32 protein-coding genes and 2 pseudogenes (1 of these 34 running past the window's edge) are annotated in these 57671 nt (G+C 40.5%); 24 read left to right on the top strand and 10 right to left on the bottom strand.

From position 1 onward, the window contains the following. Both G9G57_RS15300 and G9G57_RS25910 read right to left on the bottom strand, forming a co-directional pair. Nucleotides 1–1110, bottom strand: the 5' portion of a protein-coding gene (locus G9G57_RS15300) for an amidase (RefSeq protein ID WP_044787889.1). The gene continues 1059 nt to the left of window position 1, outside the view; 1110 of the gene's 2169 nt are visible here — the first part of the coding sequence; its start codon is at nt 1108–1110; the stop codon falls past the left edge of the window. Between the two features lie 476 nt (nt 1111–1586). Then, a pseudogene (locus G9G57_RS25910) lies at nt 1587–1815 on the bottom strand (LysR substrate-binding domain-containing protein); the annotation flags it as partial. A 209-nt stretch (nt 1816–2024) separates the two neighbouring features. Here G9G57_RS25910 and G9G57_RS15295 point away from each other — a divergent pair. The 10 genes from G9G57_RS15295 (at nt 2025) to G9G57_RS15250 (ending at nt 18578) form a co-directional block, all read left to right on the top strand. Then, entirely contained in the window at nt 2025–3698 is a 1674-nt protein-coding gene (locus G9G57_RS15295; RefSeq protein ID WP_164965158.1) for an RICIN domain-containing protein, read from the top strand. Nucleotides 3699–4253: 555 nt separating this feature from the next. Next, complete coding sequence (locus G9G57_RS15290) at nt 4254–4661, top strand: MarR family winged helix-turn-helix transcriptional regulator (RefSeq protein WP_019687272.1); 408 nt, start codon at nt 4254–4256, stop codon at nt 4659–4661. 79 nt (nt 4662–4740) lie between these two features. After that, complete coding sequence (locus tag G9G57_RS15285; protein WP_019687273.1) at nt 4741–6510, top strand: ABC transporter ATP-binding protein; 1770 nt, start codon at nt 4741–4743, stop codon at nt 6508–6510. Further along, a complete protein-coding gene (locus G9G57_RS15280; RefSeq protein WP_019687274.1) occupies nt 6497–8347 on the top strand; it encodes an ABC transporter ATP-binding protein in 1851 nt (616 codons plus the stop codon). The genes G9G57_RS15285 and G9G57_RS15280 overlap by 14 nt, the downstream gene beginning before the upstream one ends. 239 nt (nt 8348–8586) lie before the next feature. Next, on the top strand, nt 8587–9321 hold the full coding sequence (locus G9G57_RS15275) for an IclR family transcriptional regulator (protein ID WP_230877340.1): 735 nt from the start codon (nt 8587–8589) through the stop codon (nt 9319–9321). Nucleotides 9322–9507: 186 nt separating this feature from the next. Continuing rightward, entirely contained in the window at nt 9508–10197 is a 690-nt protein-coding gene (locus tag G9G57_RS15270; RefSeq protein ID WP_019687275.1) for a type 1 glutamine amidotransferase, read from the top strand. A 2046-nt stretch (nt 10198–12243) separates the two neighbouring features. Beyond that, complete coding sequence (locus G9G57_RS15265) at nt 12244–14193, top strand: non-ribosomal peptide synthetase (RefSeq protein WP_019687277.1); 1950 nt, start codon at nt 12244–12246, stop codon at nt 14191–14193. Nucleotides 14194–14743: 550 nt separating this feature from the next. Further along, a complete protein-coding gene (locus tag G9G57_RS15260) occupies nt 14744–16651 on the top strand; it encodes a carbohydrate-binding protein (RefSeq protein ID WP_019687278.1) in 1908 nt (635 codons plus the stop codon). A 197-nt stretch (nt 16652–16848) separates the two neighbouring features. Further along, the gene (gene bglS, locus G9G57_RS15255; RefSeq protein ID WP_017426919.1) at nt 16849–17562 is read left to right on the top strand and encodes a beta-glucanase; all 714 of its coding nucleotides are present in this window, start codon (nt 16849–16851) and stop codon (nt 17560–17562) included. Between the two features lie 383 nt (nt 17563–17945). Further along, nucleotides 17946–18578 (top strand): GNAT family N-acetyltransferase, encoded by a 633-nt coding sequence (locus tag G9G57_RS15250; protein ID WP_019687279.1) that lies wholly within the window; start codon nt 17946–17948, stop codon nt 18576–18578. 22 nt (nt 18579–18600) lie between these two features. Here the strand turns inward: G9G57_RS15250 and G9G57_RS15245 are convergent, their stop codons facing one another. Then, entirely contained in the window at nt 18601–19410 is an 810-nt protein-coding gene (locus tag G9G57_RS15245; RefSeq protein WP_019687280.1) for a MerR family transcriptional regulator, read from the bottom strand. Between the two features lie 341 nt (nt 19411–19751). Between G9G57_RS15245 and G9G57_RS15240 the strand changes: the two genes are divergently transcribed. The 6 genes from G9G57_RS15240 (at nt 19752) to G9G57_RS15215 (ending at nt 28418) form a co-directional block, all read left to right on the top strand. Next, nucleotides 19752–20492 (top strand): LytR/AlgR family response regulator transcription factor, encoded by a 741-nt coding sequence (locus G9G57_RS15240; RefSeq protein WP_019687281.1) that lies wholly within the window; start codon nt 19752–19754, stop codon nt 20490–20492. A gap of 1 nt (nt 20493) precedes the next feature. Beyond that, nucleotides 20494–21795: an ATP-binding protein gene (locus G9G57_RS15235; protein WP_019687282.1), complete on the top strand. Its 1302-nt coding sequence runs from the start codon at nt 20494–20496 to the stop codon at nt 21793–21795. A 123-nt stretch (nt 21796–21918) separates the two neighbouring features. Beyond that, nucleotides 21919–23961, top strand: a complete 2043-nt coding sequence (locus G9G57_RS15230) for a serine hydrolase domain-containing protein (RefSeq protein WP_126666807.1) — start codon at nt 21919–21921, stop codon at nt 23959–23961. 547 nt (nt 23962–24508) lie between these two features. Next, a complete protein-coding gene (locus G9G57_RS15225) occupies nt 24509–25492 on the top strand; it encodes a LacI family DNA-binding transcriptional regulator (protein WP_029515032.1) in 984 nt (327 codons plus the stop codon). Between the two features lie 200 nt (nt 25493–25692). Continuing rightward, nucleotides 25693–26928, top strand: a complete 1236-nt coding sequence (locus G9G57_RS15220) for an MFS transporter (protein WP_044785903.1) — start codon at nt 25693–25695, stop codon at nt 26926–26928. An 11-nt stretch (nt 26929–26939) separates the two neighbouring features. Further along, nucleotides 26940–28418, top strand: coding sequence for a glycoside hydrolase family 32 protein (locus G9G57_RS15215; protein ID WP_019687286.1), 1479 nt, complete (start codon nt 26940–26942; stop codon nt 28416–28418). A 312-nt stretch (nt 28419–28730) separates the two neighbouring features. Here G9G57_RS15215 and G9G57_RS15210 read toward each other — a convergent pair whose 3' ends face one another. Beyond that, nucleotides 28731–29744, bottom strand: coding sequence for a LacI family DNA-binding transcriptional regulator (locus G9G57_RS15210; RefSeq protein WP_080561166.1), 1014 nt, complete (start codon nt 29742–29744; stop codon nt 28731–28733). Nucleotides 29745–30062: 318 nt separating this feature from the next. Here G9G57_RS15210 and G9G57_RS15205 point away from each other — a divergent pair, with 318 nt between their 5' ends. Next, nucleotides 30063–31451 (top strand): MFS transporter, encoded by a 1389-nt coding sequence (locus tag G9G57_RS15205; RefSeq protein ID WP_045245378.1) that lies wholly within the window; start codon nt 30063–30065, stop codon nt 31449–31451. Between the two features lie 760 nt (nt 31452–32211). Here the strand turns inward: G9G57_RS15205 and G9G57_RS15200 are convergent. From G9G57_RS15200 to G9G57_RS15190, 3 genes are all read right to left on the bottom strand, one after another. Further along, nucleotides 32212–33144, bottom strand: coding sequence for a poly(ethylene terephthalate) hydrolase family protein (locus G9G57_RS15200; protein WP_238799299.1), 933 nt, complete (start codon nt 33142–33144; stop codon nt 32212–32214). Between the two features lie 513 nt (nt 33145–33657). Then, nucleotides 33658–34629 carry an alpha/beta hydrolase gene (locus G9G57_RS15195; protein ID WP_038978014.1) on the bottom strand — a complete coding sequence of 324 codons (972 nt, stop codon included), beginning with the start codon at nt 34627–34629 and terminating at the stop codon, nt 33658–33660. Further along, on the bottom strand, nt 34619–34759 hold the full coding sequence (locus G9G57_RS15190) for a hypothetical protein (protein ID WP_017426947.1): 141 nt from the start codon (nt 34757–34759) through the stop codon (nt 34619–34621). The genes G9G57_RS15195 and G9G57_RS15190 overlap by 11 nt, the downstream gene beginning before the upstream one ends. Before the next feature lie 339 nt (nt 34760–35098). Here G9G57_RS15190 and G9G57_RS15185 point away from each other — a divergent pair, with 339 nt between their 5' ends. Next, the gene (locus G9G57_RS15185; protein WP_016820902.1) at nt 35099–35614 is read left to right on the top strand and encodes a TetR/AcrR family transcriptional regulator; all 516 of its coding nucleotides are present in this window, start codon (nt 35099–35101) and stop codon (nt 35612–35614) included. An 87-nt stretch (nt 35615–35701) separates the two neighbouring features. Here the strand turns inward: G9G57_RS15185 and G9G57_RS15180 are convergent, their stop codons facing one another. Both G9G57_RS15180 and G9G57_RS15175 read right to left on the bottom strand, forming a co-directional pair. Then, nucleotides 35702–36589, bottom strand: a complete 888-nt coding sequence (locus G9G57_RS15180; protein ID WP_238799298.1) for a HAMP domain-containing sensor histidine kinase — start codon at nt 36587–36589, stop codon at nt 35702–35704. A gap of 187 nt (nt 36590–36776) precedes the next feature. Beyond that, entirely contained in the window at nt 36777–37454 is a 678-nt protein-coding gene (locus G9G57_RS15175) for a response regulator transcription factor (protein WP_016820900.1), read from the bottom strand. Between the two features lie 268 nt (nt 37455–37722). Between G9G57_RS15175 and G9G57_RS15170 the strand changes: the two genes are divergently transcribed. From G9G57_RS15170 to G9G57_RS15160, 3 genes are all read left to right on the top strand, one after another. Next, a complete protein-coding gene (locus tag G9G57_RS15170; protein WP_107733594.1) occupies nt 37723–38082 on the top strand; it encodes a glycoside hydrolase family 3 N-terminal domain-containing protein in 360 nt (119 codons plus the stop codon). 452 nt (nt 38083–38534) lie between these two features. Then, complete coding sequence (locus tag G9G57_RS15165) at nt 38535–39500, top strand: poly(ethylene terephthalate) hydrolase family protein (protein WP_026065422.1); 966 nt, start codon at nt 38535–38537, stop codon at nt 39498–39500. A 260-nt stretch (nt 39501–39760) separates the two neighbouring features. Next, nucleotides 39761–41269, top strand: a complete 1509-nt coding sequence (locus tag G9G57_RS15160) for an alpha/beta hydrolase family protein (protein WP_164965157.1) — start codon at nt 39761–39763, stop codon at nt 41267–41269. Nucleotides 41270–41417: 148 nt separating this feature from the next. Here the strand turns inward: G9G57_RS15160 and G9G57_RS15155 are convergent, their stop codons facing one another. Then, nucleotides 41418–42140 (bottom strand): SDR family NAD(P)-dependent oxidoreductase, encoded by a 723-nt coding sequence (locus tag G9G57_RS15155; protein WP_238799297.1) that lies wholly within the window; start codon nt 42138–42140, stop codon nt 41418–41420. Between G9G57_RS15155 and G9G57_RS15150 the strand changes: the two are divergent. From G9G57_RS15150 to G9G57_RS15140, 3 genes and pseudogenes are all read left to right on the top strand, one after another. After that, nucleotides 42112–42417: pseudogene (locus G9G57_RS15150) on the top strand (tyrosine-type recombinase/integrase); the annotation flags it as partial. The gene G9G57_RS15155 and the pseudogene G9G57_RS15150 sit on opposite strands and share 29 nt — an antisense overlap. A gap of 765 nt (nt 42418–43182) precedes the next feature. After that, nucleotides 43183–51822, top strand: coding sequence for a non-ribosomal peptide synthetase/type I polyketide synthase (locus G9G57_RS15145; RefSeq protein ID WP_117289788.1), 8640 nt, complete (start codon nt 43183–43185; stop codon nt 51820–51822). Between the two features lie 42 nt (nt 51823–51864). Beyond that, nucleotides 51865–57671, top strand: a 5807-nt coding sequence (locus G9G57_RS15140; RefSeq protein WP_164965156.1) for a non-ribosomal peptide synthetase, incomplete at its 3' end; no start/stop codon positions are given.

The raw sequence follows: 57671 nt of genomic DNA, 5'->3' as shown, positions 1-57671 counted from the left end.
CTTTACAGCTTTTTCCCATAATGCTTGTATGGAAGGTCTGAATTTAATCGGAGTTGAGGTTTCAGAGTCCTTACCGATATAGATTTTCGGAACACCGATGCGTTTGCCTTTCAAAGCCTGCGTATCTCGCAACTCCAGATAGGAATTGGGACGGACACTGTTGACAGAAGGGAGCCGAACGGCTTTCTGTTCTCGCCAAAAATCGCCCTTGGTGATCTTATCCTCAACAACAATCACGTCAAGCAGGCGGAGCATGTCCTCGATAGTTCTCGTATGTGGAACAACGACATCCCGTATAGGGAAGAGCGGCCAATTCCCCCGAATGGAGATTAGGCCCCGCGATGGGGTGTAGGCAATTAAACCATTGTTCGATGCTGGTGATCTTCCAGAGGATACCGTTTCTTCCCCCATACCGAAGGCAGCGAAGTTGGCGGCTGTTGACACGCCAGATCCGTTAGAGGAACCAGAGTACCAGGCTGCAGCCAAATAATCTGGATTGTACGGACTTTCGGCACGACCATAAACGCCTCTTTGCATTCCACCGGCTGCCATTGGCGGCATATTGGTTTTACCAATGAGCACCCCACCGGATTTTCGTATCTTCTCTACTGTAAAGGCATCATCTTTTGCCATCAGGTTTTTGAAAGCCGGAGATCCAGAAGCAACAGTGAGTCCCTTAACCTTGTAACTGTCTTTAACCGTGTAGGGGATGCCTTGCAGAGGCCCGGTATTAATCCCCTGTGCCCTTTGCTGATCAGCCTGAGCGGCTTCTTTTAGTACGTCAGGATTCAGAACAGGGATGGAATTCAGCCGAATGCCACTAGAATCATAGGTATATACCCGGTTAAGGTACATGGCTGTGAGCTCGACACTCGATAGTGCTCCTGACTTCATCGCGTCCTGCATCTGAGCAATCGTAGCCTCTTGCAATTGAAATGTAACCAGGGAGGAGGTAGGTTCACTAGTTTTACTTGAGGATGAGAGTGAGAGTGAAGGAGCGGCGGATGCAAGCGAGCATCCCGTGAGAGTTACAATCATACCAGCTGCGATCCATTTGTAATAGCTACCGATTACATTCCTTGTACTCGCTTTTAACGTTCGTGCGCGCATAGCATTTTCACTCCTTAAAATAAGATAGGTAGGATCAAGAATTTGAATAGAGGGGAATGAGGAAGGGTCTCTTTTTTTGTATAAATCTTTCTATTTATACTACTTATTTTCATTGTAAATGTCAATTTTTGTAATGTTGAAAGCAAGAAAGTACAGCTATTAAGTTGCATTACAATCCTTGATACGTAAAGATACTTTCAGGACTGATATATTTTGGTTCCAATCAAGTAATCTATGAGAACAAATTAATATGAAGAATAAACAACTCAGTAATCGGATTTCTACAGGAGGCGGGTCAGTATATTAAATAAAAGATACATTGAAAGAGATCCACTATGAAGCATTAAAAGAAAAAAGACAACTTAATTACGCTAGTTTTTCACAATTATAATCGGCGCTCCTAGAGGGCAATAATACCAGTTATCCAACAAGTGGTCATCTTGAATTTTCGATCTCGTTATCCGTTTTACGGATCGATTTATAACAAGTTCAGAGAAAGCTTTCACTGTTTGAGATAGCCATTTTTTCTTTTTAATCAGAGTATGGGAGTATATAGGATCGAGCTTTTTGGAATGATTTACAATTTAAGTTTTCCTCTATTTACGTTTCTTTAACTGTAATATAAGGCAAAAAAGAAAATCCAAGCCCACTCATAACGGTTTTTGTGATCGCCTCTACACTCCATAACTCCATGGTTTGAAAATGAAACTGGAAATGAAAATGAAGAAAAATGTTGAGCAAAAAGACCTATTTTTCAAGATATTACTATTATCAAACATTGAAGTGCCGATAAACATAATAGCGCAGAAAAAACAGGTATATATACCAACTCAAAGGAGAATTACATAAAGGAGGGATCGAGGATAAAATAGCGGAGGATTTATTATAAACACACTAATATAAGGGGAATGTAAATGTTGAAAAGAATACTATTAGTATCCATTGTTTTTTGCCTAGTAATAAGTACGTTTGGATTCACTGAGAAAACATTGCCGAAAGCTGCAGCATCCACTGGATTTGCTCATCCTGGCCTATTACATACGAAAGAAGATTTTGACCGAATGAAGCAAATGATTCATGAAGGCAGACAACCCTATTTGGATGGTTGGAATCAATTGCTGTCCAGTCCACTATCACAGGCTGGATGGAAACCACGCGCTACTTCTACCATTATCCGGGGAGGAAGTGGGCAAAATGTAGCTGTGTTTTACAATGATATAGCTCGTGCTTATCAGAATGCACTTCGTTGGAAAATTACAGGGGACACCGCAAATGGAGATACAGCTCGTGATATTTTGAATGCCTGGTCCTCTAATCTTAAAACGATCTCCGGCAATGCTGATCGCTACTTAGCGGCGGGAATTTATGGATATGAGTTGGCTAATGCAGCAGAACTTATGAGAGATTATCCGGGGTTTAATGTGGAACAAATGCAGAACATGCTTCTTACCGTATTTTACAAACCATTGAACGAGAGATTCCTTATTGGCAATGAATATGGCAATAGTCATAATGATTCATATATACAGAATTACTGGGCGAACTGGGATCTAAGCAATATGGCTGCCACCATTGCAATCGGAATATTCTGTGACCGCCGGGATATTTATGATATCGGTGTTGAATATTTTAAAAATGGTGCAGGAAATGGGTCCATTTATAATGCGATTCCATTCCTTCATCCTGATGGTCTTGCCCAATGGCAAGAGTCTGGAAGGGACCAAGCGCATACTCAATTAGGTATTGGTTTAATGGCCACAATTGCTGAAATGGCGTGGAATCAGGGAGATGACCTTTATGGATGGGCGGACAATCGTTTTCTGCGTGCTGCTGAATATGTTGCCAAGTACAACAATGGCGAGGATGTGCCATTTACAACTTATGAATGGGGATCAGGTAGAAACGGCGCGATAAATAGTCAATCCGGAATATCGCCTGCCAGTCGCAATGAAATGCGGCCCATCTGGGCAATGATCTATAACCACTATGTCAATCGAAAAGGTCTGTCTGCACCCAATATTGCTGCCCGAATGGCTCTGGAAAGTACCGAAGGTGGTCCGAATTTGAAATATCCATCAACGTTTGACCAACTTGGTTTCGGAACTCTTCTCTATACCCGGCCAGCTGGCAGCGGAGATAAAGCAAGCATTCCTGATGGAAATGTTTCTAATGGTATTTATCGTTTCATCGTGCGTTTGGACGGCAAGGTCATGGAAGCCGATAATACGATAGAAGGTGCAAATGTAATTAAATCAACCTATGCAGGTAAAGAAAATCAGCAATGGAGTGTTACGCATCTAGGTGGCGGTCAATACAGTATCAAGAATGTGCAGAGTGGACGTTCACTCGAGGTAACAAATGGCTCTCTGGATCATGGCGCTAAATTCCAACTGGCTGCTAGTACTGACCAAGATCAACAAAAATTTGCTTTTATCTCTACAGGAGATGGTTACTATCGCATCACTCCTGTCATTTCCAATAAGCCAGCTGATGTCACAGGCCTATCCACTGCAGAGGGAGTTCCTATCCAGCAATGGCGGTATACATCCAATTATAATCAACAATGGAAGCTTGAATCTATTGAATAGCACTGATCAATAATTTGCCTAAAAGCATCATTCTAACATTTGTTTATTCATTCAGTTGAATCTCATTCAGCATTTCTTAGTCAAGCCACAATATTGGAAAAGATGTACGGTCAAAAACTGGTGTCGATATTCCGTTGGGCGCCAGTTTTTCTATAATTGAAAGAGAACAATTCCTGCTTACCCTATTCAAAACGCGATGACCCGGGACATTCGTCAGGCGGCTGCAAAAGCGAACAGCCCCGAGTATATGTCACTTTGGGCGGGCCAGGGTCTTCGGTTAGCTAACGACCAACCTGCTGCTTCTACTGTAAAACAAACCATTGATGAAGCCAGTATTTTTGTCCAAAGATTTCTCACCATGAGGAACAGTTGATAATAAATAAGAGAAACTATCATTAACACATTATTGCTGCGAAAATCGCAGCTTTTTTTATTTGTAGCAATTGTGAATAATTTATCTTTCTCCAACCATTCCATATTTTTCCGAATTGACTTTATATCCAGATGTCATTATTATCTTACAGTATAAGATAAATACAGAAGGTGGTACGGCCAATGGACTATAAAGCATCGGCAACCGAACTATTCGAGTGTATCGTCAAATCGCGCAAACCGGCATTAGAGGAACGAGTGCATTTCTCTCGTGGTGAAATGGGAATTCTCATTGCTTTGAGTCATCAGGACGGGGTTACTTCGGGCCATTTGAGCGAATACTTGTCCGTCAGTACGGGACGGATAGCAACGGCGCTGAAAAGTTTGGAGAAGAAAGGGTTGGTTGTACGCCGTACGGATGCTAACGACAAACGTAAGGTGATTGTATTCATTACGGATTCAGGCAAGCAATTTATGATGGACAGGTATAACGAAGGAGTCGCATGGAGCGAGAAAATTCTTCGAAAGCTGGACGAACAGGATGCCAAAGAGTTTATTCGACTCATCAAGCTTATTGTCTCTAAAAGCTAAATTCCTATGTAGAGGACGTATGCAGGATACGTTAATTGCACCAAACACCTAAGATTTTCAGATAAAGGAGAACAACAGAATGCTGAAGATATTCAAATATCTCAAGAAAAATGAATGGATGTTCGTGCTTTGCAGCTTGGCCTTCATCGTTGTGCAGGTGTGGCTGGATTTGAAGCTGCCTGATTATATGGCCGAAATTACAACCAAGCTGCAAACTGCAGGAACGCCGATGTCGGACCTGCTGATTCCCGGTATTTATATGCTGTTATGTGCTGTCGGCAGTATGATTGCATCTATTATTGTCGGCTTTTTTGCGGCAAAGGTCGCGGCAGGACTGGCCATGCGCCTGCGTGCGATGGTCTTTGACAAGGCCTTATCTTTTTCGATGGAAGAGATGAACAGCTTTTCAACAGCCAGCCTTATTACCCGCTCCACGAACGATGTTACCCAAATTCAAACGGTGGTTGCGCTGGGGTTGCAGGTGATCATCAAGGCGCCGATTCTGGCCGTGTGGGCCATTGCAAAGATCGCAGATAAAAACTGGCAGTGGACTGCCTCTACAGGAGTGGCTGTGGCTGTCCTGATCCTGATGCTGAGTGTCATTGTTATTTTTGCTCTCCCCAGTTTCCAAAAAATCCAACGTCTCACTGATAATCTGAACAGGGTAACACGTGAGCATCTGACGGGGCTTCGCGTAGTGCGCGCTTATAATGCAGATCAGTATCAGGAGGAGAAGTTTGGGCAGGCCAATACCGAATTGATGAATACAAACCTGTTTGCGAACCGGTTAATGACAATGGTTGGTCCGGGCATGACCTTTATTATGTCGGGTCTGAGTGTCTCGATTTATTGGATTGGCGCTTACCTGATTAACGGAACGGCCGTGCCGGACCGCATTTCGCTATTCTCTAATATGGTCGTATTCTCATCTTATGCGGTGCAGGTGGTCATGGCCTTTATGATGGTAAGTATGATATTCTTCCTGATGCCTCGAGCTTCGATTTCTGCCAAACGGATTATGGAGGTATTGAATACCGAATCCCGCATCATTGACGGGCATGAGACAGCTGGAGAAGAGGGCGTTATGGGTCAGGTGGAATTCCGTAATGTCAGCTTTAAATATCCGGATGCGGAGGAGCCTGTGCTTCGCAACATTAGCTTTACGGCAAAACAAGGCGAGACGGTTGCCTTTATTGGCGCAACAGGCAGCGGTAAAACCAGCGTAATCAATATGATTTCTCGTTTCTACGATGTGACTGAGGGAGAGGTGCTCGTGGATGGCGTGAATGTCAGAAACTATAAGCAGCAGACACTCCATAACAAAATCGGGTATCTCCCACAGAGAGCCGTACTTTTCAGCGGTACAGTGGCATCCAATGTTTCGTATGGCGATAACGGAAGAGCAGAAGCTTCGGAGAAACTCGTCAAAACAGCCGTGGAGATTGCCCAAGGCACGGAGTTTGTCGAAAAAATGGACGGTCAGTATCAAGGACGGATTTCACAAGGTGGAGCGAACGTGTCCGGTGGTCAAAAGCAGCGTCTGTCCATTGCGCGTGCCATCTACCGTCAGCCGGAGATTTATATCTTCGATGATTCCTTCTCGGCATTGGACTACAGAACAGACCGGATTCTGCGCTCGGCGCTTAAACAAGAAACCGGCCATGCTACGACACTCATTGTTGCTCAGCGCATAGGCACCATTAAGGACGCTGACCGGATTATCGTTCTGGACCAGGGCGAGATTGTAGGGAACGGCACACACAAAGAGCTGATGGCGAATTGCAGCACCTATCAGGAGATCGCTTATTCGCAGCTTTCGAAGGAGGAACTCGTACATGGACAAGAATGAACACACCGTCGGCAGTAAGCACATCGAAATGAAACAGCGAGGTCCCATAGGTAGAGGTCCTACGGAAGGGATGGGAACTGGTAAAAAAGCGAATGATTTTAAAAAGAACATTCGCCAGCTCTTATCCTACATCAAGGCCTATATGCCTATGATCATACTCTCAATGGTGCTGGCGCTGGCCGGTTCCGTCTTCAACGTGATTGGTCCAGATAAGCTCAGCGATATTGCCAACCTGATCCAGGAAGGAATCGTAACAGGGATTGATGTGAATGCTGTTCAGAAGATTGTTCTTGTATTGGTAGTTTTGTATGGTCTCGGCCTTATCTTTAATTATTTCCAAGGATTCATTACGGTAACCGTGTCACAGCGTCTTACAAAGAAGATGCGGACAGAGCTGTCCCGAAAAATCAATCATATGCCTTTGAAGTATTTTGATGCTACGAGCTATGGTAATGTGCTTAGCCGTGTGACCAATGATGTCGATACGATTGGACAAACGTTAAACAACAGTCTCGGCACGCTTGTCAGCGCACTGGCAACCTTTGTGGGTGCATTGATTATGATGCTATATACGAACTGGATCATGACCATTACTGGGATTGTAGCTACGCTGATCGGTTTTTCACTGATGACCGTAATTATGAAGCATTCACAGAAATATTTTGTAGCACAGCAAGCAGAGCTTGGCCAGATCAACGGTCATATCGAAGAAACCTATGCTGGGCATAACGTAGTCAAGGTATATAACGGAGAAAAAGCAGCCAAAGAAGTGTTTCATGGCATTAATGGCCGCTTGTATACAAATGCATGGAAATCCCAGTTCATGTCTGGCCTGATGATGCCGGTTATGATGTTCATCGGGAATTTCGGTTATGTTGCGGTCTGTATCGTGGGCGCTTTGCTGGTGAACCAACATGTTATAACGATCGGAACTATCGTGGCCTTTATGGTGTATATTCGTCTGTTTACACAGCCTTTGTCACAGTTGGCGCAGGCTGCAACCAATTTGCAATCGGCGGCAGCTGCTAGTGAACGTGTATTCGAATTTCTGGGTGAAGAAGAATTGGTGGATGAGAGCGACAAGACCATGAAGCTGGATAACGCCAAAGGGGATGTCGAATTTAAGCATGTCCGTTTCGGTTATAATGAAGACCATATGATTATCAAAGATTTCTCTATGAAAGCTGAAGCTGGTCAGAAAATTGCCATTGTTGGCCCTACAGGTGCCGGTAAGACGACGCTCGTGAATTTGCTCATGCGGTTCTATGAGCTGAACGGAGGGGAAATTTATATTGATGGAACTCCGATCAGCCAATTAACACGTGAGAATGTTCATAAATTATTCTGCATGGTACTGCAGGATACATGGCTGTTTGAAGGAACGATTCGTGAGAATATCGTCTTTTCCAAAGAGCATGTTACCGATGAACAGGTAGAAGCCGCATGTAGAGCAGTGGGTCTGCATAGCTTCCTTAAAACTTTACCGCAGGGTTATGATACAGTGCTAGACGACAAAGCTAATCTCTCTGCCGGTCAAAAGCAATTGATTACCATTGCAAGAGCCATGATTGAAGATGCGCCCATGCTCATTCTGGACGAGGCCACAAGTTCGGTCGATACGCGTACGGAGTTACTGATTCAACAAGCGATGGACCGACTTACTGTTGGGAAAACCTCCTTTGTGATTGCCCACCGTCTCTCAACGATTAAGAACGCCGATCTGATTCTGGTTATGAAGGACGGTAACATTATTGAAACGGGTAATCATGAGGAATTGCTAGGTAAAAACGGATTCTATGCCGATTTATACAACAGCCAGTTTGAACATGTATCCTGAAAAGTACAATTTTAGGGAAACACGATAGGAATCATCAATATCATATCAGGGTAAAAATGAAACGTGTTTGGATGACCCCTTCAAAGGGCGACCCAGACACGTTTTTTTATAAACTACTCAGTTGTAAGATATCGCAATTGTAATGTTATCCTCTCTAACCTTTTTGGTATAATGAGTCCAAATTGGAGTTGAGGAGTGAAAACAGATTGTCTGGTGTAATTTCTAAGGCTGTTCAAATTTTGGATTTGCTGCTTCCGCAAGGCACTGAGAAAGATATGAGTGTGACGGAAATAAGCAAAGCGTTAAATATGCCGGTGCAGAGCGTGCATCGCTTGCTTACCTCATTAGCGGAACATGGCTTTGTGGCCCAAAATACAAAGACGAAACGTTACAAGCTTGGTCTGTCCATTATGAAGTACGGTTTTTTAATGTGGGACAGTTTAATGTTGCGTACCATCGCAAGACCTTTTATGGAGGAGATATCGAAACAAACAAAGGAGACTGTATATTTATCGGTTCGAGAAAATGCAGAAGGAATTTACATTGATTCTGTCGACTCACCACAAGTCTTGAAAATATCAGAACCCATTGGGCTGCGTTTGCCATTGTTTATAGGAGCCTCTAATCGAGTTATTCTGGCTTTCCTGAACCCAATGCTGCAAAAAACAATCATGGATTCCTTCGAATGGAGTGAGGCTACTTCTTTAAAAGCATTTTTACGAAAAGATGTCGAACAAGAACTTTTGACGATTAAACAGAATGGATATGCTATTTCAATAAGCGAGGCAACGGAGGGAACCACAGGAATCGGCGCTCCTATCTTCTCATACGAGAACACCGTAATCGGTTCCTTGAATGTTGCTGGACCTTCGATAAGATTTGGGGAAGTTAACATCGAAAAGTATTCAAACATGGTGAAAAAGTATGCTAACCTCATATCCAACGAGCTTGGCTATCGAGGACGTGTTAGGTAGTTTGGCTTGCTTAGAAACACCTATTCATTGCACATCATCTGCCTTATCAATTCCTGTTTCGTTATTCAGGGAAGTGATGGGGAATAGTTATATTTTTTGTTATCATCCCATTATTCGGGATAATCATATTGTTAATACTGAAAAGTGAGATAATATATGATTATTCAACAAGAGGGGTGAGTGTATATGAAGATTGTTGTATTTCGTCACTTTTCATTTGACGATCCATCCGTAATCGCTTCGTGGTCCAAACATGCAGGTCACGAACTAATCGTGCAGGATCCTGCCCAAGGTATTGATAAGAAGTGGCTTAAAACATTAGATCTCCTTGTGATTTTGGGCGGACCCATGAGTGTTTACCAAGAAAAAGAACATCCATGGCTTATTGAGGAGAAGGCGTTTGTAAAAATTGCAATCGAAATGAAGAAAAAAGTACTAGGAATTTGTTTAGGGGCTCAGATGATATCGGAGGTTTTAGGAGGATCCGTATTTCCAAACCGCGAAAAGGAAATTGGCTGGCATGGCTTCCATAGGACGCAAGAATACCATGCATGGTTAGCTAAAATTCCCGAAAAATTCACTTCATTCGCTTGGCATGGAGATACGTTCACGTTGCCTGATGGGGCCCAGCATCTCATTTACTCCGAAGCTTGTGAGAATCAAGCCTTTGCGTATGGAGAACATGTTCTAGGTTTGCAGTTTCATTTGGAATCTACCACTGATTGTATCCAGCAAATGCTTGCAAATTGGTCGCATGAGCTTTGGGATGCACCGTTTATTCAAACCACTTCCTTGATCAGAGAAGGTATAGATCATTGTGAGCAATCAAAAATGTTATTGTGGGGAATTCTGGACCAAATTGCGTTAGCCGCTTAGGAAGCGATAAATCAACATGGGAATGGGATCGGGAGCTGCACGAATACAAATTGCCTTGGGGGTAGTTTCATTACAAGCTTGGCACAAAAACGATTCGATTTGTACAAAGTATCCATCACACGACAAATATGTTCGGTACTTCCACTGTGTCAATATTCACTCCATTATTTAAGGTCAAGTCGCCAAAACTTAAAAAAATAGCAAGTCTTCCTGCCACATGGAGACTTGCTATTTTGTGTTTTCGGGTCAATACATTTTACAAAAGTAATGGTCCAAAAGTTATAAATTCTCTAAAAATCTAAACTTTTAATGAAAAATCAAAACGTTTCTATTAATAAAAAAATAAAATTTATAGCTGAAATGAGAGAATATTTAATTTAAATAGAAATTTCAAGAGAAAATTTAAAGAAAATTCCGCTTGGAAAATAGTTCAAAAGAGCTAAAAAAATTACTATCTATTTAAAAAGTGAAGAGTTATTAATTTTGAATTAATTCAGCTTGAGTAAATAAATACCATGATTTAGGTAGTTAAAGATAATCGCTGAAAAAGTTGAAAATTGTCGGATGGTGTCGGGAACGGTTTGTTACATTTGTGTTAATGATATGTAATGTAAAATTTGTTTTGGTGCAAGGGGTTTGGAGTTTCATGCAAGCATACATCATTTTTATTTTATCGGTTATAAAATCAAAAATTTTGTTCTAAATCACATTAACTTGTCATGCTTAGTATTCAATTTAATAAAAAAGTGCAATTCTTGCATTTAAAGATATAAATATAATAGAATAATATGGGCTGTTTATTAATTTTATGAAATCTATCAATTTGGAACTTATGTCCCATGTTAATCGGTTTTAAAGTTTGTATATTTAAAATAGCTAGAAAGTATTGGGAGTAAAGAAGATATATAAGGATTTACTGCTATATTATGGACAGAAAGAGGGTGTTAGAAATTTTTATGGCGACTCGGTCGTGTCTTGGCTTTTGAAAATCGTGATCCAATCTGACTGAGAAGACCCAGTTATTTTGTTTCACCGGACATGAGAGCATTGCCTAAAATGGCTTCATAAGTACATAAGCTGTTTTCTTTTGTAGACACTGTAGGGAGCACTGACTGTATCCAAAAATCATGGCAGTTGTATAAACAAGACTGCAAGATTATCTGTCCATAGCATCATTCCGGTAAATCTGTCCCATATCTTCCGTATTCCAAAGACAAATCCTATTTATTCAGATTAACCTTTCACCGAAGAGCTTCATTTGATGCAGAAAACACCTGAAGAAGTACTGTAAAATGCACGGTTAGTTCAAATGATTATGCCCGTTTGTGCACAGATTTTGAGGAGTGCGAAACGTTTCCTAGCAGCGTGGAAACTTCGCTAGCTCTTTCGATGACCGTCGCTTTTTTATCCATGTACAAAATCAGGAAGTCATAAGCGCAATCGTGAGTTTTTGCCCCCTTCAACCTAGAATTACGCTCCTAACCACGGTGCAGTAGCTCATGTGTCTCATAGCATCAATACCCTCAAGCCAAGATTTAGACAGCACACATCACGACACACTACGTTGTTAACATTGCGGCAACCGTTCTACAACCCACCACCAAGATGCACTCACAGCATAATTCAAAAATGTTCCCATTCCATGCACATATTCATACATCCAGAGTCAGAGTTTTTTCACCATGTCTGCCCGACTAAAAAAGCTTGCACTGCGAAAGTGTGAGCGAAGAAAAGAAGATGTACTTGTTTTGATCAAAACCAGCTTCTCGAAGCTCCGGGGGCTGAAGGGTACCAGCTTCCTGATAGGAGAAGGAGAAACGGTAACGATTGTCGTCGCGTGCCGTGGCGGCAAAAGCATAATTATCAAACTGCTACAACAAATATGCACACTCAGATCTTAATGGTATATCAGGAGTGGTCGCTTTTTACTGACTTCTATTGGCAATTTAATACCGGAGAAAAGGCTCGCATGACCGTTCCTTGCCAAGGGAGGTCATTTAAGCAGAGTTACTTTTACCCATATCTATTTTGCGAGGAGAGATACGTATGACTCAGCACAATGTTCAATTGTTTACATTAAGCCAGCCACAGCAACGTATTTGGTACACGGAGCTTGTGTATCCCAATCGCAACACATCTACGATTATTACCACTGTTAAAATCAAGGGAACGGTTCGCATAGATGCATTGCAGGAGGCAATGAACCGGGTGGTTGCACAAAACGATTCTTTTCGTATCAAAATCACGGTTCGGGACGGCATTCCCTATCAATATGTTGAGCCGTTTGCTGCTCAAAGCATAGAAACCCTTCAGGTTACTCCAGAGGAAGCTGAGCTATGGGTGAGTCATCATAATGCCCAGCCGTTCCCCTTACTGGATTCGCAGTTGTATCGATTTGTTATTTTGCAGCTGGGGGCAGAAGACACCTGGTTTAGTTTCAAGATGCATCATATTATTTCTGACGGCGTTACCATGGAGCAGGCCATTAATGAAATTACGGGGAACTATATGAATATTGTACATGGTACAGGTTCAGATACGCCGGTCCCAGCGAACTCATATCTCGATTTTATTCAGACGGAGCAAAGCTATGAGCAATCAGAACGCTACCAAAAGGACAAGGTGTACTGGACGGAGAAATTTGCCGACTTGCCGGAGGTTACAGGTTTAAAGTCTTACAATCCGCTCACGATAAGCACGGCTGCACACCGAGAGGTTTATACACTGGAGCACGAATTATATCGTGGTGTCACGGCTTTTTGCGAGGCGCATAACATCAGTATTTTTACATTTTTCCTGGCCGCATTGTATATTTTTTTACATAAAACGACAGGTGAACAAGATTTAACCGTTGGTACATTGTATGCTAACCGCACGTTAAAGAAGGAAAAAAATACAATGGGCATGTTCGTCAGCACTGTGGCTACACGTCTGCAAGTTGAGCCGGAATCCGAGTTGCTCACTTTTCTACACGGTGTTGGCAAGGAGCAGGCGTCCATTTTGCGGCATCAGCGTTATCCGTATAACAAAATCATGCAGGATTTGCGTGAACAGCAAAGCGGCACGGATATTGGCCGCTTGTTTGGCGTTACCATTCAGTACCGTACGCTGAGCTTCTCTCGTTTTGATGAAGCCATTCAGCAGGTACATACTGATTTCTGCGGAGATACGGTGAGCGACTTCGATATTGCCATGATAGACATGCTGGATGACGATAAACTTGTATTGCAACTGGATTATCGGACTGAGCTGTTCAGCGAGCAGGAGATCGCCCGAATTATTCGCCAATTCGTGAGTGTGGTAGAGCATATGGTGAAAGGGCCACAGAAGCGGATTCAGGAGTTGTCACTGATGAGTGACGAAGAGCGGACACAAATTATGGATGTATTTAATGCGACAGCTGTCCCCTTTCCACACGATGTGGGTATTCATGAGCTATTCGAGGAACAGGCAGAACGTTCGCCGGATCAGACAGCGGTTGTATTTGGAAATCAGAGTCTAACTTATCGGGAACTGAATGAACGATCGAATTCATTGGCACGAATCCTTCAAGTACAGGGAGTAGGACCTGACAAGCTGGTTGGCCTGATGGTACAACGCTCAGTGGAAATGATTGTAGGTCTGCTGGCCGTTCTAAAAGCAGGCGGAGCTTATGTGCCGATTGATCCCGAATTTCCGTCATCTCGTATTGAATACATGATGGAAGACAGCAAAGCGGCAGTGCTTCTGACCAGTCGTGATCTGGCAGAAGAGCACCCTTGCCATGCCAATGCTATATTTCTTGAGGATGCAGCATTGTATCAGGGAGAAAGCAGCAACCTGCAGGCGATTGCTCGCCCAGAGCATTTGGCCTACGTCATCTATACTTCTGGATCAACCGGAAATCCAAAAGGAGTTATGCTCCAGCATGGCTCGGTCCTCAACTTTAGCCTTAATCAAGGTTGTAAATCGACGCTGTCCAACAGAGGAGATCGCCCGATTTTAGAAATAACCTAACTCAACTTTCGGTGGGCCAAGCCTAGATTGTGATGTATTTAGCGGGTGGCTTTTGCTCAATAGCCCTAACAGACAGTCTGCCTTTAATTTGCTCGCCTACAATCAAACTCAACCCATTCAGGGCAAATATTATACTTAAACGGTTACGGAAAAACGTCAGTATTTCACAGAGCAAATCGGTAGGTTACATCCCTTTTGGTGTGCTCTTTTAAATTAGAATGATATTGTTATATTTGATAGAGTATGGTATGATCATTCCAAATAAATCCATTATTATGAATCGAATTACATATTAGTACTTAATATTTTATATTCTATACTTTATTCAATTAATACTGAAGTTCACAGCATAAGGACAGAGATAAGTAAGTATTGACTTCTCTTGTAGGGCGTTTCCAAACAATGATTTGTAAGCGGTTTCAAATTATTTCTATCCCTTACCACTCTTTATGTCAGTTCTCCTTGCGGGTAAAGGTCTGAGCATATTCTTAAGTTTGATAAATTTACGGATAGCTCAGCTTTAGACCATATAAAAAACGGAGGTTATGTTATGATTAGAAAATGTCTAGTTTTATTTCTTTCCTTCGCTTTATTGCTCAGCGTCTTTCCCATGCTAAATGTAGATGCTGCCAATCGACCACTGGCAAAGATACCTGGAAATTCCAATCCTCTAATGGATCATAAATTGGGAGCTGATCCCTATTCATTGGTGTATGATGGAAGAGTGTATATTTTCATGTCAAGTGATACGTACGTGTATAACAAGGATGGATCGATTAAAGAAAACGACTTCAGTGCGCTGGATCGTATCCAGGTCATATCCTCTACAGACATGGTGAACTGGACGGATCACGGAACGATACCAGTCGCAGGTGCCAACAACAAAAACAGTGGAAGAGGCATTGCCAAATGGGCCTCTAACTCTTGGGCTCCAGCAGTTGCGCATAAAAAAATAAATGGCAGAGACAAGTTCTTTTTATATTTTGCCAATGGGGGAGCAGGTATTGGTGTCCTAACAGCAGACACGCCTATCGGACCTTGGACAGATCCCCTTGGCAAAGCGCTTGTGACACATAGTACACCTGGGATGGCTGGCGTGACTTGGCTTTTTGACCCGGCTGTACTGGTAGATGATGATGGCACGGGATACCTGTATAGCGGTGGCGGAATTCCTAATGAGTCGGATCCGGCTTCCATTGCAAATCCTAAAACCGCCAGAGTCATCAAATTAGGCGCAGATATGACCAGCGTTATTGGAAGCGCCACCACTATAGACGCTCCTTACCTGTTTGAAGATTCCGGTATTCATAAATATAACGGCAAATACTACTATTCGTACTGTATCAACTTTGCCGGAACACACCCTCAACAGTACCCTGCAGGTGAAATCGGTTATATGGTTAGCGACAACCCGATGGGTCCCTTCACTTATAAAGGTCATTTCCTAAAAAATCCGTATACGTTCTTCGGCGTTGGAGGCAACAACCACCATGCTGTATTTAATTTTAAGAATGAATGGTATGTCGTATACCATGCCCAAACGGTCAGCAAGGCTCAAATTGGAGCTGGAAAAGGCTATCGCTCTCCGCATATTAATAAGCTGGTGCACAAGGAGGACGGAAGCATCTCTGAGGTGCAAGGGAATATGACAGGAATCGCTCAGCTATCCAATATGAACCCATATACCAGAGTTGAAGCGGAGACCATTGCCTGGCAAGCAGGCGTTACGACCGAACCCACACAAGCCAGTGGCGGCCCGATTAGCAATCTGAATGTGACCAACATCCATAATGGGGACTGGATCGCTGTCGGGAAGGCTGATTTTGGCTCTGCTGGAGCGAAGACATTCAAAGCTAATGTGGCCACTAATGTCGGTGGCAACATTGAAGTACGGCTTGACAGTGAAACAGGTCCTCTAGTCGGCTCCTTGAAAGTACCTTCAACTGGAGGTATGCAGACCTGGAGAGAAGTAGAGACCACGATCAATAATGCAACGGGGGTTCACAACATCTATCTGGTGTTTACTGGGTCAGGCAGCGGCAATCTGTTGAATTTGGATGCCTGGCAGTTCACTCCCAACACGGGAGGGAATACGATAACCAAGGTTGAAGCCGAGAATATGAAGATTGGCGGCACTTATGCAGGCAAGATCAGTGCACCGTTCGACGGGGTCGCTTTGTATGCCAATGCTGACTATGTATCATATTCACAGTATTTTGCCAACTCTACGCATAATATCTCAGTGCGGGGGGCTTCAAGCAATGCTGGTACTGCCAAGGTGGACTTGGTTATTGGCGGAGTAACTGTAGGTTCCTTCAATTTCACGGGCAAAACGCCGACTGTACAAACCTTGTCCAATATTACTCACGCTACTGGAGATCAGGAGATCAAACTCGCCTTGACGAGTGATGACGGCACTTGGGATGCCTACGTGGATTTTATTGAATTTTCATTATGATCGCTCATATAAACAGTAGGTGTTTTGGAGCTTTTGCAAAATCGAGGGACCCGCCCTGTTATTCCAAGAGAACGCTATTAGCGGGTAAATGTCCAGGCAAGCTCTATTATTTGGTTTTCGGCAGATCATATTACGTTTGCTGGAAACCACATTCCACAACTTTCATTCATATTTGAAATTGTCCTTGGAGGTGTATGATGAAGAAGAAGTCTTGGTTTACGCTGATGATCACAGGTGTGATTTCTCTGTTTTTTTCGGTAAGCGCATTTGCGGGGAATGTGTTCTGGGAACCATTAAGTTATTTTAATTCAAGTACTTGGCAAAAGGCAGATGGGTACTCCAATGGGCAGATGTTCAATTGCACTTGGCGTGCCAACAATGTTAACTTTACGAATGATGGAAAGCTCAAGCTGAGTTTAACGAGTCCGGCGAACAACAAATTTGATTGTGGGGAGTACCGATCAACGAACAATTACGGATATGGCCTGTACGAGGTCAGCATGAAGCCTGCTAAAAATACGGGAATTGTCTCATCCTTTTTCACGTATACAGGACCTTCCCATGGCACGCAATGGGATGAAATAGATATCGAATTTTTAGGAAAGGACACGACAAAAGTACAGTTTAACTATTATACCAATGGAGTCGGTGGGCACGAGAAAATTATCAATCTTGGCTTTGATGCTTCAACGAGCTTCCATACCTATGCTTTCGATTGGCAGCCAGGGTATATTAAATGGTACGTTGACGGTGTTCTGAAACATACAGCAACCACGAATATTCCAAGTACGCCAGGCAAAATTATGATGAATTTATGGAATGGTACCGGAGTAGATAGCTGGTTAGGGTCATATAATGGAGCAAATCCGCTGTATGCCGAATATGACTGGGTAAAATATACGAGCAATTAGTATGATTACAGCAGAAGAGGCAGCCCTATAGGGCTGCTTTTGCCTGTCCAGGGAGAGATAGCTGAATAGACCCCGCTAGGGGATTTTTTAGTTAGCATAATGATGTTATGAAAAACTTCAAAAACAGAGCGATAGCGTATTAAACGCCCTTGGAACAGGTGCCAAACTGAATATCGACAATCGATGGCATCTGGCGTTGCTATCGTACCATCGTCACCAGGTTCCGAGCGGACCAAACTTCCCAGTTTAACATGACTATTAGCCGTCTATTCTTGTAAGTGAGCCCTGTTGAAAAAGACACTGCATTAAATACTTGACTCTCCCCATTAGGGGAGACATTAAACTCAGTTTGTAAGCTAATCGATTAAAAGGAGGAAGTCAAAATGAACTTAGTTATTAGAGACATTAGAAAAGAGGATATAGAACCTATTAAAGCGATTATCGCAGATACCTGGAACGCAAAGGATTTTATCGAGGATGACGGCATAATAAATGCAGCAGTTACAATGATGTTCATAAGTCCAATATTAAATAAAAGTACTTTTGGAAGAGTAGCTACATTAGATGGAGAAGTCATTGGTGTAATTTTTGGTTCAAGAGTTGGTGAAATAACATCTTATAGATTGTTACAAGAAGATTATACAAGTGAATTGCTACAACTCTTAAATCTAAATGACATCGAACGAAAAGTATTTGTTGAACTCACCTCTATGACTAATGAGGCATACAGCAAGTTAATTAGAGGAAAAGAAGATGAGTTTCAGGGGTGCTTAGAATTCTTTGCTGTTTCTGAAGGAGCTAGAGGAAAAAAGGTAGGGAAACAATTATTTAATGAGCTCATCTCTTACTTAAAAAATACAAAAACAAATAAAATTTATGTGTATACAGATACAATGAGTAACTATGGATTCTATGATCATAATGGATTTGTCCGTCTTGATGAAGAAGTAACTGTATTTAATCTACCTAACGGCAAACTCGAAAATACAAATTTTATTTATGAATACAAGCTATAAGCTAAAAGTCAGCCCACCTTATTTATAGGGTGGGCTTTAGACTAATTTGAAATTGAGAGAAATGATTATATTGATTAAAAACATCTGTCACTAGATAAAACATATAAACCTTATTACACGTCAAACTGTTTTTCTCCAAATATTCTTTTACTAATTGAAATGTTTCAATTTCAGTATCTCCCGTGCAATTAATAGTTAAATATTCTCCTTTTGATAATTTAGATACATTAAAGGTATCTTTAAGCAATCTATAATCATCTGATGTTATTAGACGAAATACATCACTGATTTTCCAATTATCATGGTGACATGAATAAATTAATCCATACTGAAACGTTTGGACTGCCAATTCGCCTAATTTTTCATCTAACTTATCGAATGACTTTATCTCATTAAGTTCTCCAACTTGAGTAGGTAAACTTAAAAAGTATCTGTCTTTAAATGTTTGAATATTAAATCCATTGTTCATGAGTCCATCTTCAGATGAATGGATAGCTGTCTTTAATATTTCTATTTGTTTATTAAGTTGCTCTAATTTCTTTATTTCTTTATGAATTTCTTCATTTTTCTGTTCCAAGTAAAATTTAAGGTAATTAGTATCGGCTTTAGCAAATAAAGCTTTAATTTCTTTGACACTTACATTACTTTGCTTGCAAATTTTTATAATATCCAGATAGATGAATTGATTAATTGTATAATAGCGATAACCGTTTTCGGGATTAGTGTATGCAGGTATTAACAAACCAATATTATGATAATAACGTAGGGCTTTTATCGTAACATTTTTTAATCTAGAAACTTCTCCAATTGAAAAATACCTTTTATTATCCATAAATTCCTCCAATAAGTCTTATGTATGAAAGTCGTTCTCCTGATACATCAATTCCTATCTTCCTAATAAATCACAAGTTGTGTTCTTATTCAACGGGTCAAAATAGTCAAAACAGTAGCAAACCTCATTCCAGCGACATCGTCCGCAAACCGACCAACCTACGCAAGCCCCCGATGGAAAAAAGGGAATGCCCAAGCATAAAGAACGAATAGCACACAATAAATCGCATTTAAGGGATTTGAATTTGCGTTTTATCCAAAAGTTATATATAGAATATTAAAATATTGTATACTGTTCAGACTATACTTCCTTGCAACATGTAATGGGAAAGGGGGGCATTTATGTATAGAGTGGCTATTTGCGATGATGAGTACAAGCAAAGAGAGCTTGTTAAAAATATGCTGATCGCTTTATCAATCAAAACAAATATAGAATTTAAAGTTGAATTATTCGACTCAGGAGAACAACTAGTATCTCATTATCAAAACCATGAGTCTCCATTCCATATCTTAATATTGGATGTTGAAATGAATGGCATGAACGGAATTCAAACCGCCCGAAAAATAAGGAGTTTAAATCACCTAGATGAACAGATTGTTTTTTTAACGAGCTACCCTGAATATATGGTGGAAAGTTTTGACGTAGTTACATTTCAATATTTAATAAAACCGATTGCTCCCCATATCTTTGAGGAAAAAATAATAAAGCTGTGTCAATATTTTCAAGCTCTCGATAAAAAATTCGTTATCATCAAGTCAGCTTATGAGGAAGTGCTTTTAAAATATGATGATATCATTAGTATTGAAGTGGTCAAAAGCTTAACCATAAAAAATAAGCTGCATTTTGTAACCTCTACACAAACCTATGATAGCAAAGGGATTCTTTCTGATTATGCATCAGCATTAAAGGAACATAATTTTTTGCAAATTCATCGTTCGATTATTATAAATTTAATTCATGTCAAAAAATTTGCTGGCGGTGATGTTCTGATGTCAAATGATGTAAAGTTGCCTATTGGACGTTCTAAAATAAAAGAAGTTAAAGATTTGTATACCAAATTTATGATTATGAAGATGCATTAATATGATGGCATATAACTACCTGTTTCTTAACCTATGTGTCGTACTGGTGATGTGCTTTCAGGTCAATTTTTATTTCAACTCGGTTTTTGATAAGTCCAGTCGAAAGCCGAACAGAACGATGTATTTCATTATTTTCGGGTTGTTGAACTTCTTATATTTAACTGTCTATCTGACCCCTACGTTTTCCTCTATTTTGGCGTTATTTGTCATATTTAGCTTGGCTCAGTCTTATACCGTGGAAATAAAGACAAAGATCATTTTTTCCATTCTTTATGCTGTGTTGATCACCATCGTTAATCTTTTATCCCTGTATATTTTATATGCTGTAGACTCCGTTAAGATTAGCAACTATAGTCATTTGAGCGGACAGGATCACTTGATATTTTCTAAGGTTATGCTACTCAGCTGTATTATCATGTTTGCTGTCATTCAGATTATACGGCTATTCGCCAAACGCAGAACCTTCCCTTTGCAGCATCGTTACTATTTTTTATTTTTAATCGTTCCCATCATAAGTATATACCAGGTTAATGTTTTATCTGTTTATAGTGAAAAGAATATGTATTATTTTGGCTCTATTATTGGCTTTATTTCTTTAAATGTTTTTATTATATACATCTTCGATAATGTTATTGAAAAATTCCAGTTAATGCATGAAAATGCTCAACTACAACATCAGATGGACTACCAAGATGCTAACTACGAAAAAACGGTTCACAGCTTCAAAAATATAAAAAGAATCATTCATGATACACATCAACAGTTTTTGTATATTGACGAATGTATCAAGAGAAATGAATTAGCTGAGGCGAGTGAACATATTAAGATCACATTAAATAAAATCGAAGGAGCATATCAAAGGGTTAATACCGGTAATCTGGTTATAGATGCCCTTGTCACGAATAGTCTTAATATTGGACAAGCTAATGGCATAAAGGTAGATACCCAACTTAACTTATATTCACAGAAAGTAAATATTGAACGTTATGATTTATGTGTTGCTCTAGGGAATATGCTGGATAATGCCATAGAAGCATCTAAAAAGGTCAAGATTGCTGATGACAGGTACATTCTGATTAAAATACATTCCAATGAATCTGCGCTTTTCATTCACATTCTGAATCATGTGGAGAATGAAGTGGCTCATTTGCATAGTCAAAAATCAAACCTGGATGTTCATGGCATTGGCTTAACCAATATATCTAGAATATGTGATAAATACGGTGGGAATATGACCATTGAAACGAAAAATAAAGTATTCGATAATATGGTTTTATTACCATTTTATAAGGACATTCCTTAGACATCTTGTTGTTTAGGGATTGTTTTTTACGTTTAAGGGTGTTTTTTTATATAGAATCCTCGTTCGTTGTATGATCAGGTCAGTAATAAAGTCTGATGAAGCTATAAGAGGAGGAAATATGGAATGAAGAAAATAATAGCTGTGTTCGTTTCTGCTATGCTTTTTGTGCTGCCAATGACGAATACTTTTGCTCAAGGCACTCCTGAACCCATCAAGGAAAAGGCTCGCAGTCTGGCCTCAGAGCTGGTATCCAAATATGGTGCTAGCGGTGTGCAGTATGCCATTATGGACCATGGAAACATCGTATTATCGGATAGCGTGGGTGTAAAGAATAAAGCAACCAACGAGCCGATCACCAAAGATACGATGTTTGGTATAGGCTCTACAAGCAAAATGTATGTAGCTGCTGCAACGATGATGCTGGTGGATGCCCATAAGGTAGATATTGAGCAGCCGCTCACAACATACATTAAGGACTTTACAATGGCCGACGAAAGGTACAAAAAAATTACACCGCGTATGCTGTTAAATCATTCGTCAGGCCTTTACGGCGCCCACTTAAAAAATAGTATGTTATTTAATGACAATGATACAAAAAATCATGATGAGCTCTTGCTAAGGTTGCAATCAGAAACTTTAAAATCAAACCCTGGCGAATATTCCGTATATACCAATGATGGATTTCAATTGCTCGAAATATTGGTTGAGCGGGTGAGCGGTCTAAGTTACACCGATTTCCTGGCAAAGCATATTAGTGCACCTTTGGGTTTGAAATCTACCAAAACACCTCTCGATCAATTTGATAGACAACAGCTGTCCAAAACTTATTTTCCTGCGATTGAGGGGGCCTTACCGGTTGAAAATGCCAATGTCATCGGGACAGGGGGCTTATACTCCACCGCGGAAGAGGTGGTTATGTTTTCAGAAGTATTAACGGGGAACAAACCCGATATTTTATCTAAGCAATCAGCCAAGTCCATGCAAAGTCATGAATATCGAAATGGAGTATGGGTACCTGAAGAGACAAACAGCTTTAATTATGGACTTGGTTGGGATGCGGTTCAGTTGGCACCGTTTAGTGATTACGGAATAACTGCGTTATCTAAGGGTGGGGATACTGTTTTGTATCACTCTACTTTGATCACCATACCAGAGCATCATATTTCTATGGCTGTGCTTTCATCTGGAGGTTCTTCCATCCTGGATAGTATTTTTGCTTCTAATGTTTTATTGGAGCTTCTAAAAGACAAGGGCATCATTAAAGGCATTCTACCAGGTAAAACCTTTGAACCTCCTGTAAAAGTGGAAATGCCATCTGATTTACTTACTTATTCTGGATTATATGGAACTGTGGGTACAACCATCAATGTAGAAATTAAAAACGGAGAGCTTGAATTACCAGCTTTTCTGGATGGAATAGTCCCGGCGCAAAAATATGTGTATACAGGCAATGGAGAATTCAAAAGCAGTGATGGCAGTGTAGCCATAGGCTTTGACAAACAAAAAAATGGGAAAACGTATATTAAGGCTAACTTCTACGTAAACTTTCCGGGATTAGGTCAAATGGTTATGGTGACTTATGAATATCAAAAGCTGGATGCCAATCCTCTAAATACTACTGTTAAAAAGGCATGGGAACATAGAAACGGGAAAAATTATTATGCCCTGGATGAAAAGATATCTTCTATTTTTTATTTGGCCCCATCATTTATAACGAAAAAAATATCCGTTGATCATGATGGATACGCAAGTGGTACTAAAATTGTGGATGAGAATAAAGCCGTTAATGCTGTTGAGATTCCTGTTATGAGTGGAAGAGATGCATTTGATTTGAATTTTACTACCAAGGATGGTTCAGAGTATTTAACCATAGATGGACAGTCCTACATCAGTGAGGATGCTATTAAACCTGTCCTGGGCGGGAAATCAGTGTACACCATACCATCGAATGGTCAAGCCACATGGTTTAAAATAGATAAAAACGTAGCCCATAAAACGATGACCGTTGATGTTCCAACAAGGGGAGGGTACGCTGTCTATGATGAAAACGGAACGGTTGTAGATTTTTCAACTGCCAGCCATAACAATTCGGTTGTGCTGCCCAAAGGTGGCTTGATCGTTTTGGGTGGCAATGCAGGGGATAGATTTAAAATCAATTTGAATTAAGCGTGTAGCCGCTCCTGAAAAATTTAGGAGCGGCTATTATGATAGGATGAGTTCTTTATTTTGGATTGTGTGTTTTTTGTCCCTTTTGCAGTAACACTTACCCCCACGAGGAAGTTACTATATTATGTGATATACTTCATTCCAGGATTTCTGAGGGGTGTTTTTTTTGTCTACTAATGTCCTGCGACAACGACTTTTACGAAATCATATGTGAGAATCTTTTCACTACGGTAAATTCACATATTAGTCTATATAAAATGAGAAAAATATCGGGGTGTATACACTTTAATAGATACATTTATCCATAACTCTCTAGATGATATTTCAACCAAGTTTATTCACCACCTCATACATACTACATAGTGTATACAATATTCTCGAGGAGAGACAGGAACATATATTATTGAAATATGATGAACAATAATGGTTAAAATGATGTCATTGCATATACAGCGCGGAATGATGAAGACATGTTTTTTCACGTTTAACAATGTTAAAATAATAGAATAATTGGAGACTTGGCATGAAGAGAAGGCAGGTTGAATCAATGAAACCAAAACTGAACGATGTTGCACAATTAGCTGGAGTTTCACCGACTACGGTTTCTCGCGTACTTAATAATCGTGGCTATATCAGTCAAGAAACGAAGGATCAAGTTCATAAAGCGATGCAGGAGCTAAATTATTTTCCTAATGATGTAGCTCGGTCATTATTTACTAAACGGACAAATCTGATTGGATTAATCATTCCAACTACGAGCAACCCATTTTTCGGAGAGCTGACTTTCCATATAGAGAATATTTGTGCGTCATTAGGCTATAAGCTGTTGCTATGTAACAGCTTAAATCAGCTGGATAAAGAAGAGTCTTATGTAGATATGCTTATGCGAAATCAAGTTGACGGTATTATCGTCGGTACACACAACCGAGGTATCGTAAATTATGAACAGAAGAATATTGCAGTTATTGCGATCGACCGTTTCCTATCCGATTCAATCCCAGTTGTAGGATCGGATAATTATATGGGTGGAAAACTGGCATCAGAGCTGCTTATTGAAAAGGGGTGCAAGCATATCTTACACATAAATGGCCCTGTTGAATTGGAAACACCAGCAAGTTTAAGAAGAAAAGCATATGAAGATGTGATGGAGCAGTATAGTCGAGAGGCAATTACCTATGAAGTACATGATCCCTTTCACCAACAGAATCACGATGAACCGATTAAACGCTTGCTCGATGAACATCCTGAAGTAGATGGATTGTTCGCGAGTAATGACATGGTGGCAGCGTCTTTTATTGCTGAAGCAAGAAGAAGAGGAAAACGGGTTCCTGAAGATATCCGCGTAGTTGGATATGACGGAACAGAAACAACCCGCAATCTTCTCCCTGAATTGACAACCATTCAGCAACCAATACAGGAGATCGCGAGATCTTCCATAGAGTTACTTATTAAAGAAATTGAAGGTGGCTTCAGTGATGTCCCGCGAGAAACCTATCTACCCGTGAAACTCATTGAAGCTAGTACAGCTTAATACAATTCCCATAGTTTTCAGCATTGTGATATAAGATGGAGCTATCCTTATTAGAGTAATTGAAATCAAAGAGGAGAGCTCTTTTTCTTTCGAAAATATGTCAAGCGGTTGACATATGAAAGCGGTTGACATATAATCAGTCTGTAAATACGAAAGTGCTTTCATTTACATTAAATGTTCAACTAAGAGGAGCGTTCGATATGAGAAAGTCAAAGAGCATGTACTGGAAACTAAGTGCCTATTTCTTCTTTTTCTTCTTTACTTGGTCAGCAAGTTATTCATTGTTCTCCATCTGGCTAGGACAAGAAATCAGTCTAAATGGTGCTGAAACAGGTGTTATCTTTACTGTAAACGCTATCTTTGCGCTATGTATGCAACCGCTTTATGGCTATATATCTGATAAAATCGGATTGAAGAAGCATATTTTATTTCTAATCAGTTCTTTGCTCTTATTTGTTGGTCCTTTCTATATCTTTATCTATGGGCCGTTACTTCAATACAATGTATTTCTCGGCGCCATTGTAGGTGGCTTTTACTTGGGTATTGCTTTTTTGGCAGGGATCGGAGCTATTGAATCTTATGTCGAGAAAATCAGCCGAAAATATGAATTTGAATACGGGAAATCTCGTATGTGGGGCTCGCTAGGTTGGGCAGCAGCAACATTTTTCGCTGGTCAGCTCTTCAATATCAACCCTAACATTAACTTCTGGATTGCATCAGTATCTGCTGTCATTCTGTTTATCATTATGATGACAATTAAAGTTGAAATGACAGATTCCGAAATGGAGCGAGCAGAATCTGTTAACTTTAAGCAAATCGGCTATTTGTTTGCAAATAAGCATTTGTGGTTCTTCATTTTATATGTTCTTGGCGTTACCTGTATTTACAATGTGTATGACCAACAGTTCCCAAATTACTTTTCATCGACGTTCTCAACGGTTGCATTAGGCAATCAAGTTTATGGTTACTTAAATTCCCTACAAGTGTTCTTGGAAGCAGGCATGATGTTCTTAGCGCCTTTCATTGTCAACAAAATTGGAGCAAAAAAGGGTCTGATATTGGCAGGATTCTTGATGGCATTCCGGATCATGGGTTCAGGCTTAGTTATTGGACCTTATGGTATCTCAGCTATGAAATTGATTCACGCATTGGAACTGCCAATCATGCTGATTGCCGTATTTAAGTACTTGGCTGCTAATTTCGATACGCGTCTGTCTTCGATCTTGTATCTGGTGGGATTCCAGTTTATGAGTCAGGTAGGAGCTTCGATCTTCTCGCCAATCGCCGGTATGTCTTATGACATTAGAGGTTTTGCAAATACGTACGTGATTATGGGTGTATTCGTATTTGTCTTTACAACAATCTCAATCTTTACCTTAAAGAAAGAACCGAAAAATCTGGATCCCAAGCCTAACAAGCATATTGAAACAGCATAGGAGGAAGACAAATGAACACATATAATAACAATACAAAGCAAGCTGAGGAAGCATTGAAACAGGCAGAAGCAAAAATGAACAAGCGGTACCGGTTAGGTTATCATATTATGGCACCAGCAAACTGGATTAACGACCCCAATGGATTAATCCAATTTAAAGGTGAATATCACGCCTTCTATCAGCATCATCCTTATGATGAGAACTGGGGTCCAATGCATTGGGGTCACGTGAAGAGTAAAGACCTTGTACACTGGGAGCATTGTCCGATTGCATTAGCGCCTGGAGATGCATGTGACCTTGATGGCTGCTTCTCAGGAAGCGCAGTAGATAATAACGGCGAATTGACATTAATCTATACTGGCCATCACTATATTGATCAACCAAACAATATCTTTTTCCAAAATCAAAATGTGGCAGTAAGTACAGATGGCATTCATTTTACAAAACTAGGGCAGAATCCCGTAATCGCTGAACCTCCAACAGATAGCTCACAGCATTTCCGTGATCCGAAGGTATGGAAGCATGAGGATACATGGTACATGATCCTAGGTAACAGCACGAAAGAAGATCTGCCGCGTGTTATTCTATATACATCTCCTGATCTTAGAACTTGGACCTATCATGGTGTGCTTCTGCAGGGAGATAAGAATATGGGCTTCATGTGGGAGTGCCCTGATTTCTTTGAACTGAACGGTAAGCATATATTTATGTTCTCCCCGCAAGGCATTGATGCGCAAGGAGATAAGTACAATAATTTGTTCCAGACGGGATATTATGTTGGCGAATATAATTATGATAGTAATGAATATAAACATGGAGAGTTCATCGAGTTGGATAATGGTCATGACTTCTATGCGGTTCAAACTTTTCTAGATGATCAAGGTCGCCGCATTGCGATTGGTTGGATGGATATGTGGGAATCGGATATGCCGACGAAAGCAGACGGCTGGTCCGGAGCATTGACGATCCCACGTGTAATTACGCTGGGTGCCAATAATAAATTGCTGATGAACCCAGTAGAGGAAATGAAGTTGCTTCGTCAAAGCGAACATGTTTTGCACCAATATTGCGCTATTTCTGGAAGTTACTTGACGGAAGTTGAAGCGGATCTGCTTGAAGTGAAGGTCGTGTTCGACCTGACGAAGTCAAGTGCAGATCTGGTAGGCTTGAAGCTTCGCGGTACAGGTGAGGAGGAAACGGTTATCACTTATTCTATCCCGGGTCAGAAACTTATGCTTGATTGTTCTAAATCAGGCAAAAAGACGGATGGAGTACGTCAAACAGCCTTAAGTGCAGAGGGGCAACTGACGTTACATGTATATCTGGATCGCTCATCCATTGAAATATTTGCTAATGAAGGGCAAGCTACGATGACAAGTCGCATCTATTCGAGTGAAAAACTGCTAGGCATAGAACTCGTAACGGAGGGCGGAGAGGCTCTAGTAAATGAGTTGACATACTGGAAATTGAAAGATATTTGGCAAGCTTAATAACTCGAAGAAAAGGTTGCTTTCTGAGTCCTTGTATTGACTTAGAAAGCAACCTTTTCTTATTGATAGTTAATCTGACTGCTATCGAAAAGAAAATTGAATACGAGCGAGTCTGGCAATAGCGACTTTCCCCGGAAATGCCCATCTACATGATAGCCAATTTTAAACCGAGCCTGGTTTCTGCGTATCTCCAATCATGCCCTTTTGCGAAAAAGTCTGCAAGAGAACGTTTCCATTATTCGGCGTTGGATTCGCTGAAAAGACCACCCCTGCCGGTTTAGCATTTCCCGCAACCCGTAGGAGCATCAAAGGTTAGGATACTCCAAGTTTTGTACTGCTGTCCCGAATTTCTAACTGATGAGATATGGACCAGTGGACAGCCGCCAATTCTTCTCCTCTAATAAGCTTAATGAGATTGCGGGCGGCGACCATGCCAAGTTCGGATGCTGAATATCGGACAGTTGACAATTTAGGCCGGATTATTGTAGCCATGTCAATGTCGTCAAATCCGAAGAAAGAGACCTGTTCAGGTATTTTCACCCCATTTTCAGCCAGAAAGTTCATAGCGCCTATGGCAACTCGGTCCGTTGCGCAGAACACCGCACTAGGCAGTGGGCCTGAATGATAAAGTTTTCTCATAGAGGTTATGCCATCTTCAACTGAAAAGCCGCTTTCCAACACACGTTCGGGGCGTACTGGCAGGTGAGCGGCCTTCAATGCCTGTTCATAGCCCAAAAAACGCTGATTGCTCACTGAAATATCCCCCGCTGGTCCCTGCAGCATCGCGATATCCTGATGACCCTGCTGTATTAGATAAGTTACCGCTTCAAAAGCAGCCGTTATGTTGTCAACATGCACGGAAGGAATGGTTTGGTCTCGGAAATCCCGTCCGACAAGGATGCAGGGAATTCCCGCCGCTTCAATGAGCGCGAATAGCGCATCCCGGATTCCGCTTACCGATATAATAATTCCGCTCGCCTGCATTTCACGGAACATATTGTAATAGTGTAATTCAGAGTCCGCGTCTCCCCCTGACAAGGCGATTATGACATCAAAGCCGTATAGATGCGCTACTTGATTGATGCCTTCAACCATGTCATCAAAAACGTTGTTTTTAATCGCGGGCAGAAGTACCCCAATCAAAGATGTATTATTCTTTACCAATGTCCGTGCTATGGCATTTGGACGGAATTGAGTGGCTTCAAGAACATCCAGAACTCGTTTGCGTATTTCACTGTTGACCGTCTGGCTATTATTGATCACTCTGGAAACTGTAGAAATGGAGACGTTGGCCATTCGAGCCACATCTTTTATAGTCATTTTCATTGTACACACCGACTTTCAAGCAAGTATTTATTTAGAAAATAGGTTCTCAAAGTGGATTGAATTTATTATATCAGTTTATTGAATTGTTTATTGAGTTTAACAAAGATTCTAGAGCAAAGAAAGCGCTTGACCTTGGTTTATAAGGAGAGTATAATCAACTCCGGAAAACGTTTTCTAGTATTTTTTGGACGAACATAGTTGTTTTTACCAATAATCGGCTGGATTCAGGGTATTTCAGCTTGTTTTTTTGATAATTAAGAAAACGTTTTCTTTATAACCTTGAATTGTAGAGAATAACAAGGGAAAAGGAGCATGAGCATGAGAAGTTCAAGCGATATTGTTGTAAGGGGAAATGAGGCTTCAGTGCAAACCGGTTCAATTATTACGCTGAAAGAAAAAATTGGTTATGGATTCGGTGATTTTGCCAGCCAGTTGCTGTTTGCCGCCGCAATGACTTTTCTGTCCTACTTTTACACAGATGTAATCGGGATCAGCGCTGGGGTCATTGGTACTTTAATGCTAGTTGCACGCGTACTGGATGCGTTTATTGATGTCGCGATTGGGGCTTTGATCGATAAAACAAAGAGCAGACACGGGAAGGCACGTCCTTGGTTACTGTGGATGTCCGGGCCATTTGCATTGTCTGGAATTCTCTTGTTCACGGTTCCAAGTGGAAATATGACGATCACTATTCTATACATTTACGTTACCTATCTGCTGATGAACTTTATTTATTCCAGTATTAATGTCCCTTATGGTGTGCTTAATTCCATGATAACGCAGGATTCTTACCAGCGTTCTCTGCTTAATATTTTTCGTATGAGTCTGGCGAATATTGGTGCCTTGCTAATTAATTATTTCACCCTCCCGTTAGTGAAGTCATTCGGCGGCGGTCAAAAAGGGTGGATTTTCACCTTTATTATATTTGGCTTGCTCGGAACCTTCTTATTTCTTGTTACCTTCTTCAGTACCAAAGAAAGGGTTACTCCATCTGTTGTACAAAAGCCAATTCCGTTTGGACGCGCTTTTGGAGCGCTGATGCGTAATAAGTATTGGAAATTGATCCTTGGGTTTGCTGTGGTCTATTTTATAAATAACGCACTGGGCACAGGTATGAATATTTACTACGCACGTTATGTGTTAAAAGACGCCAATCTGATTGGAGTGCTCGGCATATCCTTACTGCTTCCTTCCCTGCTTGGTTATATGCTATTGCCCCCCATCGTCAAGCGGATCGGTAAACGAAATTCCTCCATTATCGGAAGTATCCTCCTTATTGTCGGGTCGCTTGTCATTGCCGTCAGTCCCACAAGTCTGATGGCGGTCTGTCTGGGACTCGTTATTAAAGCGCTTGGACATGCCGCTATTCTCGGAACCTTCTTTGCCATGTTGGCAGATACCATTGAGTATGGCGAATGGAAGACAGGGATGCGCACCGAAGGACTGGTGTACAGTGCGGGTAGTTTCGGCACAAAAGCGGGAGGCGGTTTGGGAGCGGCACTTATCGGTTGGGGGCTGGCATTGGGAGGATATGCTGGTGGACAAGCTACAATCAGTGCTACTGCGCTAGCGTCTATTCATTTCATGTTTATCTACGTTCCAATTATCTTGGCTCTCCTGCAAATTTTATTGCTGGCATTTTACAATCTAGATAAATTATTTCCGGGTATTGTCAAAGAGCTTGAATTCTTAAAAAACGCTGAATAGCTACTGGGTAAATAAGGTAGCCCATGAATGAACTCACCCTATTGTTGAAGTGACTAGCAGTAGGGCAGTTCAAGAGGGGCTACTTTTTTCATTGAAGTAATGGGCAGTATTATTCAGTGGGAGACAAATTAAAACGGCTATTCCCCGATCGGGCAAGAAAATAAGAATATTCGTAAGATGATTAATATTTATAAAAGATCTTTGAATAGAAATTCAGTCGAAACTATCAAATGTGTGCTGTGGCATAACCCTTGGATCATAATAAAGAGTTATCCCTGTATGTAATGGAGAATATGAGTTAGTATATCCTATAACCATTCGGCAGAGGAAGCATCTAATATAAAGTTTAGAAAACGACAGATTATTCAGAGGTTAAAAACAAAGCCTTTAAAGGGTCAATAAACAAACTACCCTACATCATATTCCGAATAAAACGCTTTAAACCTATCTACAAATAACCATTAGAGCAGCGATGTTTCCCATGAGTGAAGTATCGCTGCTTTGCTTTGTTGATTGATGGCATATGCGGATAATCAGTAGGCTGGAATCGTTAATGCGAATGAGTAAATTTCGTAATCTCCAGCATCTGGTCGGTCATATGCGATGCAGAAAATTGAGAGTTAGACTGTACCGTTCTTTCCTAAAGGCACAGACTTTGCCCAAGTATCCGATGTGGCTTTGGAGCGTTCGCTTGATTTAATCAACCATTGCCCGAAAATGTAAGGGGTGGAAAACCGCTCACGAATCTTTCACAAATCCCTTAATGGTTTTTTTTAATATCCTGCAAGTTTGCATTAGATAGAATTTCAGCATTCACTCCGAAGAATGCGTTTCCTGCTTCGGTATCGCCATTAAGATAGTACATAAACCATGCGGTTACATATCCGTCTGCATAGTAAAGCATTTGCCCATGATCGGCATCATTTCTTCTTGCCATCACTTTTGTGACATTATTGGGGATGTCGTTATAAAGTTTTTGCAGGCTTTCCAGAGGTGCAATCTGCTCATCTGTGTTGCCAGTGGAACCAATAATCATAGTTGGTGCTTTGATGAGCGTAGGATCAGACGTCCATTGCAGAGCTTCGCTCATCACGGTCTTCGCGGAACTCAACATTACAGCAGCTTTATAGATGTCAGAATGCTTCTGATCTGTAATAGCGTTTATTACACCGATGCCGCCCTGTGAATGTCCGGTAATACCAATATGGTCGAGGTCTATCTTCTTATAAAAAACATTATCCCCACCATTGATTTTATCTTTGTATTCATTCAAAAGCTCAAGATACCGAACAGACATTTCAGCGGAAAACCCATTCCATGCATACTCTTCTTCTGTGGCAATTGTGATAAATCCCCAAGAGGCAAGATGTTTTTGCAGTGCTTGATATTTAGAGCCTGTGATCCCTGTTCCGTTGACAAATACAACAACGGGGAGCGATCTATTCATTTCGGATATATCCGCCGGAAAAAAAATCTCATATTTCTTAAATGACATCATAGCGGCACTTTCAAAATAACTTACCTCGTGCTCACCCATAGCTATATACTTTGCTTCCAACTCGCCGCCTGTTTTGACTGTTTCCGTATAATTATTCGGAACGGCAGGATTATTTGCTAAGTAAATCAACAAAGCGGCAATCAATACTGCAATGATAAAAATAATACAACCAGTAATTTTCAACATCTTTTTCATGCACGTAAATCTCCTTAACTCTCAATAAATTATAAATTTAGCGTAGGTCTTGTGGATTGTCTGCCTTGTTTCCTTGAAGTAGTATACCTGATCTGAATAAACTGAAAATAAACTGATGTAAGCATAGACCGATTACCGATTAGTTTAGTTATATATCTAAATAAAAAGCATATGTAGTTAACTTGAATAGGTAGCATAATGAAGTACGATTTCTCATTTCATATGACAAAAAGACTCAAGAAGAGATAAACACGGGCGGAAAAGCCTGCTCAGACATATGTTGAAGCCGTATAACCTGAAAGAGATATTGTCTTGTTAAGCGTAATATATGAATAGTAACCTTAAGCGTAATGAATTAGGAAATATTAAACTTCAAATTTAATTAATAAACCTGCTTTTTTGACGGTTATTCTTAAGTTTTTCGTTTTCACTTTGGATAGTAGAGAAGGTAGTTTTTAAAAATAGTACCTTCTCTAAATCTGTCACATTTTGTTGCCTCAAACAGCTATCTGTCTATTCACTCCCCATATATCGTTCCAGGTACTCATTCAACTTTTCTATATATTTTAAATATAGCTTATTGTCATTTTGCAGACCGTGCCCCGAATGAGGAAACTCGAAATAATCATGGGGAACATTGTTTTCTTCCAATGCGTTGATCAGATATTTTACTGTTCCGAACGGAGCGACCTTATCGTATTTTCCATAGGCAGCTAGCGTTGGTACAGAATTTTTATCAATCCACATAAACGGTGAAATATCTTTGACTGCTGTATCATAGCTTGCTTTTCCTATCATATCTGTTGTAATCGTGTTACCAGACATAACGCTGAATAAATTTGCTGCTGCCTCTGGATTCTGATCCAAACCGTAGGTAGCCCAGTCCTCTGGATAAAAGCTCGGTGGTCCTACCATCTCAAATACCATTTTTACAGGAATAGGAGAGGTGTCCGCATCACGGTAAGCATACAATAGCGCCAAAGTTCCACCTGCCGAGCCACCGGATATCGCCATTCTATCGAGATTGTAGCCTAACTTTTCCGCTTCCGCTTTTACAACTGGAATACTTTTTTTGATTTCCTGTGACATAGTATATACACTGGCTTCGGGATTATTTTCATTACGCAGCGTATAATTAATACCAGCGGCGACATAACCTTTTGAAGTAAGCCATTTCAGCATATTGGCGTCATCACTTTTGTCACCAGTTGAAAAACCTCCTGCATGGAGATATACGACAAGACCATAGCTTTTCTTTGTATTATCTGCTGGAACATAGAGATCAAATTTATTTTGCTCCTTATCGTCATAGGCGATATCTGAATATGCATGCCCAACGGTGTCATTCCAATGAACTTGCATCTCTCCAGACAGTGGATTGTATGTCATTTTGATGATTGCTGAAGCCGCGAACACAAGAATAAAAACACCAACATAAATAGATCCCCGCAACATTTTTTTTCTGCCTTTTCTCTCATTTTTCATAAGAAGTTACCTCCAAACAGTGTACCGCGAGCAAAAAACTCATAAATGCCCGCACTGCAAGACGGCCCAAAACGGCAGCTACGATGATAACTAAAATCAGAATAACCATGCGTTTTTGTGAAAGTGTCATCTCTTAATCTCCTTATCAATTTCTTCGTGATGTTACCCCTTGAGTTGTTTTATCCTAATGTTCAGACTTTTTTCCGTGCCGGAATTTGGGCCTTTTTACAACATACCGAACTATACGCTAGGGAGCTGATATCGATTGGTCACTTAATTGGCTCAACTACAATTTTAACAAGAGTGATCAGAGGTCTTTTGTTATCATATTTTCTCCTTTATCTAGAATACATCCGTTGTATGAACTCCATAAAATAGACGTATCATTTTTTGTGTAACAAATGTATCATTGGTTAAAATCAGAATCAATGAATCGATAGAAAATGATACAGAAAGGAAAAAATGTAACGTGGAAGATAAAAGATTGAAAAACACACATGTGAAGCTTCAAATTACAAAATCACTTCTTGATTTGTTGAAAATGAAAGAACTTAAGGCGATTTCAATCAGTGATCTTACCTCAACAGCACAAGTAAGTCGCGTTTCGTTTTACAGGAATTATGATGAAAAAGAAGATGTGCTGAAAGAATATCTTTATAAATTAATAGACAGTTGGTATAAGGAATATCAAGATAGTGGTGGTACATCGGAAGATGAACTTTTGGGGAGTTTGTTTGGACACTTTAGTAAAAATAGAGATTTTTATCTGCTTCTTAGCCAAAGGAAATTGTTCTATCTGCTGAAGGAAATACTCAAAGAACTATTCGGACCAAAACCAGAATATCCAAACTTCGGTGCTTATGTAGCAGCTTATTTTTCATATGGATTGTTCGGATGGATTGAAGAATGGTTTGCTAGAGGTATGCAGGAAACTTCAGAAGAGATGACTTTACTTCTGAAAAATCGTGATTTAAATAAAAATTAATCTCCTGAGGTTGTTGGGATTTGGACATTTTCCAGAAGTGAATAATCCCATTTTCTCAATTTAGATGCTTAGAAAATGGGATTATTTCTAGGGTGAAGGAAGAATCACTTCAAAAGTTGTACCTGTGTCATCTGAGCTTACAACCCGGATCGTCCCACCATGCAGCATAACAATCTTTTGCGCAATACTTAAACCCAATCCATTGCCAGGGGAGGCGTGAGAAGGATCTCCTTGATAGAATTTATCAAATATGTGTTTTTGCTGATAGGCATCAATCCCTGGACCGTTGTTGTGAATAGATATACTAACATGTTGAATCTTCGAATTCATATCGATTGTGATCTCGGAATTCGAAGGCGAATACTTAATGGCATTGTCCAGAAGATTGATCCAAACTTGACTAAGCATATCTTCATTTGCAGTAACCATCAGTTCAGACGAATCAAACTGAAAGCTTATATTTTTCGCCGACCATTTCGGCTCCAACAATACAATAACCGTTCGGATGTGTTCGGTTAAGTTAAAAGTCGTTTTCTCAGTGATGATGGCTTGGCTTTCGATCTTGGATAACTGAAGCACATTTGTAGCAAGTTCTGCCAAACGTTCCGATTCATTGATGATGATATCCAAATACTCATTGCGTTCCTCATCTGATAAGTTTTTTCTTTTCAAAACTTTCGTGTACCCTCGTAAGGAAACGATCGGTGTTTTAAATTCCTGCGAAAAATTATTAATAAAATCGGACCGCAGCATTTCAAGACTACCGAGTTCTTCAGCCATGTGATTAAAACTTCTGTTCAACTTTCTTAACTCTTTTGGCCCCTTAAGGTGAATACGGACGGAAAAATTCCCTTTGGCCAGCTCTTCAGAAGCATGTATGACTTTTCGAATGGGAGAGAGCGGGATTCGGCTAAATATCAACGATGCAAGAATACTGACCAGAATACTCACTGTTCCAAAATATGTAACAAGCACTAAGCCACCTCCTGAATTTGGATCTTCGGCAGGAGGGGAACTGTAGAGTCCGATATACACGAAAAACACGACAATGACCAACGAAAGAAAAATGGATATGAGCAAAATAAACAACACAATGAACGTAAACATAAAAGTTAGTCCAAACCCACGTAAAGATCTCTCTCTGATAAAGTTTATTATCCTTCTACTCACTATGTTTTACCGCCTTATAGCCAATTCCTCGGATGGATATGATTTCAAATTCCGGATAATCGCCAAATCGCTTTCTTAAACGGTTGATGTGAACATTTAACGTGATATCACTTGTTTCAGAGTCCATGCCCCAAATTTCATCCATTAGCTGAATGCGGGTGAAAATTTTATCTGGGTACGACAGCAATTTGTACAATAAATAAAATTCCTTCTGCGGCAGTGTCTGCACTTCATTCTCTCTTGACACCGATAATTCATCGTATTGCAACGTGATTTTTCCTATTTGAAGCTTCCGTTCATTCTGGATCTTGGCTCGCCGAAGCAAAGCCTTAATCCGAAGTAGCATTTCGTCTTCGTCGACAGGTTTGACCATGTAATCGTCTGTTCCTGCCATAAAGCCTTTACGTTTGTCTGCCGGTAAATGTTTGGCACTAACCATCAGAATAGGAATATCATTTTTGCTCTCGCGGATCGTTTGAGTCAACTCGAATCCATCCATTTGAGGCATCATGATATCAAGAACAATTAAATCAATATGCTGCTTGTCTAATAATTCTAATGCCACGATGCCATTCTCCGTCAAAAACACCTCGTATCCTGCAGACCCAATGATAGTTTTCATTAATTTGGCCGTATTTTTATCGTCTTCTACAACGAGAATTTGAAACATTCCCCTCAATCCTTTCCGTTACTCTTTAGTAACTGAACTGGCATTCTATCACAATGTACTGCTTGAAGTGAACAACGAGCACGACGCTTTTGTTTATTTTCAGTTTATATACTCATGGTAATATATGTCCAGCGAAGTACAATTCATCAAACCCCCGGATGTTCTGAATATCTAATATTTTCATTTGATTGTAAAATTAGGTGTTTGCCGGAGGCGCTGCTGAATATTCTGCTGGGCATCTACCCCGCTGCGGCAGGCCAGAATCGCAATGGTGAGATCCGCGAGCAGAAGTACGGCCATTCCCGTAGGCACGGCCCTTGCCCAGAGCTGGAACCCGGCGGTTTGCCAGGAGTGCGGCGACATTGTGGGGGAGGAGATGAAACGGTTAGGCGTGCACCTGTGGCTGGCACCGGCGATGAACATCCATCGCAATCCACTCTGTGGCAGGAACTTTGAGTATTTCTCGGAGGATCCTCTTATCAGCGGCAAATTGGCGGTTGGTATCATCTTGGGAGCCCAGAAACATCCGGGCTGCGGTGCCACGGTCAAGCATTTTGTCTGCAACAACCAGGAAACCAACCGCTTCAATTCCAATAGCGTGGTCAGCGAACGGGCAATGACATCATGATGCCTGGCGGCAGGAAAACCATGAAGGTTTGATGAACGCTTTGAACAATGAGACGGCAGCCTATCCGCTGACCCGCGCAAATCTGGAGAAGTGTCTTCGAGAGAGGCGCAGAACCCTCTATGTTTGTTATAATGACATATTTTATATTGTTTCTTCTAAGACATTAAGGGGATGAATACTGAAGATAATGCCGTATTTGAAGGCAAAACGATTGCCAGATAATTTGCCGGTATATAATTATGCACCCGATGTTGTATAGTTTATTTCATATTAGCTTAATGTTAGTAAAGGTGTAAAACAGCAGACATTAATTAATGGTGTTTGCTGTTTTTTTTATCAGCATGTTACATTTAATGCTTTATGTATCGTTTTGTCTTGGTTTATTGATTCAACTATTATCTGATGATACATTTGTTACACGAAAAAACTATCATCATACTCAGGAGGAAATAGTGAAAATATTAAAAAGGATATTGTTAGTTGTGTTTATCATAGTTATTGTAATTATTCTGGCAGTTATAGCGTTGTTTGCATTTCAGTCATACCGCTTTGATAATTATTATAAGTTTGTAAAGACTGATAAGCCAATAGAGGCACAATATACAGCTCTTGGACCAAATGAGGTTTCTTCTGTAGAATTCGATGCAGAAAATGATACCTATAAAAAATATGAAATTTGGTATCCGTCCGAAATGAAAGATCGTTCATCTGCATATCCTCTCGTTGTATTGGCAAACGGGACGGGAACCCCGGCATCAAAATATAAATCTGTTTTTAAACATCTTGCATCATGGGGGTTTATTGTTGTTGGCAATGAGGACTTGAATTCTCGAACGGGAGCTTCATCGTCTGCAAGCCTTGACTTTATGCTAAAGCTGAATGAGGATAGGGAGAGCGATTTTTATGGGAAAATTGATGTTGATAACATTGGGATCGGCGGACATTCGCAGGGAGGCGTGGGAACAATAAATGCCGTAACCAATCAGGAGAACGGTGATTTCTACAAAGCTATGTTTACGGCAAGCGCCACTTCAAGCTTCTGGGGACAGCAAAGCCAATTGGGAACCGATTGGAGTTACGACGTATCCAAGATCAAAATCCCTTACTTCATGGTTGCTGGTACGGGAGATTTTGATGCGGGAACTGCAGAAGACATAACGGCTACAGAAGGGCAAGGAATTACTCCGCTTTGGTCACTTAATACGAATTATTCCAATATTCCCGATACGGTAACCAAAGTTATGGCTAGGCGCGTAAACACTGACCACAGCGATATGGTGAACCATGCAGACGGATATATGACAGCCTGGTTTATGTATTGGCTGAAAGGTGATGTACAAGCGGGTAACGCATTCTTTGGTGACGATGCAGAGTTACTTGAAAATGCGAACTGGCAGGATGTTATTAGAAGTCAATGAATTATTTTTATATACAATTACAACAATGTTATATACCTGATAAAGGACTGGATTCCAGTCCTTTTTTAGTTGAGTTGGAATTACTTCGTAAGATTGCTACAGAACAGAAATATTAAGTTAAAAATATCCGTTTGTGTTTTATTTGGTTATAGGCATCATCATATCAGTTTATTTTCAGTTTATTCAGATCAGGTATATTACTTCAAGGAAAATAAGACACAAGACAGTAGACATCCTCAACAAATATCAAGGAGAATTCAATGAGAAAAATGATTAAAATAATAGGCATGTGTATATTGATATTCATTCTTTTGATCGTGGGACTGAGAATTAAAAATGTGTTATTCCCTCCAAAAGTTGATAGCAGTGAACTAGATATTGATAAGATATTTGCACAACAGGCGCAATCCCAAGAAGGACTTCATCCTCTTGAAAATATTGAGCAGAGAACCATTGATATAAAATACATCAACAAGGACAATATAGTGGACACCCGACAAATGAGGCTCTATATTCCGAAGGATGCGGAGCAGCCGATCCCCGTCATCTATATTCCTCACTATGAAATGACCGAGGATGCTGTGGAATTGCGCAAGTATCTAGCTGAAGGGTGGATGGTTGCTTCACCGACGAAATTTGATAATAAATACAACGGTCAGCTGACCGATGATGATCTGGTTTTCAATAATGCCGCCTTATATACGCTTCGTCATATGGAAGAAGTCGATCATCAAAGAATCGCCCTCGTTGGGGGCAGCGCAGGTGGATACACGACACTGATGCTTAACGCTTTGCAAATGGGGATTAATGCTTCGATCGCGAATTCACCGATTGCTAATGTGTACTTTAATTTTTATCAGTATTTTCCCGAAGGAAACCAATTGAACAACAACAAGATGGGCTGGGTTATGCTTAAAGGATTGTTTAAAATGATCACTGCGGAGATAACGGCGAAAGAAATGCTGAAAACGATGATGGACTTACCGATTCCGTTTCTAGGTATGGTATCCGGCATGTTTGAGCCGATCTTAGATAATTTTCCGGATAAAGAAGACATCTCAAGATGGGAAGCATTCTCCCCGGTTGCACTGGCAAATCATTTTAGTAGTCCTCTGGTCATCAATCATGTTACGTCTGATGTTTTGGTTCCAGTCGATCAGATTTCAAGACGATTCACCTATGAAGAAAACGGAAGTTCAATGCCGGAGGGGTTTTCGACAAGACTGAATAGCAGCTATCCGGGAGTTCTCGGACATACTTTGGAAGAAGAACTGCCTTCAGACCTCACAAGAACAGTGCACATTATTATTACTGACCCGGATAAAGACAGCATACTTCCTTATGACAGTAAGAAACCGTTCAACCTGAACATTTACGACGATGGAACTGTAGAATCTTACGGGAGCCACCGAGCGACATCCGGAACAGGTGTAACCGATGATATTCCGTATCTCAGAGATATGCTCTCCCGTAGCTTGGCAGAAACAGAAATGCTGCTACCTGGAAAGCTTCTTCTGCTTTTGGATCGTTATCAGGGAGAGAGTATACAATTACCTGCTCATCAAGGAATTGATGATACTGTTTATTGCTCCCTTGTCATTTATCAGCAGGAAGTCGTAGAGGAATTAAATCAGTGGGCAGAAAACCATTCTATGAATGAATTGAATCATTTTATTCAGGGATCAATCACAGATATCGATGATACCATATTAAAGAACCAGTACACAGCCACATGGAAAGAGATAAAGGAAAAATTATCACGAATGTAAATTAGTTACTGCAGCATCTCGTTAAAAATTTAACAGGATGCTGCAAACTTGATTTATTTAGCTGGCTCTGAATGAAGGACGAGATGTGGATACACAGAAAAGGGCAGCAGAAACAATACATTAGCTATCCTGCCAATATGTGATTTTATTATTTGTAATCTGCGTTTATCGTTGTTTCTTTCCATTGTTCTATGCTGGCAAGCATGTTGTTAAATTTATAGGTTGATGCATCATAGGCTTGTTGAACAAGCAACAAATGAAGTGGAGGTTTCGTTGTTTCCACGACTTTAATAACCGCTTCAGCAGCCTTTACAGGATCTCCAGCTTCTTGACCAGCACCAAGTTGAATACCTTGCAGCATATGGCCGACAATAGATTCTTTAAGCTCAGGTATGCTTGTCTCAGTCTTGGCAGAAGAACGGCCACCCCATTCTGTACGAAAACTGCTTGGCTCCATTAAAGTCACATAAATATTAAAAGGAGCCAGTTCTTGCGCAAGACTTTCGGAAATACCTTCAACGGCGTATTTTGTTGCGTGATAATACCCGAGAGTTGGGAAGGAAGTTAGACCGCCAATGGACGAGAAGTTTATAATGTGACCACTTTTTTGTGAGCGCATGTAGGGAAGTACAGTATTCGTAATATGCATGAGTCCCCAGAAGTTAATTTCGAACATCTTACGCGTTTCTTCTTCTACGCTTTCCTCAACAGAGCTAAAATATCCGATACCTGCATTGTTCACGAGCACATCAATACGTTTAAACTTCTCAATCGTATGGTCAACCGCATTTCGGATCTGTTCCGGATTAGTGACGTCGAGTGGGAGAGCGAGCACATGATCTTCATGCCCGGCTGGAAGAAAAGGAGGCACACGAAGACTTACTCAAAGATCCATAGAAAAGTTAATTCAAAAATATGCTAATCTTTATGGTAAACCGTCTTTAAATGTGCATGCTTTGAGACTTGCAACTAGATATCATAAGGCTAACAATGATGTTCCAAAACTGAAGGATCAACTAGGTCATTTATCAGTACAGACAACGATGATATATACACATTTATCAGATGACGATCTGAAGACAGCGGTTAATAAAATGGATTTAAGATTTTTTTATGCATTAACTCTAAGTTCAATTGTAATTCAGTAGATGATTATTGAAGATAAAGTTATTGCATAAAGGATGGATGATATGATTTATGCCACAACTTTATCTTCATTTTTACTTATGCAATAATCTTAAGTTCACTAATGCAATAAAGTTAACTTCAACGGACAACTGTACATCGACACAAAGTTACCTACCAAAGAAACCCTTATTTTATAAGGATTTTTCTGTTTTTAGTAGGCAACTTTGTGTCATTATTTCGTGACACAAAGTTGCCTACTTGACTGGGAAATGACACTAAGTTACCTACTTGACTGGAGAAGTAAAAGTTTTATGCAATAGCATTACTGATACAGCTATGCTTATCTGTTCAGAAACAAACTTTAGAAGATGAATAACGCTTTTCCAACAAACGTTTACATGAAAAAATCCGTTCGATACTTTTTTAGAATTCGACAGAAAAGGTGTTTTTTCAACAAAGGAGTGTTTAATCAAAGATCGAATATATAGAACTATGTCAAACTTCTACAAAATATTGGAGGAAATGCATATTATGTACTCACCAGTCCGAAAGATAGAGAATAAGATGGGGAGAAATAGATTTTATGTTTTTAGTAAGAGGCTTGGTAGGGAGGTCAGACTTTATAATTCCCTTCAATATGATCATTGGGTATTAACTGAAACTGACCTTTCTGTCTTGGATTACTGTGAGAGGCCACATAAAATCACAGTTTCTGTGGCTGGTAAAGTTGATTATCAGACAAGCTATTCAAGAGAATATAAATAAAGTATTGGAGGTCGAAAGTTATGGATAAAATCGCCATTATAGGAATAGGATGCCGTTTGCCAGGAGGAATAAGGGGGCCTGAGGAGTTCTGGGAAGCATTGACTGCGGGAAAAGATATGACTTCCGATTTACCCGAAGGCCGCTGGGATTTAGAAAAGTTTTATGATCCTGACAAATCAAAGCCAGGCAAGCATTACACCTGTCATGGTGGATTTTTAGATAAAATAGATGAGTTTGACCCTTTGTTTTTTGGTATTTCTCCAAGGGAAGCGGCCTTTCTTGATCCACAGCAAAGACTGATGCTGGAGACATCATGGGAAGCAATGGAAGATGGAGGCTTGGATCCGGCCAAGCTAGCAGGAACCAATACCGGTGTCTTTGTAGCGGGCTTCACCCTTGACTATCAAGCAATACAATTTAAAAACGAATCGGTTGAAAGTTTAGATACACATTCGGCAACGGGTATGATGATGACAATGTTGTCCAACAGGATTTCATATATATATGATTTCAGAGGTCCAAGTTTGTCTGTAGATACAGCGTGTTCGGGCTCTTTGGTTGCAACACACCTTGCATGCGGGAGTTTATTGAATAATGAATGTAATCTCGCAATAGCAGGCGGAGTAAGTGTTATAGCTACACCTGAGTATACCATAGCGGAAAGTAAGGGTGGTTTTTTATCTCCCGATGGACGGTGCAAAACTTTCGATTCCAGTGCAAACGGTTATGCAAGAGGGGAAGGAGCCGGCGTTGTGGTTTTAAAACGCCTGTCAGATGCTATCGAAGACGGAGATAGGATTTATGCCGTAATAAGTGGATCGGGTGTAAACCAGGACGGCCACACAGACGGGATTACTGTTCCAAACGGGCAGGCTCAGGAAAACATAATGAAGGAGGTATACAAAAAGGCAGGAATATCACCTTCAGATATAACATATATTGAAGCTCACGGCACCGGCACTCCGGTTGGAGACCCTATTGAGGCTAATGCAATAGCACGAGTGGTTTCAACAGACAGGCCAAAAGATAAAAAGTGTATTGTCGGATCTGTTAAGACAAACATTGCCCACCTTGAGGCCGCTGCAGGAGTTGCCGCACTGATAAAAGCTTCACTAATCATAAAGCATAAGCAAATACCTCCACATCTGCACTTTAAGAATCCAAACCCTAAAATTCCCTTTGACGATTTATGTATACGAATTCCTCAGACCCTGGAGCCTTTGCCGCAACCCGCATTGGTTGGCATAAATTCATTCGGTTTTGGAGGAACAAATGCCCATATCCTCTTGGAGGAAGCTACAGATCTCCAAAAAGAGGGTACTCCTGAAGTTAATGTAAATACCGGATGGCCATATATGATTCCCATATCTGCGCGCTCAGAAAAGGCGCTAAAAAACTATGCGCAAAAGTATGTTGATTTTATTAATGGAAGTGGAGAAAGTATTTCTTTATATGATATTGGAAGCATGATGAGCAAAAAGCGCACCCATCATGACTATAGACTAGCGGTTTCGGCATCTTCAAAGGAAGAACTTGCAGGAAACCTGGAAGCGTATATTAAAGGACAAGCACGCCAGGGGATGTCTGCGGGAAATGTTGAGGCAGGAAAGTACAATAAAGCTGTTTTTGTATATACAGGTATGGGGCCCATATGGTGGGCTATGGGCAGACAGCTCCTTGAAAAAGACCCTGTGTTTAGAAATATGATAGAAAAATGCGATAAACTTACACGTCAGTATGCTGGATGGTCTCTACTGGAGGAACTTCTCGCCGATGAGGAGAATTCACGTCTGGACCAGCCCCAGTTTGCTCAACCTGCCAATTTTGCTGTTCAGGTGGGTTTGACTGAAGTATGGAAATCCTTGGGTATTATACCCCATGCGGTGGTAGGACACAGTGTTGGAGAAGTGGCTTCTACATATGTTGCAGGAATTTACAGCCTTGAAGATGCCATGTTGGTAAGTATTCACAGAAGCCGTGCACAGCAAAAAGCAGTAAACAAGGGCACAATGCTGGCGGTAGGTTTACCAGAAAAAGAAGTTGTGGCCCTGCTGGATGAGAACATAAAAGGTGTTTCAATGGCAGCAATCAATAGCCCAAATTCGGTAACTTTGTCAGGTGATCCTGATGCCCTTGAGCAGATCCAAAAACAGTTGCAGGATAAGGGGGTTTTTGCGCGGCTTTTAAAGGTCAATGTAGCGTATCACAGTTACCAAATGGAACCATATGAGCAGGAGCTATTGGAGGCATTAAAAGGAATAAAGTCCCAGCCTGCCGGGATACCGATATATTCCACGGTTACAGGGAAAATGCTGACGGGTACAGAGTGTGATGGACATTACTGGTATAAAAATGTAAGAGAGCCGGTACGTTTTGAAGCAGCAATGTATGAAATGATTTCGTTGAATTATAACTTATTTATTGAGGTGGGCCCTCACCCTGTTTTAGCAGCTTCTATTTCTGATTGTCTGTCAGCTAAAAACGTTGAAGGTAAGAAGTTGTTCTCTATAAAAAGAAATGAAAACGAACAGGTTTCAATACTGGAGAACTTAGGGAATCTATATGCACTGGGATACCCTATAGATTGGAACAAGATTTACCGGTACCAAGGTGAGTTTGTAAGTCTCCCTCTTTATCCATGGCAATGGGATAAATACTGGATGGAAACGCAGGAATCAAGTGAATTTAGGCAGGGAAAAAATAAGCACAAGTTTTTAGGACGCCGTTTGAAAACTTCCAGCCCTATATGGGAGATTGAACTTAATACTACCTATATGACGTATCTTTCTGATCATAAAATACAAGGTATAGAAGTTTTCCCCGGAGCAGGGTATGTAGAGCTGGGAATGGCTTGTGCCAGAAGCTATTTTGGAGAGGGTTTTTATACAGTTGAAGATATAAAGTTTGAAAATGCTTTATTTTTAAATCAAGGAGTATCACCTGTGGTGCAGGTGGTTTTGGATCCAAAAACCGCAAAATTCGAGATTTCAAGCAGGATACCGGGACAAGATAAGACTTGGACATGCAATGCATCCGGCACAATAAGAAAACGGCAAAACATAAAGATCACTGCTAAAGATGAGTTGATTCAAATACTTGGCAATTGTACCAAAGAATACGGAAAAGAAGTATGTTATAAAACCTTCTATCAAATGGGTTTCCATTATGGTCCTTATTTCCAAGGTATAGACAAGATATGGAAAGGTGATAACGAAGCTCTTGGCAGGATCGAGATCCCTAAAATACTGGAGATTGATAGCTCTATCTACGGTCTTCACCCGGCGGTATTGGACGCCTGTTTCCAGGTTACCATTGCGGCAGTTGCACCACTTAATGAAGATGAAAATAACGAAGGCCAATCATTCCTACCTGTAGGAATAGACAGGGTGCAGCTTTATGGAAGGCCGGAGCCTGTCATGCTTTGTCATACGCAGATGGTAGATAGGAAAGATAATAATTTGAACGCCAACATCCGTCTATATAGTGAGGACGGAAATCTAATCGCCGAAATACTGGGCATAAGAACTAAGGAACTTGGAAATAGTGGAGGGTCTGATGCTGGAAGAGTTAAGGATTATCTTTATGAGATAAACTGGGAGCTTCTAAAAAGTGAAGAAGTTGATACCCGCACAGCTGCTGCTAACTCTGGAGCATGGCTTATTTTTGTGGATCATAAAGCAGCAGGAAAAGAACTGGCAAATCTCCTTGAAAAAAGGGGAGAAGAATGCTTTATGGTATATCCTGGTGAGAATTTTGGTTGGCAGTATGAAGAGCGTGAGATATATATAAACCCTCGAAGCATTGAGGATCTTAGAGCGTTGTTTGATGAATTCTCAAAAATTAAAACGAAGCTAACAGGTATTGTATATATGTGGAGCCTCAATATCCTTGAGATCCAGGAAGTTAGCAATACAGCTATAGAAAAAGCTTGTTTTGAAAACCTGTTTGTATTAAAACACCTGGTACAAGCAACCACAAATCTGGGATTAAATTTTAAGCTGTGGGTTATTACAAGAGGAGCCCAAATGATCAACAGGGCTACTCCAAATTCTGCATTCTTACAGTCGTTGGTATGGGGCCTTGGCACCGTCATAGGTTACCATGAGTTGCCTTCAAATTGGGGAGGCCTTGTAGACCTTGACATAGAGGCCAATGCGGGTGAAATGGAAATGCTGTTAAAAGAAGTCTTAGGTAATGGAGAGAACCAAATTGCTTTCCGTAATGGGAATAGACTTGCAGCAAGAATCGATAAACTGCGGATTGATATGCAGCATCAAGTACCCGTACATCTTCGCCCCGATGGAAGTTATGTTATTACAGGTGCTTTTGGTGGCATAGGTATGATTACAGCCCAGTGGATGGTTGCCAAGGGAGCAAGACATCTGGTACTGCTTGGACGCGGAGAATTTCCAAAACGTTCTGAATGGAACAATGTAGAGCCAGGCAGCAGCCTTGCAGAGAGGATTGAGTTTGTTCGTAAGCTGGAGTCCCAGGGGGCAACAGTATATATTGGATCAGTGGATGTAACTGATGAGGAAAAGCTTGCTGGATTTTTTAAAGATTTTGATAAGGAAGAAAGGCCTCCTATTCGAGGTGTTGTACATTCTGCTGGTATTACGGATGATCAATTTCTTGAGGTTAGTAAAGATGAGACTTTTTATAGGGTCCTTTCGCCTAAGGTAAATGGTGCATGGAACCTTCACCGTATGACAGAGGGACGGCCTATTGACTTCTTTATTTTATTTTCTTCAGTTGCTTCTGTATTTGGTTCACCAGGCCAGGGAGCATATGCAACTGGGAATGCCTTTTTGGACTCACTTGCACATTACCGTTTATCGAGAGGACTTCCTGCACTGAGTATCAATTGGGGACCATGGTCAGAGGTTGGAATGGCTGCAAGGTTTATGGAACGTGATCCGGAGTATTATATACAAAAATCCATAGAATCTGTAACGGTAGAAAAGGGAATTAGGGCTATGGAGCACCTTGTTGGAGAAGCTGTTGCACAGTCTGTGGTTCTACCTATACTCTCGTGGCAAACGTTTGGGGAAAAATGGTTCTCACCCATGAGTTCTCCACATGTGCTTAAAACTCTTTTGCAAGATGAGTCAGGACAACAAGAGAATATAAATAAATCAAAGGTGGATGTTGATATCCTGGAGGATATTATTTCATCTCCAATACAGAGCAGGCAGAATATCGTTGAAATGCATATTAAAACAATAGTAGCGAAGGTTTTGCGTTATAATCCTGAGGATCTAAGTACCAAACAACCACTAACTGTTTTTGGGATGGATTCATTAATGGCCACCGAAATAAAAAACAGGATGGAGGTTGCCTTTAAAACACCTGTTTCCATAGTAGAACTTCTTAAGGGTTCCAGCATATACGATCTTTCCGAGCAAATGATATCAAAGCTATACGGATCGGGAAAGATTTCAGAACAGGATTCCCTAAATATGGGTAAGGCTGAGCTTGAAAGAATACCTAAAGTTTCTGAAAAAGAGTACTATGAAACCTCATCTGCACAAAAGATGATGTATATCATTAATAATCTTGAGGGTAACAACATTGGGTATAACATACCTGTGGGAATTTTATTTGAAGGTGGGATTGAAAGGGTTGCCCTTGGGGAAGCATTAAAAACATTGATACAAAGGCATGAAGCATTTAGGACATCCTTTGAGATGATTGATGGGGAGCTTGTGCAAAGGATACAAGATGAAGTTGATTTTACTATAGAATATTTTGAGTCTGAGGAAGACGGAGTAGAGAAAATAATCGATGAATTTGTAAGACCGTTCGATTTAAGCAAAGCACCCTTAATAAGAGTAGGTCTTATAGAAATCCATGCTAGCAGGCAAATACTTTTGCTTGATGTACATCATATAGTCTCGGATGGAACTTCAATAATCAGGACTTTTGATGAAATAGTTTCTATATTAAGTGGTGAAAGCCTTCCGGCAATGGAGGTGCAATATAAGGATTTTGCCCAGTGGCAGAATGGCTTGTTTAGCACTGAGGTTTACAAAAAGCAGGAAGAATACTGGCTTAATAGGTTCAAGGGTGAAATTCCTATCCTTGATATGCCTACAGATTATCCTAGGCCTCTCCTTCAAAGCTTTGAAGGAAATAGGTTGCTATTTGATTTAGACAGTCATTTGATGGATAAATTAAATGTACTTTCCTCCCAAACAGGAGCCACCGTGTATATGATACTTCTTGCGGCATTAAGTACACTAATGTATAAATACTCAGGACAGGAAGACATAATTATTGGTACTCCTATAGCGGCAAGAACTCATTTTGATACTGAAAGAATACTGGGGATGTTTATAAATACCCTGGCATTAAGGAATTTCCCAGAGGGAAATAAGGCCTTTACTGAGTTCTTGGAAGAAGTAAAAGAAAGCTCCTTAGAAGCATATGAAAATCAGGAATACAGGTTTGATCAGTTTGTGACAAAACTTAACGTAAAGAGAGATTCAAGCAGAAATCCTTTATTTACTGTTATGTTTAATATTGTTCCTTCTGATGAGCATATTATGGAACATCGTGGTGAATTAAAGTATTCCAAATATCCGGTTGAAAGTAAAACATCAAAATTTGACCTAACATTCCAGTTGATACCAGATGGTCATAATATAATATTATGGATGGAATATGCTACACGTCTGTTTAAGAAGGAGACGGTAGAAAGGCTTGTTCAGCATTACTTTAATATCCTTGAAGAGATAACCTCAAACCCTGAAAAAAAACTATCAGAAATCAATATGTTATCCCAAGAAGAAAAGGAGCGAATAATATACGGCTTTAACGATACGAAGGTTGAATTTGAACATCACCTGACGGTACACCACCTGTTTGAGCAGCAGACGAAAGTACGTCCAGACAATATAGCAGTAGCGTATGAAGGCCGTAGATTTACATATGGCCAGATCAACCAAAGGGCAAACAGGATAGCAAGGTACATGCTAAAGGCTGGCACTGGTAGAGAAGAAGCCGTAGTTGTCATGCTGGAGAGGGGACCCTTATTTGTAGAATCGGTACTTGGTATATGGAAAGCAGGGGGGGCTTACATACCTGTAAATCCAAAATACCCTACACAAAGGGTGCTTGATATATTTAAGGAATCTAAAGCTGCCTATGTGTTGACCTTATCAGATTATGTGACCCAGCAGCTTAGTGAGAACTATAAAGGCCGAATTATATACCTTGACCAGTGTGAAAAAGAGATTGAGGCTGAAAGTGGCGAAAACCTAGATCTAGATATAGACATAAATAGTTTGGCCTATGTTATATATACATCTGGTTCAACTGGTGTACCAAAGGGAGCTATGATAGAGCATCTTGGCATGATAAACCACATCCATGCGGAAATAAAGGAACTTTGTATAACTAACAACAGCATAATATCCCAGAACTCGCCTCAATACTTTGATGTATCTGTATGGCAGTTCTTTGCAGCCCTAACCATAGGAGCTCAAATTATCATCTATCCAGATGAAATAGTAAAGGATGTTGCAAGGTTTACGAATCGGATCATAGAAGATGGCATAACGGTCCTTGAGGTGGTACCTTCATACCTTGCTTTAATGCTTGAGTATGTGGAAAATACAGGGAATAAACCGGAAAAACTTCATTACTTGCTGATAACGGGAGAAACCGTAAAATCCGGCATAGTAAGGAAATGGTTTGACCTATGTCCAAATACTAAAGTAGTTAATGCCTACGGACCTGCAGAGGCAGCGGACGATATTACTCTATATACTATTGAAGCTGCTCATGAAGGAGAGAACATTCCTGTAGGCAAGCCTATACAAAATATGAATCTATATATAACAGATAAAAACATGAACCTGTGCCCTATCGGAGTAAAAGGAGAGATCTGCGTCTCTGGAACAGGTGTAGGAAGGGGTTATTTAAATGACCCTGAAAAAACAGCCCATGTATTCCTTGAAGATCCTTTCAGAGAAGAAAAGGGGATAAGGCTGTACAAAACAGGAGACCTGGGAAGATGGCTGCCTGACGGGAATATCGAATTCCTGGGCAGAATAGACCATCAGGTTAAGATCCGCGGATACCGAATAGAGCTTGGAGAAATAGAAGCTCAGCTTTTAAAACATTCTTCAATAAAAGAAGTTGTGGCAGCAACAAGGGAAGACCCCCAAGGGAACAAGTACATCTGTGCATATATAGTTGGAGAAAGTGAATTGACAATACCGGAATTAAGGGAGTATCTCTCCAAAGATCTGCCAGACTACATGATCCCTTCATATTTTGTACAGTTGGAAAAACTGCCTTTATCAGCGAATGGCAAGGTAGATAGAAATGCCCTGCCTGCCCCTGATGGAAATATTAATACAGGGGTAGACTATGCTGCACCATTCGGTGAAATTGAGGAGAAGCTTGTACTGATATGGAGCCAAATCCTTGGAGTCCAGAAGATTGGAGTAAATGATAACTTCTTTGAATTAGGAGGAGACTCATTAAAGGCAACCAATCTTGTATCAAGGGTTCATAAAGAATTTGACATAGAATTTGCATTAAAAGAAGTGTTTATGGGTCCTACAATTTCGGCAATAGCAAAAAGTATTAAAAATAGACTTAACGATACAGTGGAAATCGAAGAAATTTTAAGCATGATTGAAAATCTATAAATAGGAATTAAAAGAGATGAAATAGAGAAGAGGGACGAAGTTATGGATAATTTGATGAAAAGAATAGAATCTCTTTCTCCAGAAAAAAGAAAGCTATTTGAGACGATGCTAAAAGAAAAAGGAAAAGATGTTTCAAAATATACGCCAAATGCCTTTTCTGGAATACCTTCTGCCAGAGAGCAGGAATTTTACCCTATGTCATCTGCCCAGAAAAGGCTGTATATACTAAACGAGCTTGAAGGAGCAGGTACTGCATATAACATGCCAGGCGTCGTACTGCTGGAAGGAAACATTGATGCAGTACGCTTCGAACAGGCATTCAAGGAGCTAGTAAAAAGACATGAGGCTCTGCGCACATCATTTCATATGGTTGAGGGTGAACCAGTACAAAAGGTTCATGATTACGTGGATTTCAGTATTACGTACCTGGAACTGGATGAAGAAAAAGCAGCAGAAATAGTCAAAGAATTCATAACGCCCTTTGATCTTAGCCAAGTTCCATTACTGAGAGTAGGACTTGTAAAAACGAACGAAGACAGGCGTGTTATGATGTTTGACATGCACCACATAGTATCAGATGGTATATCAGTCAATATACTTATGAGTGAGTTTTTGGATTTGTACCAAGGGAAGACCCTTTTGCCACTACGGATACAGTACAAGGATTTTTCTGTATGGCAGAAGGAGATGTTTGCCGGAGACTCAATAAAGAAGCAGGAAGAATACTGGCTCCAGACATTTAAGGGTGATATACCGGTACTGGATATGCCTACTGACTATCCAAGACCGGCGGTACAAAGTTTTGAAGGAGATGCTGTAAGCTTTGAAATAAACCCTGAACTTTCAGTCAAACTAAATAAGCTTGCAACAGATAATGGAGCTACCTTATACATGGTACTGATGGCTGCATATAACGTACTCCTGTCCAGATACACTGGACAGGAAGACATCATAGTTGGAAGTCCTGTAGCCGGAAGGCCCCATGCTGACCTGCAGGGTATCATTGGTATGTTTATAAATACCTTGGCCATAAGGAACTATCCTGAGGGAGAAAAGACCTTCGTCCAATTCTTGCAGGAAGTAAGGGAAAATGCGTTTTTGGCTTTTGAAAATCAGAACTACCAGTTTGAAGAACTTGTAGAAAAACTTAATCTCATGAGGGACATGAGCAGGAATCCTCTTTTTGACACTATGTTTGCACTGCGCACTTCAAACAAGACAGAATTTGCAGCATCGGGTATAAACTTCAAACAATACAACAACTGGCTGGAAGGCAGAAAGGCAAAATTTGACCTTATGCTTGAAGTGGTAGAGGGTCAAGAAGGTATAACATTTAACCTTGAATATTGTACCAGGCTGTTTAAGAAGGAGACAATAAAAAGGTTTGGAACCCATTACATTACCGTTCTTGAAGAGATAACTGCATGCCCTGAAAAAAGGTTGTGGGAAATTGATGTACTGTTACAGGAAGAAAAACAGCAAATCCTATATACCTTTAACGCTACAGAGGCACAGTATCCTAAAAACAAGACTATCCATCAGCTTTTTGAAGAGCAGGCAGAGAAGAACCCTGATCATGTAGCTGTGGTATTTGAGGGTAAAAAGCTTACATTTAGTGAACTCAATAAAAAATCAAATGGGTTGGCCCATGTATTAAGGGCTAAAGGAGTCAAACCGGACAGTATCGTAGGTATTCTGGCAGAACGCTCACTTGAGATGATAGTAGCAATCCTAGGGGTATTAAAAGCAGGAGGGGCATATCTTCCCATAGATCCAGATTATCCTGAGGAAAGAATAAGTCATATGCTGGAAGACAGCCGGGCAGTGATCCTGTTGACCCAATCACATTTTATAGACAAATATACATCAATAGGTACAGTAATAAATTTAGAAGATGAGCAGGAATATTCAGATGAACAATATAACTTATCGGAGGTAAATAAACCTTCCGATCTAGCTTACTTAATATATACCTCAGGCTCTACAGGTAAACCCAAAGGGGCAATGATAGAGCATAGAAACATAGTAAGGCTGTTATTTAACAGTAAAATGCAGTTTGATTTTAACGAAAATGATGTATGGACTATGTTTCATTCTATGAGTTTCGATTTTTCCGTATGGGAGATGTACGGGGCCTTGTTATATGGGGGCAGATTGGTGGTAGTTCCTAAAATGACAGCACGCAGCAATGTAGAGTATCTGAGACTTCTAAGGAATGAGAAGGTGACCGTATTAAATCAGACACCTTCAGCCTTCTATAATATAGCCAATGAAGAAGTATCATATGAAGAAAAAGAACTTAAGATAAGATATGTCATATTCGGAGGGGAAGCATTAAAGCCTGCATTGTTGAAGGAATGGAGAAAGAAGTACCCGCAGACTAGACTCATCAATATGTATGGAATAACCGAGACAACAGTGCATGTCACATATAAAGAGATAGAAGAGGAAGAAATTAGATCTAATGTGAGCAGCATAGGAAGGCCTATACCAACCCTTACAACATATGTAATGGATAAGAACATGAAAGTTGTTCCCATTGGAGTAGCCGGAGAGCTTTGTGTAGGAGGAGACGGAGTTTGCAGAGGATATCTTGGAAGACCGGAGCTTACAAAGGAAAAGTTCGTTCAAAATCCGTACAAGCCGGAAGAGAGGTTATATAGATCTGGAGACCTGGTCCGGTTATTATCTGATGGAGAAATGGAATACCTGGGTAGAATAGACCACCAGGTAAAGATAAGAGGCTTTAGGATAGAGCTTGGTGAAATAGAAGCACAACTGCTAAAGCATCCTTCAATTGAGGAATCTTTGGTGATTGCAAAGGAAGACCATCAGGGCAGTAAATACCTGTGTGCATATATAGCGGGAGAAAATGAGCTGACAATATCAGAACTAAGGGAGCATCTCTTAAAAGAACTGCCCGAATACATGGTACCATCATACTTTGTGCAGCTTGAAAAAATGCCATTGACAGCTAATGGCAAGATAGACAGGAAGGCATTGCCTGAACCCGAAGGTAATATAAATACGGGAATAGAGTATGAAGCGCCTATAGGCGAATTTGAAGAGAAGCTTGCACTGATTTGGCAAGACATCCTTGGAATTAAGAAGATAGGAAGAAATGACAACTTCTTTATGTTAGGTGGACACTCTTTAAAGGCTACAAGCCTTGTAGCGAGAATTCACAAAGAGTTCAATATAGACATGCCTCTTAAGGAAATATTTAAGGCTCCAATTATAGCGGAAATAGCAAGGTATATGAAGGAAGCAAAGGAGAGTATATATCAATCCATCCAAACTGCTAAAGAGATGGAATACTACCCTATGTCATCAGCCCAAAGAAGGCTGTATATATTAAATCAGTTTGAAGGAGCAGGGACAGCATACAATATGCCAGGCAGCTTGCTGGTTGAAGGCAGTATTGATCTGGAGCTTTTTCAGAAGACCTTCCAACAGCTTATAAATAGGCATGAGACCCTTCGAACATCTTTCCATTTCATAGAGGGTGAACCCGTCCAGAAGATCAATGATCCTGTGGGTTTTAGTGTAGTGTATCTAGAATCTGACGAAGAAAAAGTGAGGGAAATCGTAAAAGAATTTATAAAGCCGTTTGATCTTGGAATTGCTCCGCTGCTAAGAGTAGGCCTTGTGAAAACGGGAAAAGACAAGCATGTCATGATGTTTGACATGCACCATATCATATCTGACGGTACGTCCATGGATATACTGGTACATGAGTTCATGGATATGTATGGAGGAAATAACCCTTCTTCCCTCCGTATACAGTACAAGGACTATTCTGTTTGGCAGAAGGAACTATTTGCTGGGGACAAAATAAGGAAGCAGGAGGAATACTGGCTCCAGGAATTTAATGGAGAAATTCCTGTGCTGAATATGCCAGTAGATTACCAAAGGCCTGCGGTTCAAAGCTTTGACGGAGGTTTTATCCGTTTTGAAGCAGGCAGTGAGCTTACGGGAAAACTTATTAAGCTTGCAAGGGATAATGGGGCTACTCTTTACATGACATTGCTTGCTTCATACAACATACTGCTGTCTAAGTATACGGGGCAGGAAGATATTATAGTGGGAAGCCCTATAGCTGGAAGACCTCATACAGATTTACAAGACATAATAGGTATGTTTGTAAATACTTTAGCCATGAGGAACTATCCCCAGGGAGAAAAGACCTTTGCTGAGTTTCTAAAGGAAGTAAGGGAAAACTCTATAAGGGCTTATGAAAATCAGGACTACCAGTTTGAAGAACTGGTGGAAAAGCTTAATGTAAAGAGGGATATGAGCAGGAATCCTCTTTTTGATACTATGTTTGTATTGCAAAATACCGGCTCATCAGAATTGAAGATAGATAGGCTTAAGTTTATACCCTATACAAATGAATTTAGAATATCCAAATTTGACTTGACATTAAATGCTCGGGAAACCCAGGAAGGTATTGCATTTGATTTGGAATATGCCACAAGGCTGTTCAAGAAAGAGACTGTAGAAAGGTTTGCAGCCCATTACCTTAATGTTCTGGAAGAGATAACGGTTTATCCTGGAAAAAGGTTGTCAGAAATTGATATGCTTTCACAGGAAGAAAAGCAGAAAATACTATATGACTTTAACGATACAAAGGTCCGGTATCCTAAGGATAAGACTATACATCAACTGTTTGAAGAGCAGGTAGAAAAGACACCCAATAATATTGCTGTAGTGTTTGAAGATAAACAGCTGACTTATAGGGAGCTAAACGAAAAGGCAAACCAACTGGCCAGAAAATTAAGAGAAAAGGGAATAAAACCTGATAGTGTAGTGGGAATTATGGTAGAACGTTCCTCGGAAATGATCATAGGGATCATGGCTGTCCTAAAAGCTGGGGGGGCTTATTTACCCATAGCTCCTGAATACCCTGAAGACAGGATCCAGTTTATGCTTGATGACAGTGGCAGCCAAATTATTCTGATACAGGATAAATTTATAAATGCTAAAGGTAGTTACAGAAATGCTGAATTTATTAGCATAGAAAATCAGGAACTATTTACTGGGGATGTATCAAATCCAAAGTTAATTAGTAAACCTGAAAACTTGGCTTATGTAATATATACATCCGGTTCTACCGGCAAACCCAAAGGGGTAATGATAGAGAACTACTCCGTAATCAACCGGATCAACTGGATGCAGAAGCAATACCCGATAGCTGAAGGTGATGTGATCCTGCAGAAAACTCCCTATACCTTTGACGTATCGGTATGGGAATTATTGTGGTGGAGCTTTACTGGGGCCAAAGTCTGCCTGCTGATACCGGGAGGAGAAAAAAATCCGGAAGAAATCGTGAAGGCAATCGAAAAAAATAAAGTTACCACAATGCACTTTGTACCATCCATGTTGAGTGTATTTTTAGAGTATGTAGAGGAAAAGGGGATAATAGAGGAAATAGCAAGCTTAAAGCAGGTATTTGCCAGTGGAGAAGCACTGAACCTGAAGCAAGTAGAAAAGTTCAACAAGCTGCTGTACAAAGAAAAAGGAACAAGCCTGCATAACCTGTACGGACCAACAGAAGCAACAGTAGATGTATCCTACTTTGGCTGCTCTACGGAAGAAGAATTGGAGCTTGTACCAATAGGAAAGCCCATAGATAACATTAAGTTGTATGTTGTCAGTAAGGAAAAGGGCCTGCAGCCGATAGGAGTAGCGGGAGAACTATGTATAGCAGGGGATGGACTGGCAAGAGGGTACTTGAACAGACCGGAACTTACAGAAGAAAAATTCGCAGCAAACCCATTCGCACCGGGTGAAAGGATGTACAGGACAGGTGACCTGGCAAGGTGGCTGCCTGACGGCAACCTAGAATA

It is taken from the genome of Paenibacillus sp. EKM211P, assembly GCF_011066175.1.
GTDB lineage: Bacteria > Bacillota > Bacilli > Paenibacillales > Paenibacillaceae > Paenibacillus > Paenibacillus polymyxa.
Note: the sequence above shows the minus strand (reverse complement) of the source record. Positions and strands in the feature narration are given on the sequence as shown.

Bases quoted from the DNA above. Each gene is read 5' to 3' on its own strand.
- G9G57_RS15295 (WP_164965158.1), top strand. From the start codon at position 2,025: ATGTTGAAAAGAATACTATTAGTATCCATTGTTTTTTGCCTAGTAATA.
- G9G57_RS15290 (WP_019687272.1), top strand. From the start codon at position 4,254: ATGGACTATAAAGCATCGGCAACCGAACTATTCGAGTGTATCGTCAAA.
- G9G57_RS15285 (WP_019687273.1), top strand. From the start codon at position 4,741: ATGCTGAAGATATTCAAATATCTCAAGAAAAATGAATGGATGTTCGTG.
- G9G57_RS15280 (WP_019687274.1), top strand. From the start codon at position 6,497: ATGGACAAGAATGAACACACCGTCGGCAGTAAGCACATCGAAATGAAA.
- G9G57_RS15270 (WP_019687275.1), top strand. From the start codon at position 9,508: ATGAAGATTGTTGTATTTCGTCACTTTTCATTTGACGATCCATCCGTA.
- G9G57_RS15265 (WP_019687277.1), top strand. From the start codon at position 12,244: ATGACTCAGCACAATGTTCAATTGTTTACATTAAGCCAGCCACAGCAA.
- G9G57_RS15260 (WP_019687278.1), top strand. From the start codon at position 14,744: ATGATTAGAAAATGTCTAGTTTTATTTCTTTCCTTCGCTTTATTGCTC.
- bglS (WP_017426919.1), top strand. From the start codon at position 16,849: ATGAAGAAGAAGTCTTGGTTTACGCTGATGATCACAGGTGTGATTTCT.
- G9G57_RS15250 (WP_019687279.1), top strand. From the start codon at position 17,946: ATGAACTTAGTTATTAGAGACATTAGAAAAGAGGATATAGAACCTATT.
- G9G57_RS15245 (WP_019687280.1), bottom strand. From the start codon at position 19,410: ATGGATAATAAAAGGTATTTTTCAATTGGAGAAGTTTCTAGATTAAAA.
- G9G57_RS15240 (WP_019687281.1), top strand. From the start codon at position 19,752: ATGTATAGAGTGGCTATTTGCGATGATGAGTACAAGCAAAGAGAGCTT.
- G9G57_RS15235 (WP_019687282.1), top strand. From the start codon at position 20,494: ATGATGGCATATAACTACCTGTTTCTTAACCTATGTGTCGTACTGGTG.
- G9G57_RS15230 (WP_126666807.1), top strand. From the start codon at position 21,919: ATGAAGAAAATAATAGCTGTGTTCGTTTCTGCTATGCTTTTTGTGCTG.
- G9G57_RS15225 (WP_029515032.1), top strand. From the start codon at position 24,509: ATGAAACCAAAACTGAACGATGTTGCACAATTAGCTGGAGTTTCACCG.
- G9G57_RS15220 (WP_044785903.1), top strand. From the start codon at position 25,693: ATGAGAAAGTCAAAGAGCATGTACTGGAAACTAAGTGCCTATTTCTTC.
- G9G57_RS15215 (WP_019687286.1), top strand. From the start codon at position 26,940: ATGAACACATATAATAACAATACAAAGCAAGCTGAGGAAGCATTGAAA.
- G9G57_RS15210 (WP_080561166.1), bottom strand. From the start codon at position 29,744: ATGAAAATGACTATAAAAGATGTGGCTCGAATGGCCAACGTCTCCATT.
- G9G57_RS15205 (WP_045245378.1), top strand. From the start codon at position 30,063: ATGAGAAGTTCAAGCGATATTGTTGTAAGGGGAAATGAGGCTTCAGTG.
- G9G57_RS15200 (WP_238799299.1), bottom strand. From the start codon at position 33,144: ATGAAAAAGATGTTGAAAATTACTGGTTGTATTATTTTTATCATTGCA.
- G9G57_RS15195 (WP_038978014.1), bottom strand. From the start codon at position 34,629: ATGAAAAATGAGAGAAAAGGCAGAAAAAAAATGTTGCGGGGATCTATT.
- G9G57_RS15190 (WP_017426947.1), bottom strand. From the start codon at position 34,759: ATGACACTTTCACAAAAACGCATGGTTATTCTGATTTTAGTTATCATC.
- G9G57_RS15175 (WP_016820900.1), bottom strand. From the start codon at position 37,454: ATGTTTCAAATTCTCGTTGTAGAAGACGATAAAAATACGGCCAAATTA.
- G9G57_RS15170 (WP_107733594.1), top strand. From the start codon at position 37,723: ATGGTGAGATCCGCGAGCAGAAGTACGGCCATTCCCGTAGGCACGGCC.
- G9G57_RS15160 (WP_164965157.1), top strand. From the start codon at position 39,761: ATGAGAAAAATGATTAAAATAATAGGCATGTGTATATTGATATTCATT.
- G9G57_RS15145 (WP_117289788.1), top strand. From the start codon at position 43,183: ATGGATAAAATCGCCATTATAGGAATAGGATGCCGTTTGCCAGGAGGA.